This is a genomic window from Arenibacterium halophilum, from assembly GCF_005938225.1.
In the GTDB taxonomy this organism is placed as follows: Bacteria; Pseudomonadota; Alphaproteobacteria; order Rhodobacterales; family Rhodobacteraceae; genus Arenibacterium; species Arenibacterium halophilum.
In genome coordinates this window covers 115,344-169,518 of record NZ_VCPC01000005.1, presented here as the reverse complement: position 1 = coordinate 169,518, position 54,175 = coordinate 115,344, and the positions used below count along the sequence as shown (strand labels likewise).

Sequence of the window (54,175 nt, the reverse complement as noted above, 5' to 3'; positions counted from 1 at the left end):
TGACGCATCAGCTTTCCCATCGCCGCATCACCTGACACAAGCGTCAACATGTCGTTCTCTTCGCGCGTAAGCATCCTGTCATCTCCTCCGGTTCCGCTCGTGGCGGCCAACTTGGGCTGGACGGCATGTTACTTAGGTCTCTAATATATCTCAATACGAATTGACGGCCGCGCTCGGGTCAGATGGCCGTTGCGGATGGGCGTTGTATTGGTGCGCGACCGGTATCGGCCAGAGAAACATGGAGTTTTGCTTTGTTCTTGGCAGAAGTCCGGGATTGGGCCGAGATGAAAACAAGTAATTTTTCCACATCTATGGAAAAAAGCTGCGGGGCCGCCCCGCAAATGGAGACTTAAGAGATGGAGACGGCAGCGATGCTGGAGGAATCGGAGACCCGGATGCTGGTGGCGCTGCGCGTGCGCGAGCGCGATGCGGCGGCCTGTGCCGAGGCTCTGACTGAAATCGGACAGCGGGTTTCGGAGGCCGAGGGCTTTCTTGGCCTTGATGTGATCCGACGCGACGGCGGACTTGGGGTGGATTTCTTTGTCGTCCTGCGGTTTCGCGATGCGGACTCGCTTGCGAGCTGGACCGCGTCGGATCAGCGGCGGGCCCTGCTGGATCGAATCGAATCTCTCGCGATTGCGGATATTTCACGGCAGCAGGCCGCGGGCTCTTCGATCTGGTTCGCGCCGATCCAAAGCCTGCCCGGAACGCCGCCCGCGCCTCCCTTCTGGAAACGCTGGGCCACCAGCATGCTGGCGGTTTACCCGGCACTGGTGGCACTTGTCTGGGCATTCCGGCCGCTGACGGAACGGGTGCACTGGGTTGCGGGTCTGTTCATCGTAGCAGCGGTTCTGACCGGGCTGACCACCGCGTTTATCGTGCCGTGGCTGACCCGCGTGCTGCGCCCCTGGTTGCTGAGAACCTGAACTTTGTAACGCGAACCCGGGGCAGGAAACCGCCCGCTCAAGGCAAAGCGGCCGCAGGATTGTCGGGCCGCAGGTTCGCTTGACATGATATTGTTAGGTATCTAAGTAATCTTTTGAAAATGGTTCGGGGAGGTCCGATGGACAGCATCAGAATGAAGGTTGCGCACAAGCGGGCGTTGACCGACCAGATTGCCGAATTCACCCTTGTGGCGGTCGATGGCTCTACGCTTCCCGACTTTACGCCAGGTGCCCATGTGACGGTTCAGACGCCTTCGGGCGCGATGCGTCGTTACTCCCTTGTGGGCAATGGATCGTCTCCAGAGTCGTATATGATCGCGGTGAAGCGCGAGGCGGAGTCGCGCGGCGGGTCGTCTTCGATGCATGAGGCGGCCTCTGAGGGGACCGAACTGGATGTAGAGCCGCCCGAGAACGATTTTCCGCTGACCGATGTGGCAGAATACCTGCTGATTGCCGGTGGCATCGGGGTCACTCCCATCTATGCAATGGCGCAGGAACTCGAGCGCCAGAACAAGCGGTTCAATATCATCTATTGCACGCGCAGTGCCAATGAGACGGCGTATCTGGACGAGTTGACGGCAGCCTACGGCGACCGCGTTCTGATCCATCACGACGATGGCGATCCGGAAAAGGTTTACGATTTCTGGGACCACTTTGCCGAACCGCAGCAGACGCATGTGTTCTGTTGCGGACCCAAGCCCCTGATGGAAGAGATCAAGGCGATTTCCGGCCACTGGCCCGAGGGGCGCGTGCACTTCGAGGATTTCAAGCCGATCGACGTTGTGCGGGCCGACGATGTGGCCTTCGAGGTCGAACTGGCGAAATCGGGCGAGACGGTCACTGTCCCCGAGGACCGGTCGATCCTCGAGGCGTTGCGCGATTCCGGCCACAAGACCGTCAGCTCTTGTGAAAGCGGGACCTGCGGCACTTGCAAGACGCGGCTGATCTCGGGCGATGCCGATCACCGGGACATGGTGCTGATGGACGAGGAAAAGGGCGAATACATCATGATCTGCGTGTCGCGGGCCACATCGGGGAAGCTGGTCCTTGACCTCTGATCCCGTCCGCCTTGGCGTTGCCGGACTTGGGCGCGCCTTCATGCTTACGCTGCCGGCATTTCAGGCTGATCCTCGGATCAGGCTGGTCGCTGCCGCCGCGCCGCGAGCCGAAAGCCGGGCCGCATTCGAACGGGACTTCGGCGGAACGGGATATGCTTCGGTCGACGAACTGGCGTCGGACCCGAACGTCGAGGCGATATATGTGGCGACGCCGCATCAGATGCACGCAGACCATGTGATTGCGGCGCTTAAGGGCGGCAAGCATGTGCTGGTCGACAAGCCGCTTTCGGTATCGATGGAAGATGCCGAGCGGATGGTGGCGGCGGCCGAAGAGAGCGGCGGGCATCTGATTGTCGGGCCGAGCCACAGTTTCGATGCGCCGGTGGCGCTTGCGCGGCGGCTGATCGACAGCGGCGAATTTGGCGCGCTGCGCATGGTGCAGGCGTTCAACTATACCGATTTCCTGTATCGCCCGCGTCGTCCCGAAGAGCTTCGCACCGAAGAAGGCGGCGGCGTGCTGTTCAGCCAGGGTATCCATCAGATCGACATGGTGCGCCTGCTTTGCGGTGGCCAAGCCGAGACATTGTTCGCGATGACCGGGAATTGGGATCCGGACCGCCCGACGGAAGGTGCCTATTCGGCCTTGCTGTCGTTCGCGGGCGGAGCCTTTGCCACGCTCACCTATTCCGGCTACGCGCATTTCGACAGCGATATCTGGATGGATGATATCGGCGAGCTTGGCGCGCCAAAACCATCTGGCGGTTACGGTGCCGCGCGCAGCGCCCTGATCGGGCTGGATGCCGAGTCTGAGGCGAAACTCAAAACGACGCGAACCTTCGGTCAGGGCAAGGCGCCGGCCAAGGCAACGCATCACGAACATTTCGGGCCGGTGATTGCGATTTGCGACCGGGCCGACCTGCGTCTGACACCCGGTGGTGTCGAGATTTTTGCCGACACCGAGCGCCGCTTTGTCGAGGCTCCGGTCGGCCCGGTGCCGCGTCAGGAAGTGATCGACGCGCTTTACGGGGCGGTCCGGCAGGGTCGGGCACCGGCGCAAAGCGGGCACTGGGGGCTGGCCAGCCTCGAAGTGTGCCACGCCATTCTGACATCAGCCGAAACCGGAGCTCCGGTCAGGCTCGGCCGGCAATGCGGCCTGAACCAAGAGGAGATCGAGCATGAGTAAACTGACCCTGTCCCTGGCAATGGGCGACTACGACCGGACGCGGGCCATTGTGGATGGGCGGGTGCAGATCGATGGCGTCGATCCGGTGCCAATGCTGCAATCCCCGGAAGAAATGTTCTTTCGCGCGTTCCGCCATCAGGCCTGCGACATATCGGAATTGTCGCTGTCGTCTTACTCGATCTCGGTGGCACGCGGCGATGCGCATTATGTTGCGATCCCTGTGTTCCTGAGCCGCGCCTTCCGCCACACCTCGGTATACATCCGCACCGATCGCGGCATTGACAGCCCGGAAGATCTGAAGGGGCGGCGGATCGGCATTGCCGAATATCAACTGTCGGCCAACGTTTGGGTGCGTGGCATTCTTGAAGAGCATCACGGGGTCAAACCGTCAGACATCACCTGGGTCCGCGGAGGGATGGATACGCCCGGCCGACCCGAGAAGATCAAGGTCGATCTGCCATCGGATGTCGTTGTCGAAGCGGCGCCCGATGGGTCGACGTTGAACCAGATGCTTATGGACGGCGAGATCGACGGGTTCATCGGCCCGCGCTGGCCGCGTTGCTTCGCCGAGGGGCATCCGCACGTCGGACGGCTGTTCACGGACAGCATCGGTGCTGCCGAAGACTATTTCCGCAAGACGCAGATTTTCCCGATCATGCATGTTGTCGGGTTGCGGCGGTCGCTGGCCGATGCCCATCCGTGGCTGCCGGGTGCGTTGATGAAAGGGTTTTCCGAGGCCAAGGCGCTGGCGACAGCCGCGTTGCAGGATACATCGGCAACCAAGGTCACCATGCCTTTTGTCGAGGACACACTGAACCGGGCGCAGGCCCTGATGGGCCCCGATCCGTGGAGCTATGGCGTGGCCGCGAATACGCACACGCTCGACACCTTCCTTGGCTACCATGCGTCCCAGGGCCTGTCCCCGCGTCGCGTGGCGATCGAAGAGCTTTTCCACCCGTCGACCTTTGAAGCCTACAGCCTGTAAGGGGGGCACGATGAAGGAATTCAGCCCGGGAGATCTTGTCGAAGTCGATACCGGAGTGGGTCTGGCCTATGTGCTGGTGACCCATGACCACCCCAGCTATCCAACGGTGGTGCGGGTGTTGTCGGGACGTCACGACAGCCGCCCGACGGACTTGACTGCGCTGGCCAAGGGGCCGGCGCACCAGACGGTCATGATCCCGCTGGCCGGCGCCCTGAAGCGTCTGGGCGTGGCCCATGAGGTCGCGGCGACGATCGACATCTCGGACATCGCGCATCGCTTCCCGACCTTCCGAATGCCGATCCGCGACAAGCAGGGCAATATTGTCTACTGGTGGTTCTGGGATGGGCAGGGACTCAGCTATGAAGTCGATCCGAGCGAAGAGCAGAATGCCCTGCCTCTGCGCGAAGTGACTTCGGCCGAACGCTTGCTTGCGTTGCTGCGCCAGGACACCGAGTAAGGCGCGCCGTCTGCGTCATGGCCATTCCCTTCCTTGGCGAGTTGTTCGCACTGGTGTCGGCATTTTGCTACGGCTTCAGCGCGGTCGCCATCAACCGCAACGCCGAGGCCGGCAACTCCAGCAATGGTGCCTATCTTTCGGTGCTGCTGACTGCGCTTCTGGCGGGTATCTGCTGGCTGGTGATGGGCAGGCCATTGCCGGATCCGGGACTGACGGTGTGGCTTGGAGTGGGCTATTTCGTCCTCGCCGGTGTGCTGGCCAACATTTCCGGTCGTGTTTTAATGTTCCGGGCCGTCGAACTTGTCGGGGCGATCGAAATCGGAATCCTGCGACGGTTGATCCCGGTGTTCGCCGCGCTGCTTGCGATCCTGCTTCTGGGCGAGCGTATCACGCTTCCCGTCGCGGCCGGGATCCTGCTGGTGTTTTCGGGTATCGCAGTCGTGGCCCTTGGCGGGCGCATGTCGGGGGCACGACCACCCGACAGGCCTGATCTGCGCAGGCGCGCGCCCGAAGATCTGCGCCACGGTCGAATTCTGGGAACCGTGTCGTCGGCCAGCTATGGCGGCGCCTATGTCAGCCGCAAGTTCGCCTTGGCCGGGTTGCCCGATCCGCTGCTGGGTACCTTTATCGGTGCCGTGACAGGGTTGCTTTGCGGGGCGGCGATTGCGCCATTTTCACGCCGGGGGCGGGCCGACTACCTGTCGCTGTTCCGGCGCCCGGCCCTTTGGCAGCTGATCGCTGCAGCGGCGGTATCGCTGGGCCAGATATTCCAGTTCTTCGCGTTGAGCCTGACCACGGTCACGGCCGTTGCCATCATCGGATCGGTCGAGATGTTCATCGCCGCCTGGCTTTCTGCGCTGCTACTCAAGTCAGAGCGCAAACCCGGCCCCCAGTTTCTTGTGGCGTCCATCCTTGCCCTGTTGGGAACACTCGTGATCACCTTGGGATAGGCGAGGTTTGACCACGGCGGGACCACCCGCAATTGTCGGTTTCCGACCCGCATTAAAATCGATTACCATGCGCGTGACATCAATTACGGATGAGCGCATGAAGAAGATATCCGACGAATCCCGCGTGCCTGCGGAGCCGGATTTGCAGGAAGAGCGGCTGGCCCGTTTGATCCGGCTGGCCGCGCGTGCCTTTAACCGTTCGCTGACATTGCGGCTTGCGACAGAGGGCGTGACGTTTGGCCAATGGATATTTCTCAGGATCCTGTGGCGCGGGGATGGTCTGTCGCAGCGAGAGCTGAGCAACCGTGCCAATTTGACCGAACCGACGGCCCACACGGCGCTGTCGCGTATGGAAGAATTGGGGTTCATCGTGCGTCGCAACGCCGAAGGCAACCGGCGGCGCCAGCACGCCTATCTGACCGAACGGGGGTGGCAATTGCGCGACAAGCTTGAACCCCTGGCGGTCGAGGCAAACGATCTGGCAGTGGCCGGGCTGAGCGATGACGAGCAGAAGGTCTTGCGCAAGGCGCTGACGTTGATGATCCACAACCTTGAACATGACGAGCGCGCCGCCGCGAAACGCGGCCAGAAGATGCCCGCGACACGATCTCAGAACGCGTTTTAGCGGCCCGCGCGAAGGGGGCGGTAAAGGCCCGATCTTGATGCGTCCTGTCAAGTGGGGCGTGCAGTGATTCCATGAACCGGGCGCATCCGGCGCCACGACCCGGCGAAGCGAACGCTTCGCCGGTTTTTTGCGCTTAAAGCGATCAAAATCCGGCTTGCCGTCGTGGCCCGAAGGCGGAGTGCCCGAAAAATGAGCAGGGATTTTCGCGAGCCGAGAGAGCAATCGGGGCGGCCCGAAATCGCCGTGAAATCAACTTCTTCCCTGAGATTTTTGATTTGGAAATTGTGGCGCAGGCAGCCGTAATATGATAGATCTCTAACTTTCTATGTTGCGCAACATATTGAAAATACATAACGTCGATGTATGCCAAGTGCACTTTTCGGCCAAAATGCCGAGGGCGAGTGCCGTCTAATCGGGTGCCCGAGGGCCGGAAAAACAAGGAGTTCCAGTGAATGCAGGCGTGTGATCTTAGTGCAGCGGAAGCGCGGCGGATGATCGGAACCAAGGATCTGTCACCTGTGGAGCTGCTCGACTCCTGCCTGTCGCGGATCGACGCGGTGAACGCACCGGTCAACGGGGTGGTTGCCATCGCCCGCGAGGCTGCCTTTGAGCGCGCCCGTGCGGATGAGGCGGCTGTCATCGCCGGCGAAGATCTGACGCCGCTGCACGGTTTGCCGATCGGGATCAAGGACCTGATCGACACGGCGGGGCTGACCACGACCTACGGCTCGGAAATGTTCCGCAATCAGGTGCCAGACGAGGACGAGGCGCTTGTTGCCAACCTTCGCGCAAAGGGCGCCAATGTGTTCGCCAAGACCAACACGCCGGAACATGGGGCAGGGGGCAATACCTTCAACCCGGTTTATGGTGTCAGCGGGAACCCCTTTTCCCCGGCATTGACTTGCGGCGGATCCTCTGGCGGGTCAGCGATTGCGCTGGCCACGGGGATGATGCCGCTGGCCCACGGGTCCGACAATGCCGGCAGCCTCCGTATTCCTGCGTCGTTCTGTGGCGTGGTGGGTATGCGTCCTACCGCCGGTATCGTCGCCTCCGACCGGCGCATGATCGGGCTGTCGCATCTGCCGGTGCAGGGGCCCATGGCGCGGACCTCGGAGGATGCGCTGTTGCTGCTTCGGGCGATGGCGACATCCGATCCGATGGACCCCCTTGCCACGCCGATGGACTGGTCGCTTGACCGGCCCGTCGACCTGGCAGGGTTGCGCATCGCAACTTCGGAAGATCTGGGGTTCGCTCCGATCGAAGACAGCCTTCGTCAGGTGTTCCGCGATCGGCTGTCGTGCTTCACGCAAGTCTTTCGCGATGTCGCCTCGGACACACCCGACCTTGGGAATGTCCAGTGGACCTATGAGGTGCTGCGCGCGGCCAACTATCTTGGGATGTTTTCCAAACGCGAGCGCGAGCAGCCCGGCAAGTGGGGCCGCCTTGTTGCGCAGAACCTGGAGCACGCGGCGCGGTTTACGGTGGGCGATGTCGGGCAGGCGATGGCCGATCAGACCGAAATCTATCGCCGCGCGCAGAGGTTCTTTCAAACCTACGACATCCTGATCACGCCAACCGTGGGCGTATCGCCATGGCCCAAACACGAGGTCTATCCGGCCAAGGTGAATGGCAAGCCGATGGCAAACTACTTCGAATATGTCGGTTTGACCTATGGGATCACGCTTTTGAACCATCCGGCAATTTCGATCCCCTGTGGTGTCGATCACGCGGGGATGCCGTTCGGCATTCAACTGGTCGGGCGCCGCAACGAAGACCTGAAACTGATGCATGTCGCATGTGCGCTGGAGGAGGTCCTGGCGCGCAATCCGCTGACGGCTCGCCCCGTTCCCGACATCGCCGCGCTTGGCGCGGTGACCGTCCGCGACGAGATGGAGCCCGTTGCGTGATACCGAGCCCGGCAGAGCATAGGCCCTGTGCCGCCGACCGTTTGACGGTTGGCGCGTGGGTTGCCATGCAGCAGCCGGACACGGACGGAAAATGGAGGAGACGTAACGTGGAAATGCGAGTGAGGGCAGATAACGAAACATTTCGCGAGAAGGCGACCAACGTCATCCGCGAGGCGATCATGTCGGTGCATTACAAACCGGGAGAGGCATTGATCGAACGGCACCTCTGCGATGAGACCGGTGTCAGCCGAACGCTCGTCCGCGAAGCTCTGCGGCTGCTCGAGGCCGAAGGTTTGGTCCGGCGCGAAGGAACGCGCGGGTTGGTGGTGTCGGAACTGTCGGTCGATGAGGTCAGAGATATGTTCGACCTGCGGCTCATTCTGGAAATCGAGCTGTTGCGCCGGTTCGTGGCGCAGGTTCCAGAGACGGACCTGGACCGGATGGCGCCTCTGCTGGATGGCGCGTTGGCCGCTGCCGGGCGCCGCGAGGACGATTACACGCGGCTGCTGAGCCGGTTCGTGCATCAAATCTGGGAAGGCGGCGGAAATGCCGTGGCGGTTCAGGTGCTCGAGTCGCTGCAAAGCCGGATCAGCTACATCCGGGTGATGCTCTATCGCACAACCACATACGACGAGCATCAGATCACCATCGGGTTGATGCGCGATGTGCTGACGGCCGCGCGCGCGCGGCAGGCAGATGAGGCGGCCGAAGTCTATCGCCGCTACCTGATGCGGGCGCGCGACCGCGCGATCGGCATCATCGAAGACCGCAAGGCCAGCCGTCCGGACGCCCGGACGCGCAAGGTTGAAACAAAGGACAAGTGAGGCAAGATGCAGGACAACGGGCGCAATACAGCGATTTCACGGGCCAAAGGGTATCTGGAATCTGGCGTGTTTCTAGAAACGCTCGGGCGGCTCGTGGCGGTGCAGAGCGAAAGCCACCCGCCGCTTCGGAAGCCCGAACTTGAGCGTTACTGTCACGAGGTGATGGGCCCCTACCTGGCCGATATGGGCTTCCAGATCGACATCTTCGACAATCCCCTGCCCGAGCATGGTCCTTTTCTCGTGGCGCGGCGCCACGAAGACCCGGAATTGCCGACAGCGCTGATCTATGGCCACGGCGACGTGGTGCGTGCGATGCCCGAACGGTGGCGCGCCGATCTGGACCCCTGGACGCTGAAGATTGAAGGCAACCGAGTCTATGGCCGGGGCACCGTGGACAACAAGGGCCAGCATCTGATCGCCATCGACAGCCTTCGAGCCGTTCTGGAAGAACGCGGCGCTCTGGGGTTCAACGCGACCGTGCTGATCGAGATGGGCGAAGAGGCCGGTTCGCCGGGTCTTCAGCAATTTCTGAAAGACAAGCGGGACTTGCTTGCGTCGGACGTTTTCATCGCGCTGGACGGTCCGCGCCAGAGCATGGATGTCGCCGATATCACCTTGGGCACCCGCGGCGGTCTTTCGGTCGATCTGGTGTGTGATCTGCGCGAGGGGAGCCACCATTCGGGCCACTGGGGCGGATTGCTCAAGGATCCGGCAGTGGTTCTGTCGCACGCCATTTCAACGATCATTTCCCGCGAAGGCCGGATCATGGTCGATGGCTGGCGGCCCAAGAACGTTCCCGAGGCGGTGCGCGCGGCAAGCCGTGATGTGAAGGTCAAGGACCAGCCCGGCGCGCCCTCGCCCGATGAGGGGTGGGGTGAGCCGGAGATGTCGCGGACCGAACGCATCTATGCCTGGAACAGTGCCATCGTTCTTTCGATGATCAGCGGCCAGCCAGAGAACCCGGTGCCTGCCGTTGCGGGGTTCGCCCGCGCCCGGATCCAGTTGCGCCACACCGTCGATACAGATGCAGACGACGTGGCCCCAGCGCTGCGACGGCATCTGGAAGAACAGGGGTTCCCCGAGGTCGTGGTTGAGCTTGTGTCCGAGCGGGACATGTTTCCGCCGTCGCGGACCGACCCGGAACATCCGTGGGTGCAGATGGTTGCCCGGTCCATGCGTCAGACTGTTGGCGACGGGCCCAACATCATTCCGACGATCGGCGCCTCGGGACCATCCGAGTATTTCAAGGAAACGCTGGGCATCCCGATCATGTGGCTGCCGCAAAGCTATGGCGGCTGCGGGCAGCACGGCCCCAACGAACATGGGCTTATCGGTCTTTACGAAGATGGCCTGGCGCTGATGGCGGGTGTGTTCTGGGACATCGGCGCGCTGTCGTCCGATGAACGGGCCCCGCTTGTAAATCACTGAGAAAAGACAGGAGGCCCGACGGATCGCAACTTCGACACGCCAGAAAACGACACCCAGAAAAAGACGGCCTCTGCCCGTGATGCGGGGACGCCGTAACAACATCTCCAGGGAGAACGACCAGATGACAAAGACTAGACAGGGCCTTATCGGTGGCGCCTTCGGTGCGCTTGCGGTGCTGGGCCTGACCCAACCGCTTGCTGCGCAGGACGACAAGCTGCTCATGGTGACAAGCACTTTCCCCATGACGTCGCCCACGCCCTATGCCGAAAGCAACGCGCAGATGTATTCCGTATGGTGCCAGACCTACGGTTGCCTGGGGCGCTACAACTATGCTGCCAAGGAATACCAGGGCATTCTGGTGGAGAACTGGGAAGTCGTGGACCCAACCACCTGGCGCTTCAAGCTGCGCGAGGACCTTGTGCGCCATGACGGCGGCCCCGGTCCGACAACGGCGGACGTTCTGCACTCCTATGACCGGGTGCTGAACGACCCGGCCAGCATCCAGAAGAACATCTTCAGCGAAGTTGAAACCATCCGCGCTGTCGACGATTACACCTTCGAGATCGTGACGAAGAAACCGCTGGCATCGCTGCTGTCGTATATCTTCGACCGGTTCATCATCACCAGCGCCGAGCTGGCCGAGGCGAATGAAAACCCGGATGAAGATGCCGCATTTGGCTGGGGGCCGTACAAACTGGCCTCGTATATGCTGGATCAGGAAATCGCTCTGGAAAAGAACGATGATTTCCCCGGAATCTCGGCCGACGCGCCGGATACCGCCGTGTTTCGCCAGATCCGCGAAGCCGAGCAGCGTGTGACCGCGCTGATGAACGGGGAAGTGCAGATTGCACGTCTGATCCCGCCGCAGCTGGTGTCGCGCCTTGAAGGCAACGATGCGATCAGCCTGGCGCAGAGCCCGTCGATTGAACCGATGTTCCTGGCCTTCAACCCCAAGTTCGAACCGTGGACGGACAAGCGGGTTCGTCAGGCGGCCGCGCATTCGATCAACAAGGATCTGATCATCGACCGGTTCCTGATGGGTCTGGCCGACAAGATGGATGGCCCTCTGGGCGAGCAGCAGATCTGCTATACCGGGCCGCTTGATTTCGTGATCGATTACAACCCCGAGAAGGCGCGCGCTCTGCTGGCCGAAGCGGGCTATGAAAATGGCGGACCGAAGGTTGAATTCATGACCGCGTCGGGCCGGTACATCTCGGACCGTCAGGTGTCGGAAATCGTGACACAGATGATGACCGAGGTTGGCTTCGAGGTCGATCTTCAGGTGCCCGAATACGCCAATCTCACGGCAGCGATGCGCGCGGGCGAACTGCCCATGTACTACCTGGGCCGTGGTCTGTTCCTCGATCCCTCGGAACCTCTGTCGCAGTATCTGGAAACCGACGTGACCCAGCGGATTGGCTATTCCAGCCCCGAGCTTGACGCTCTGCTTCAGCAGGAACGCCAGACACTCGACTTCGACGAACGCTGCAAGATCGTGCGCCAGGCCGCCGAGCTGATCGCGGAAGAGGTGCCCATGTTCTTCATGTGGTCGCACCGTCTTGTGCACGGCGTGAGCAAGGGCATCGAATGGGATGCCAGCGCGGACGGTGAAATCTGGCTGTCCGACGTGAAAATGTAGGGCCCCGGGCTCTTCACTTTCGCCGCAGCGGCGCTTGTCGCTGCGGCACCGGTTCGTAATCACTAGGCGGAGCATACGCTTGTTACATCTGATTACCACGCGGCTACTGGGCGCAATCCCGGTGCTTCTTCTGGTGACCATGGCGATCTTTGGTCTCTTGCGGCTTGCGCCGGGCGATGCGGCAGAGCTGCTGCTGCCTGACGACGCGACCGAAGAGCAAATCGCCGAAACGCGCGAGGCATGGGGGCTCGACCGGCCGATCTGGGCGCAATACGGCCAGTTCATCGGCAATCTGGCACGGTTCGATCTGGGTGAATCCTATCGCTATCGCGCCCCCGTCTTCGAACTGATCGGAGAGAGGCTCCCGGCGACGCTCGAGCTGTCGTTCTATGCGCTTGTGATGGCCATCGTGATCGCCGTTCCACTTGGGATGATCGCCGCGCTGAACAAGGGAAAGATCATCGACGCGATCGTATCTGTGATCTCGATCTCGGGGGTCAGCGCACCGTCTTTCTGGGTCGGGATCCTGCTTGTGCTGTTCTTCTCGGGGTATCTGAACCTGTTTCCGTCAAGTGGTCGCCTGCCATATGGCGTTTCCGTCCCATCTGTCACCGGGTTTGTCACGTTCGACGCGCTGATTGCCGGGTCTTTCGACACGTTCCTGCAGGCGTTGAAGTATCTGGCACTCCCGGCGCTGACCCTGACCCTGGCGATGATAGGGATCATCTCGCGTATTACACGCGCCGCAGTCATAGATGCAGGCCAGGAAGAGCATGTGTTCACTGCGGTTGCAAAAGGCATGAAGCGGGGCACCATCGTCCGGCGTCACCTGATGCCCAATGCCGCGATCCCGATTGTCACGATCATCGGGCTTGAACTCGGTGCGCTTATCAGTGGCTCGATCATCGTCGAGGTGGTGTTCTCGTGGCCGGGGATCGGCACCCTTCTGTTTCAGGCGATCAGCGTTCGCGACATGCCGCTGACCACTGGCGCCGTTGCCTCGTACACGATCCTGTTCATCGCGCTGAACCTGCTGATCGATATCTTTTACGTCCTGATCGATCCGCGGTTGCGCGGGCATAAGGCCTGACCATGAAGTTCGACTTCCTCAATCTCAAATTCATCATCGGTGCCTTCCTGCTGGGCTTCGTGCTGTTCCTCGCGCTGTTCGGAAACCTCATTACCCCGTTCACGGCCAACAAGCAGAGCCTGATGGATTCGCTGCTTCCGCCGTTAAGCGGTGGGCACATCCTGGGAACCGATCACCTGGGCCGCGATATCCTGGCCCGGATGATTTCCGGGGCGCGGGTCTCTCTGGCCATCGCGGCGTCGGTGGTGGTGATCTCGGGCGTGGTCGGGGTAATCGTCGGCGCGCTGTCTGGGTACCTTCGCGGTACCTGGGATCTTGTGACCCAGAAAATCGTCGAGTCGTTCTGGGCCTTTCCGCCGATCCTGCTGGCCATCGCAATTTTGGCTTTCTTTGGTCAGAGCCTGACAAACGTGATCCTTGCCCTGACAATCCAGCGCTGGATCCCGTATTCGCGCATGTCCCGGGCGCAGGCGATGGTTCTGCGGTCCCTGGCTTATGTCGAATCCTCGCGCGTCATGGGCGGTGGTCTGGCATGGGTGATGCGGCGGCATATCCTGCCGAACCTGATGGCTTCGGCAATCATCGTGGGAACGTTTTCGATGGCGACCGCCATCCTTGCCGAGGCATCGCTAAGCTTTCTGGGGTTGGGCGTTCCGCCGCAGATCGCGACGTGGGGCGGCATGCTGGCAGAGGGCCGGTCTTATATCACGCGCGCGTGGTGGCTGGCCGTGATGCCCGGAGTGGGCATCTTCATAACCGTTCTGTCCCTGAACCTGCTGGGTGACTGGCTTCGCGACCAATATGACCCGAAAAAGACGCTGAACCTGATATGACACTTTCCTCTGATACCCGGCCCGCCGATGGCACTATTGCGGGGCAGAACGCTGCGCCTGTGCTGTCTGCCCGCAATCTGTCGCTTTACATTCGCGAGGGGCGAAACCGCATTAGGATCGTCTCGGATGTAAGTTTCGAGATAGCCGCAGGCGAGTTCTTTGCTCTTGTTGGCGAAAGCGGCTCGGGCAAGACGATGATCGCGCGGTCGATCATGCGGCTGTTGCCTGCCTCGATGCTGGAAATCGAAGGCGATCTCGAGTTCTGCGGTAAATCGCTGACGTCCCTTCCCGAAAACCGGATGCGCGCTTTGCGCGGCGGTGCGATCTCGATGATCTTCCAGGAGCCGATGACCTCGCTTGATCCCCTGATGCCGGTGGGTCGCCAGATCGAGGAGACGCTTGAGCTTCACAGTGATCTGAACCGCCGTCAGAGAGCCGAGCGGATCGAAACGCTTTTGACGGATGTGCGGTTTGCCGAGCCTGCCAAAGTGGCCGCGATGTTCCCGCACGAGCTGTCAGGGGGGATGCGTCAGCGCGCCATGATCGCGATGGCCCTTGCCAATAATCCCCAGCTTCTGATCGCTGATGAACCGACAACGGCACTTGATGTGACGATCCAGCGCGAGGTGATGGAGATCATCCAGCGACTGCGCCGCAAATACGGTCTTTCGGTTCTGTTTATTTCCCACGATCTGTCGCTGGTGCACCAATATGCCGAGCGAGTCGGTGTGCTTTATGGCGGCGTTCTGATGGAGGCAGGGCCGGAACGCGATGTGATCGGGCGATCCGCGCATCCGTATACGCAGGCGCTGCTGAACTGCGCACCCGGCCGACGAGTTGCAGGAGAGCGGCGCCGGGGTATCGGCGGCACAGTCCCATCGCCGCGCGACTGGGCGCCGGGGTGCCGGTTCCGTGATCGCTGCGAGCGTGCAGATGCCGCCTGTGCCAACTCCGAAATCCCCGTGAAAGATCTCAGCCCCGAGTGGCGTGCCAAATGCCTGAGGCCAACCGAATGATCCAGACCAGCCAAACAGCCACGATGTCCGCGCGTGACGTCTGTAAAACATTCCATCGGTCCAATGGCTGGTTCGCAAAGCCGTCTGAGACACGGGCGCTGCAAGGCGTCAGCTTTGATGTCGAACCGAAAGAGATTTTCGGCATCGTCGGAGAAAGCGGTTGCGGCAAGTCCACCCTTGCCCGCGTTCTTGTGGGGCTTGAGAACCAGGATTCTGGCAGCCTGTCGCTGGGGGGGCGCAAATTGTTCGGCCCCGGAATGGCGGATGTGCCGCCGGTCAAGCGGGGCATTCAGATGGTGTTCCAGGATCCCTATGCCTCGCTCAATCCGCGGATGCAGGTGGGCGAAGCGATTGCCGAAGGGTTGGCCATCTCGGGCATGGCCCGGTCGGAACGCGAAGATCGGGTGGCCGAAACGCTATCGCTGGTCGGCCTGTCGCCGGATGCCGCGCAGAAACATCCGTTTCAATTCTCGGGCGGTCAGCGCCAGCGTATCTGCATCGCCCGTGCGCTGGTGATGGAGCCCGAGTTTCTTGTTGCAGACGAGGCGGTTTCGGCGCTCGATATCTCGGTGCAGATGCAGATCCTGAACATGCTTCTGGATCTGCGCGACCGGATCGGTCTGTCGATCATCTTCATCACGCACGACATCTCTGTTGTCGAATATCTCTGTGACACGGTGATGGTGATGTATGGCGGCAAAGCGGTCGAACGCGGCAAGACGGCAGACGTGCTGGACAACCCGCAAGACAGCTATACCCAGACGCTGATCTCTTCGGTTCCGCGTTTGTAATTGTTGCGGGCCCGCCTGAACATGCGGACCGGCGCAACAGCCGGTCCGACACAATGTCCCTGTGTCCTCAGTTTTGAGGGGTCCAGGGGCGGTTGTAGGCGCCAAGCCGCCATTCCCCATCTTCTATGAATCGCGGGTCCGACCCGGTGTTCAACGCGGTCGCCGCCGCATTCAGAGCTTCGGGGTCTGTATCGGGCCACGATCCGCTTTCGATGCGTTTTACGAGGGTCTCGACGATCACGGTGCTTTCGGCAGCCATGAATTCGCAATGGCCCGTGCCTTTGACAAGCGACTGCCGGTACAGATCGGTGGTGCCTTCCGCCTCGACCAGGGCCTGATACCCCTGCATCAGGGAATAGGGGATCGCCCAGTCGCCCAGCATGTGGATCCGGATTGTCGGCACATTCAACGCGCCGGTCGTCGTGCGCCCGTCGCCAGCCCAGAAGTCCAGCGCGTAATCTGACACAGGGATGCGTGGCTCGGCGTCGACGGTTGCGATGTCTTGGGCGAGATCCAGACCGGCCTCGGAGTACAGCGCCTCGACCACCTGTTTCATGGCGGGCGCTGCATTGTCGTAAAAGGCGGCGTAATCGACGCCTTCGTTGCCGGACAACTGCTGCCCCGAAGCCGCGTTCTCGAACAGCAGTCGTGACGATCCGCCCACGTTGCCTGCGATGCGCAGGGCGGATTGCACGATCATATCGCCCATCGCCGCCGCGTCGCCCACCTCGGGAAGTTCGGTGCCCTCGACCATCCAGGGCGACCATTGCCCGATGGCAAATGCCAGTGCCAGACGGGCCCGGCCTTCGGCGGTTTGACCGGCTGTTTCGATCGCGCTTTTCCAAGAGGCGCGAATGGCATCGAGATTGCGCTCGCCTCCGGCACCGGCGTTGGGCAACCCGACCACAGCAAGGTCCGAGGCCACGCCCAGCCCCTGCGCTTCGAATTCCGGTGCCAGCAGCGCCTTCATGGCGAACCAACCGTCAAGGAAACTGCTCATGATCCAGACCGGGGTATGGGCGGCCAGCACGACCGAACCGTCGATCTTGTCGGGAAAATCCTCGGCCGATGCAAGGCTGTCGAGTCCGCCGCCCGAACATCCGTATTGCAGCACGATGTCGGGCTGGCGTTCAAGTTCGACAAATTTGTCCTGAACCTGTTCCAGATTGCGGATTTCACGTTGTGGATCGTATTGCCACAGGCGCAGCGGATGCCGGGCCAGCCCGGCAAATGCATAGCCCCGTTCCATAAGATCTTTGTACCGCGGCGCATAGCTGGGCACGTTGATGAAACTGGCGAAATCCAGATCGCGCAGCAGCCGCCCGTTCCAGTTATCGGGCACCCGTATCAGCCAACTGGTTCCGTCGGCCAATGTGCCGCTGTGTTCCTTGAAGCCGTTTTGATCCTGCGCCGGGACTTGCGAGCCGACGCCGGCAGCCAGCGCGAAAACAAGTGCCGTTGTTCCGGCCCGCGCGCGCAGGCCAGTCAGTTGTCCGATCCGAAACATGGTGTCCTCCAGTTTGCATGGACCCAGTCGCAGACCTCCTCTGTCTGCGCGGGTCGTAAGAAAGTAGATGGCTAATTTTATACATGTCAAGCGCATGTTTACTTAGCGTCAACTTATCTTCGCGCGGCCGTGCGTGGACATCAGGCAGCCGAAGAAAATCGGGTGCGCAAGCGCGCCCGGTGGCCGTTGGATCGCCAAAGTGGCGCGGGCTTTCACCCGCGCCTTGCGCAGATTACTGACGCAGCTCTGACAGCTTCTGAATCAGGCTTTTGCCGGCATCGTCGGAAATTCCCGCCGCCAGCTCCTCGAACACCGGATCCCAGGCCCGTGCCAATCTTTCACGGTCTTCGGGGGTGACGCGATAAAGCTTTGCGGTGGTTTCAACCTCTTCAAGCGCGGCCTCGTTAATCTCACGCAGGTGTTTGGTTCCGGTCACCGTCATTTCCGCAGACAGCGAGTCGACGGTTTCGCGCTGCTCGTCTGTCAGATCGTCCCAGATATCTTTTCCGACGATCGTGATCAGCGCATTCCCGGTCAGCTCGTAGCCCGAAAAATATGGGGCGACCTCATACATCGAACTGGCCAGAAAGATGGTCGGCACGGTCAGCGAGCAATCGACAGTCCCGTTCTGAAGTGCGGTATAGATGTCCGACGCGGGCAGGGCGACCGGGCTGCCGCCAAGAGCTTCGACCTGTTTCGCCTGCCAGCGGCCGGCCGCGCGGATTTTCTTGCCGGCCCAGTCGTCGATGGTTTTGATGAACCCGTCGCGGCAGGCAAGCCCCCCGCCGAAAGCCGGGATAATCCACAGCGCTTTGACATCCTGCGCGTCCAGCAGGTTTTCGATGTCGGGGAAGATGGTTGTCATGGCCTCTTCGGTTGGGGGCGTATCAGTTGGCATTCCGCCCCCCATTTCGATGAATGCAAAGGATGGCACGACGCCGGACATCGCCGAGACAACTGCCATTGCCGAGGGCACAACTCCGCTGCCGACGGCATCGAGCGCTTCGGGGATCGAGACGAGACCGCCGTTGAAATCGGGCGTGAAGGTAACCGCCCCGTCCGTGGCCTCTGCTACCGACTCAGCCCATTCGACGCCGAGTTGAGAGAATTCGTTGCCCGCGTTGAATGGAAGCGCATAGGGGTATTCTTCGGCTGTGGCCGCACAAGCGAGGCAGGATGCCGCACAGGTCAAAAGCAGTGATCTGATGGATAGTGTAGTCATTTTTTCCTCCCTGGAAAATGCGGCCGAGCCGCCGCACGGTGGCATGACCGTGCGCCTTCCCTGTGGCGGCGAAGGCGCCTCGGTCACGGACCCCCGTTTGCCGGGGGGCCGGTCGTATTTGACCCCGGAGGTTTGCTCCTCCGATGATCTTAGTCCGGGGATGTTCCCCCCGGTGCTTGTGTCCCGGACTGGTGGACCGGGACGGGCACACCGGCCATCAGGCCGGGGCGGTCTTGCTTGGTTCGGGATGTCGGAACCTGATCCCGCCGATCGCCTCGTCACGGACCCGATTGCGATAGGCTTCGATTGTGTCCGGCCAATGGGTGAACACCTTTCCCGTGCCGCCGACGCGATAGTAGGAAACGCAGTTCCCGCGAACCATGACGCTGGCATCGGCCCGTGCCTGGATATCTTCGTTGAAGCTGCGATAGGCGTCCTCGTCGACTTCGACGATTTCGTCGCCGCCCGATTCTGCACGCGCGATGGCATCAAGGATGAAACCGGTCTGGCTCTCGACCATGTCGGTGACCGAAGCGCCGCCGCCATTTGGCCCGCAGATCATGAAGAAATTCGGAAACCCTTCGACCATTGTGCCGAAATAGGCATGGGGTACTTCCTGCCATTCTTCGCTCAGCCGCCGACCGTCACGGCCAGTGATGGTGAGGTTGCCCATCATGTTTGCGGGTTCAAAGCCAGTGGCCCAGATCACCACATCGACAGGGTATTCATCGCCCTCGACATCAACGATCCCGTCACGCGACAGCCCGGACACGCCGCGCCCGATCAGGGTCACGTTGTCGCGTTCGATGGCGGGGTAGTAATCGGTGCTGAACAGGGGACGCTTGCAGCCGAAGCGGTATTTCGGCGCCAGTATCTCGCGGGCCTCCGGGTCTTTCACCTGCTCGTCGAACAGCTCTCGCCAGACCGCCTCCTGTTCGGCAATGACGGCATCGTTCATCGGAAAGCGCGACTTGGCGATCAGTTCGAAACGGTCGAACCACTCCTTGCGGCGGGCCTGTTGCTCGCGGGCAAAGGCCTCGCTGTTGCGATCGACGTCAGCGAAGGAAATATCCGGGCGCGGCATCACGTAGGAAGGCGTGCGCACAAAGACCAGCAACTTGTCCGCCTGTTCGGCGGCATGCGGCACGACCTGTATGGAAGTTGCGCCACCGCCGACAAGGGCAACGGTTTTCCCCGACAGGTCAATCTCGTCGTTCCAGTAAGACGTATGAACGGACTGCCCCTGAAACGAGTCGAGCCCTTCGATCCTTGGGATGCTCGGCTGCGAGAACAGCCCGCCCGACCAGATCAGGGTCCTGCAGCGCCAGGTTTGCCCGTCTTCACTGGAAAGGTGCCAGCAGGCTTCGGTTTCATTCCAGTCTGCTGAAGCGATTCGGGTATCGAAGGTGATTTTTTCAGATACGCCGAAACGGTCGGCAAGCTCGTGAAGGTAGGACAGGATTTCGTCCCCCGGAGCGAAATTGGTCGACCATTTGTTGCCCGGAAAAAAGCTGTAGGCGTAAAGGTCGATCGGGGTGTCGCAGGCAACGTTGGGATAGCGGTGCTGACGCCAGACGCCTCCCAGGTCCGATGCGGCCTCGATCACTGCGATGTTGTCGCGCCCGCCTGCGAGCATCTTTGCGGCGGCTCCGATGCCGCCGAGGCCGGCCCCGATGATCAGCACGTCGAGCATGGGGATGTTATCAGATTGATTGGCGGGTGTCCGTGGCGCCGGATCGGTCCGCTGCGCCGGGGACTTGCTTGGTTGCGGCATCCTGTTCCTCCTGATCTGCCGGGCCGATCTGCCTTGGGCGATCCGCCTGTTGCGCGGCGCCACGAGGGCGCCGTCGCCGCGCGATCCGGACCCGCTCAACGGGCCGGGCCTTGGGTCCCGGGCCTGCGGGGCCCGGGGCGCTTTGCGTGCCGCATTGTGCGTTGCGGACTCTGCTGAAGGTGTGCCTGCGCGGTGTTGAACTGGGGCCGCTCCTCCGACCCCGGTCACGCCCTTGTCGCGGGCACCCGGGCGGTCAGCGGCCGTAGTAGGCGGTGAACGTCGTCGATGCGATCTTGTTCATGTGGATCATGAACCCAACCATCGCCGCCGATGCCTGATCGTCGAGCGGCAGCGCATCAACGCTCAGCGCGTGCAGCGTAAAGACATAGCGGTGAGGCTTGTCACCCGGAGGCGGCACAGGCCCGCCGTAACCCGGCGCACCCCAATCGGTGCGACCTTGGACAGTCGGCTCGGGCAGGCCGCCCGCGTTGGCGACATCTTCGGGAATGCCGGTCGCATCAGCCGGAATGTTGAACAGCACCCAGTGCCAGAAACCGCTGCCTGTCGGCGCGTCCGGATCATACATTGTCAGGGCAAGGCTCTTGGTGCCTTCGGGTACGCCGCTCCATTCCAGCGCGGGCGAAAGATTGTCGCCGGTGCAGCCCCAGTCGTTAAAGATGAACCGTTCCGGGATCGTTTCGTTTTCGGGAATTCCGACGACATTCAACTTGAATGCGGTTTCTGCTGACATTTTGGTCTCCATTTCCTGTTACGTGTCGAATTTTGCGTCTGCGGCCCGGGTCGGGCCGGTTCGGACTGGGGTCACGGGATCAGCACGACCTTTCCAAAGGGGTGGTTATCCTCGATATGGCGGTGCGCCTCGGCGGCCTCGCTCAAGGGGAATGTCCGGTCGATCGGCATGGTCAGCGCACCTTTGGCGACATCCACAAGCAAACCTGCGATCATCGCGCGTGTTTCAGGCAGGTGCATGACCTTGCCGAACATCAGGCCGGTGATCGAAAGGCCGGACTGACGGATCACGGCCGGGTCCAGCACCGGTTGCGTCCCGCTTGCAAAACCCACAAGAACCATCCGGCCGCGCGGGCGCAGGGCGGCCAGCACTTCGGCGAATTTCGGGCCACCGATCAGATCGACGGCAAGATCGGCGCCCGACTCTCCGGTCAGCCGCATCACTTCGGCTCGGATGTCGCCCTCGCGCCCATTGATGACATGATCGCACCCCAAGTCCTTGATCCGCTGCATCTTGTCGGCCGAGGACGCGGTGCCGATCACCGTGGCGCCCGCGCGTTTCGCAATCTGGACAAGCGCGATCCCGACACCTCCGGCTGCACCGTGGATCAGAACCGTCTCGCCTGATTTCAGCGCGCCATAGGACATTAGGGCATCGTGGGCGGTGCCAAAGGCCACCGGCACGGTTGCGGCCATCGCCAGATCGGCACCCGCCGGAACCGGATAGGCAAAATGCGCCGGTACAACGAAGACTTCCGCATGAGACCCGGACCAGTTGAAGCCAACGACAGAGTCGCCGGGCGCGATCCCAACAACGTCGGCCCCGACTTCAGTGACAATTCCGGCTGCCTGATAGCCGCCGATCCGCTGCCCGCCTTCCACCGGCGTGATCCTGCGATGCAGCAGATCTCCGCCTTCAACGCTGACAGCCGCAACGCGGATCGCAATGTCGCCCGGGCCGCAGACCGGCTCCGCCACTTCGCCATATTGCAGCACATCGGGCCCGCCGGTTTCGCTGTAGAATGCCGCTTTCATGGCCTGTCCTTCCGTGAACCGATGTCTGGGGTTATTCGCCGATAACTTCGATCAGCCAGGGCTTGCGGCTGGTGCGCGCCTTTTCGAGACAGGCGGCGAAGTCGTCTGCCGTTGCAACCCGCTCGGCCTCAAGCCCGAGGCTGCGTGCAAAGCCGGTGAAGTCGATCGGGGCACCGCCCCATGTCCAGGCCATCGCCTCGCGCTCGGGATCGGCGGTGTTCATGTCATACACCGCGTCGATGGCATCGGGCACACAGACCCACCCCTGGTTGTTGTTGACGACAAACACGACGGGCAGGTCGTATTGCACCGCACCCCAAAGGCAGGTTGCGCTGAACATCAGGTTGCCATCGCCCAGCAGCGCAAGAACCCGTCGGTCTGGCGCGCCCATCTGCATTCCCATGGCCGTCGGCGCGCCCCAGCCCTGTGCGCTTCCCTTGCCTGATACCGCGTGGAAATTCAGCGGATCGTCAAAATCGTACATTGCCTCGAGATGCCAGCCGAGCGTGCTGCCGGCCTGGATCACGATCCAGTCGTCGCCGCACTGCCGGTAGACTTCGCGGATCAGCTTCTTCTGCGGCACCGGGCTCTGATTGCCGGGCAAGGCGTCGGCGTCCGCGATCGCGGCGCTGCGGGCGTCGCGTGGTCCGGTACAAGTGGCCAGGTTGCGGTCCCGGTCGGCTTTGGGCAAGGGCGTATCGGAAAACAGCTCCGTCAGGGACCGGAGACTGGGCCCGGGGTGTCCGTGCAACGCAAGATCGGGCCAAAGCTGCTTTGACAGCAGCATGGGATCGGCCGACAGTGTTACCAGTTTCGTCGTTTCGCGCAGCATCGGTGCCTCGCCGGGCATACCCTTTTCGGTAAATTCGTACCCGATGGCGAGCGCTACATCGGCCTCGGCCAACAGCGCCGCATTGGCCGCAGGTGTGCCCACGTATTGCGCATGGCCCGTCGGGAAGCCCAGGAAAGAAGGGTCCTGTTCCGAGAGCACCGGCGCGCCGAGCGCTTCGGCCAGTGCCAGCATCTGATCCGTGGCCCGCAACCTGCCGACTTCGCTGCCGCAAAGCAGCACGGGGCGCTCCGCGTTGCGCAGCAGCTTTTCCGCTTCGGCGAGCCCGGTCGGGTCGGCGGACGGAGAATCAAAGCTGCGAAGCCGGGCGAAATCCTCGCGTGGGACAGGTCCGCTCAGCTCGATGTCGAACAGATCTGAAGGGATCGAGATATGCACAGGCCCCATCGGCGGAGTCGACGCGATTTCCCATGCGCGGGCGAGAATTTCGGGAATGCGCTCGGGCGTGGTGATATCGTAATTCCACTTGGTGAACTGCGTGCTCATCTCGGTCAGCGATCGCGGCGTGGCCGCGTATTGATCGCGCCCGCTTGTCGTGCGCGCGCCGGTGGTCGACAGCAGCACCATCGGAATGTTGTCTGCCCATGCCGTTGTCACCGACATCATCGCCAACGCAGTTCCCGAGGCATGGTAGACGATGCAGAAGGTCGGCTTTCCGGTCTGACGCGCATAGCCCTGCGCCATCATCGTCAGGTTCGTTTCGTTCAGATGGCTGACATAGGAGATTTCGTTGCGGCGGTTGAGAAGCGAGCGGCCCAGCCCGAGCATCCCGAGCCCGGTGATGTTGAACACACGGTCTGCCCCCAGACGCACCAGCGTGTCGGTCAGCAGATCGGCGCCCGTATAGACCATTTCGGCATGTCTTTCCGGTGACCTGCCAGCGGCGGTCTCAAGACGATTTCCCATGTGATGTCCTCCTCCCGAACCCGGGTGGGCAGGGTCAGGGCGGGACCGCAGTATTGGTGCGGTGACCCGGCTTGACGAGGGAATCTGCCAACCCGTCTCTAGGCTAGTCACGGGTCGGGCGGTTTCTCAAATTGATTTAGCGGACATGTTAAATCACGCAAATGAATACCATTGCGCCGGCCCGGTCAGCCGCACCGCAGTTCGATGCGCCCGACCCCCGACTCGGCTCAGGAGTCTTTTCCCACGTCCTTGACGTTCCAGGAGACCATCGAGAGGCTCAGGATTTTCTCGCGCATCCAGCTGTGTCCCTTGTCCATCTGTTGGCGGCGATGCCAGATCAGCAGCACCTCGAGCGTTTCCGGTTCGAAGGGCAGGCGCGCACGGACCAACCCGGCCCGCGCCCGGATCGGGGCAACCGCAGGATCGGGCACCGTTGCGATCAGCGTCGTGCCAAGCAGGATTTCCGAAAGCACAGAGGCGTGGGGAAGGGTCAGCGCGATTCGCCTGCGGCATCCGTTCTGCTGCAGCGCCACATCGACGGGGTGACGATGGGCGGGGGTGGCCCGGGTCAGCACGTTGACATGGCGCAGGGCAAGGTACACGTCGAAGGGGATTATGCTTCCCTCTGTCACCCCAAGCCGTTCGGCATGGGCCGCACAGAGAAGGACCGAGTAACGGCAGCTGGCCATATGCTCGCGCCGGAACCTGTCAGAGATCTCGAGCCGCCCGATGGCGAAATCGGCATAGCCGAATTCAAGCAGGCTTTCGTATTCGTCCAAAGGCGCTTCGAACACGTTCAGCTCGATGTGGGGGGCCTCTACCTCAAGCACTTTCATCAGCGCCGCGATATAGGTTTCTTCGCCGACATCCGTGGCCAGGATGGTGAAGGCGCGGGTCGAGTCCGCCGGAACAAAGGACAAGCCCTGCAGGATAGAGGTTTCGATTCCCTTCAGCCCCTGCTGCACCGGCCCGGCGATCATCTGCGCCAGCAAGGTCGGTTCCATGCCATTGCGTGTCCGCACGAACAGCTGGTCGCCCAATGTCTGCCGAAGGCGATTCAGCGCGTTGGACACGGCCGGTTGTGTCATGTTGAGCCTGTCGGCAGCCACCGACACGCTTCGCTCTTGGTGGACCGCATCGAAAATCTTCAACAGATTCAGATCGAGTGTGTTCAAGCCATGCATGTCAGTCCGCCTATTCACATAGAAAATAAAGCTGCCACTTAATATCAATTTGCATAGCTTAGAAATCTACGCAAGATCGACAGTGGAGGAACCGACACCGCGCGCTTTCGCGCAAGTGGGCGTCGGGCACCGGCGTTGAGGAGCGCCGAACGTGCCATGGTGCTGCGTGCGGGCATGGTGGAGGAACCCGCAACGGGGTTGCATCCGAAGGAGCCGTTTCGCCGGGAGGGCGGAGCGCACCAATCGGATTGGGAGGAAATTGACATGACCAAGCTGACAACAGGCGCGCTGTTTGCCGCGCTTCTGGGCACGCAGGCAGGTGCCGCAGATATGCCGTACTCTCTGCCGTTCAACGACACCAACGAGTTTTCGCGCATTGGCATCGAATGGGCCCAGGCCGTATCAGAGGCGACCGATGGCGAAGTCACCTTCGAGCCGGTTGGCAACTCTGCGCTCGTCACGATCCCGGAAACGCTTGATGCAATCGCGGGAAGCGTTGTGCCAGCGGCTATGGGGGTTGCATCGGCCATGGCCGGGACCATTCCGGCGTTCGGTTATCTTGAACTGAACCTCAGCGTTCCGGTGAACAACCCGCCAACGGAAGACGCGATGCCGCAGATTTTCCCCGATGTGGAAAAACTGCTTTTGGCCCATGATGCCAAGGCGCTGTGGATCATGCCGGCCTTCGGGGGTGGTTTGGCCTGCACGCAGGAAATTCTCGAGTCGGTCGACGAATGGGAGGGCAAGAAGATCCGCACTGCCGGTCGCTGGCAGGCCAAGCAGATGGAGGCCGCAGGTGCAAGCCCGGTGTCGCTGCCCGCATCCGATATCTATACCGCACTTCAGAACGGCACCATTGATTGCGCCCTGATTTCCGGTTCCATCTACCTGTCGAATTCGTTGTTCGAGGTCGCGCCCTATTTCTCGGACTACGGCTTTGCGGGAAATATGCTGATCACGCTGGTTGGCATCGATGTCTGGGAAGATCTGAGCGAGGCGCAGCAGCAGGCCATCACAAAGATCTCGGAGGAGACGACCGTGCGTGGCACCCGCGAACTGCGCGAGATCAGCGCCAGCGAGGCCGAGAATATCGCTGCGAAAGCCACGTATCACAAGGTGACCGACGACGAGATGGCCCAGCTGCTCGAACGCTGGGATCCGGTATATCGCGAGGCCATGGCAGAGGTCAGTGACGAGACCGGAACGCATCTGGTCGAGACTCTCTACGCCTACGGTCGATAAAGGCGCCAGAGATGCCAGCCCCGCGATCGCAGGCGTTCCTGCTGTTCAAATCCACGGTAGAGGGGGTCAATGCCCTCTTTACCGCCATCGCCTGCCTGCTAGTTGCCGCCATCGGCATCATCATCGTGGCGGCGACGCTGGCGCGAACGTTCGGCGCGCCGCAAATGTGGGCGCATGACTATGCACAGATCGCCTTTGTCTATGTCGTCTTTCTGTCCTTCGCTCCGGCGCTGCAGAACGGGCAGCATGTCACTGTCGAATTGTTCGAGTCTTTCGTGCCACGCCCTGCACGCCGCTTTCTGGATCATGTCGCCGCGATCGCCTGTATCATTTTCGGCGCGATCTTCTGCTGGTACCTGTGGAAGCTGACCGCGCGCGCATTTTCGGACAACCGTCTGGCGACGGCCGTGATCTCGATCCAGCTCAAGTGGATACAGGTCATCGGGCCCATTGGCGTTCTGCAATTCGTGCTGACCGCGATCCTGCGCCTTTTCGAGGCGCAGCATCGTCTTGTCGACACCCATACTGACTGAGGAAGCCCCATGGACGCCTTGATCTGGTTCAGCGCCTTTATCGGCGCACTCATCTTCCTTCTGTCGTTGCGCATCCCCGTCGCGGTCAGCATGGGATTGATCGGTATTCTTGGGACTGCGGTATTCGTGTCGCCGCGCGCCGTGGTTCAGATTGCGAACATCGCATATTCCCAGACCTGGAGCTTCGTTCTGGTCATTGTGCCGCTCTTCGTGCTTATGGGCGAGGTGATCGCGATTTCGGGCCTTGGCGCCGCCCTGTTTCGCGCCGCCGCGATATGGCTGCGACGCTTGCCGGGCGGGCTTGCCATTGGCACCATCGCCGCCAGCGCGGGGTTCGCCTCGGTCTGCGGCTCCAGCCCGATCACGGCGGCCACCATCGGGTCGATGGCCGTACCTGAAATGACAAAGCACGGGTACGCCCGCAGTCTCGCCGCTGGCGCGACTGCCGCTGGCGGTACACTTGGTATCCTGATCCCGCCATCGGTGCCGATGATCCTCTATGGGGTCATCACCGAAACGTCGATCGGCGGGCTTTTTCTCGGGGGTATTCTTCCGGGTTTGATGATGGCTGCGCTGCTGTCGGCGACCGTCATCATTCAGGTCATGATGCGCCCCGACATCGCGCCTGCGATCACCCATCGCGTCAGTTTCTCCGAACGTATGTCGACCAGTGCCGAGGCTCTGCCCACGGTGATCATCGCATTGCTTATCATCGGATCGCTTTACGCCGGTATCGCCTCGCCTTCGGAAACCGGCGCGTTTGGCGCTGCCGCCGCCGTGCTGGTTGCGCTGGTTCTTGGCAAACTGAAGGGCGGCGTGTTGCCCAAGGCGCTGCGCAAGACCGTTCGCACCACCGGCATGTTCATGCTTTTGCTGGTGGGCGGGCTGTTCAGCTCTTTCGTGCTCACCCGGCTTGGCGTGCCTCAGGACATCTCGAATTACCTGACCGGCCTCGATGTCGCCCCTTGGGTCATCATCGTGACAATCAACATCTTGCTGCTGATCATGGGGATGTTCCTTGATCCGCTGAGTATTCTGGTCATCGTGGTTCCGATCTTTCTCGATACCATCGTGGGGCTGGGATACGATCCGATCTGGTTCGGCGTCATCGTCACGATCCAGATCGAGATTGCGGCCATCACGCCTCCGGTCGGTCTGAACCTCTTCGTGCTGCGCACGGTGGTGCCGGATCTGTCGATTGTCGATACCGCGAAAGGTGCAATCGTATTCGTCATCCCGATGCTGTGCGGTATCCTTCTGCTGATGCTGTTCCCCGGCATCGCGTTGTGGCTGCCAAGTCTCAGGTTCTGACTTGGATGTACCGCCAATCAGGCGGCCGAGATCAGATGGTGGCTAGTGGGCGTGGATCTCGGTGCCGAGATCCGCAACCATGCGCCGCAGGCGATCCGCGATCGTGGTTGCCTTTTCCTGGATGCGGCTTGTCGGGCCGTGTACGCCGACGGCAAGCCCACGGTGCCCCGGAGGCACCGGCAGGAGGATCGACACCATTGAGGCATTCCAATGCGCAGTGGGCTTGACCAGATCCCTGGCATGTACGACCGACACATCGGTTTCGCGATGCCGCACCAGATCGGCGGCGAGATCTGTTTCGGAATACTCGGCTTCCTGCAGCAGACCTGACAACACCGTCTTGCGATAGACCGCGCGGGCGGTTTCGGGCGGCATCCGGCTGAGCATCAGCCAGCCAATGCCGTTCTGCACCATCAGCCGGGTCGACCCTTTCTTGATGTGGGAATGCAGCCCGTTCTGGCAGTGCAACGAATCCACGTATTCGATTTCAAGATCGGACCGTGCCGCCAGAACGACCGGCTCGCCCAGATCGTCGCGCAGGGCGCACATGGCATCAAGTACACCGGTTTTTTCGTAGTTGCCGGTATCCAGCCAGCTGGTCAGCCGCGAAATCCGCGGGGCTGGAAAATAATGATGCGTGTCTTCGTCAAATTCGACATAACCCATGCCGATCATCGTGCGCAGCAGCGCGGTCATGCTTGATGGCGGGCACCGCAACGCCGCGCAAAGCTCGTGCATCCGGGCTGGCCGGCGATGGCTCGCGAAGAATTCGAGAATTTCGATCACGCGCACAGCCGATTTGACGCGCCGTTCCTCCATGGTCCGGTCCTCCCCTCCCGGAAGCGCCGCATTAGCTGATGCGGCAACTAGTCATGCGGACATTAGCCTACTTTGCGAACCGCACAGGTAAAATTGTCCGCGAGGCTCGAAATCCCTCGGCGCGTGACGATAAACCCGCGCGCTGCTCTGCCCAGTGCGCGGGTCATTGTCAGGGCCCGGTGTAGGCGAATTGGTTTTCGACCGTGGTCCAGATCCGCCGGCCCGAGTGGGTCTTCTGCTCTTCCGCGATATGAGCGGTCAGTCCGGCGGCCCGCGAGGTCACCGCGATGCCGCGCATGATGCCGGGTGATATGCCGATCTCCAGCATGAGCGCGGCCAGAGCCCCGGTCGCGTTGATGGTCAGATGACGGCCATAGGTTTCGTCGACTGCCTGTGAAAACTGTTCAAGAAGGGTGATCGCTTCACCCGGTGCTCCGGCGTTACGGGCGATTTCAAACAGGCGCGGGCTGCGGGGATCGTCCGGTTTGTGCTGGGGATGGCCAAATCCCGGCAGGGGGCGGCGGTTTTCACGATAGGCGCGGGCGGTGCTGTGGCACCAGTCTTCTTTGTTGTCGCTTGCCAGACCTTCCAGCAACAGGTGCCCGCAGCCTTCCATTGTGCCCGCGAAGACATCGCCGACACAGTTCAGCCCGGATGAGATCGCAACCTGAATCTGATCGGGGTTAGAATCGGCGACGAGCCTCGCGACGATGGCATGAGGCGTCAGCCCGTGTTCCATCAGGGTGATAAGGCTGGCGTCGAAGATGGTCTTTTCCCAGGCTTCCGGCAGGCGGCCTGTAATCAGCAAAAACATCGTCTCGGCAAAGTCGTGCTTGCCCAGAATGTCCTGCATCAGATCGAGCCCGCGCCAGCGGATTTCGGTTTCGGTTGTGTAAGAGATTTCGGTGCTGAGCGTGTCGGTCATGTTCTTGTCCAGTCAGGTCTTGGGGCCGGTCGGGCCAAACAGAGTGTCGGAATCCTGCCCGATCAAGGGCGGAACGCGGCGAATTGGCGAGCGGACACCGTCAAAGCGGATCGGCGAGTTGATCATCCGATAGGGCTGGCCATCCGCGCCCTGCTGAGTTGTGAAGGTGCCCAGATGCCGAACCTGTTCATTGTCCGGAACCTCTGTCGTGGTCAGCGCGGGCGAAAACGGTACGTCGTTTGCTTCCAGCCGTTCGACCCACTCGGTCAGTGGGCGGGCAAGGAAAAGCTCGGCTAGGCGCGTTTGCAATTCGGTGTAATTTTCGTATCGCGACTGGCGTGTTTCGAACCTTGGATCGCTGGCCAGCGTATCGTCGCCGATGGCGGCCACCAGCGCCTCCCAGAACTTGACGGCCGACGACATATGGATGGCAATAAGCCGCCCGTCGGCACAGGTCATCGCGTAGCTCTGCGAGGCCCGGACCCGCGTCAGGCGGTTCACCTCGTGCCCGTCGTCTGCCATTGCAAAGCTGTCGGGCGTGAAGGCGATCGAGGCTTCGAGCATGTTGACTTCGACCCGCCGTGTGCTGCTGCCGCGTTCGCGGCCAACCAGCGCGCCAAGGATGCCATGCGCGGCGGTCATCCCGGTCACGTTGTCCGACAGGGTCGGCCCGGCGACACCGGGCTTGTCGGGATCGACATTCAGGTGGGTGATCCCCGACAGCGCGACCGCAACCGTGTCATAGGCCGGCCGGGTGCGATAGGGCCCGTCCGGTCCGAAGCCGGTGATCGAGCAATAAATCAGGTCGGGGTAGTCGGCGGCAATGCGGTCGGCGGGAAACCCCAGCCGCGCCATGACGCCGGGGCGGAAATTCTCCACCAGAACATCTGCGTCCGCAAGCAGCCGTGCCAGCTTTGCCTTGTCGTCGTCCTTTTGCAGATCAAGCACAACGCCAAGTTTGCCCTTGTTGTAGGCGCGGAAATGCGGCGCGTAGCTGCCCCCCATGAAGGCGCGGAACGGATCGCCCTCGGGGCGTTCAACCTTGATGACTTCGGCGCCCATCTCGGCAAGGATCGACGCGGTCAGCGGCGCGGTGATCATGGTTCCGATCTCAATCACCCGAATGCCGTCAAGCGGCAGTTTCTTCGTCGTACTCATTCGATACATCTCCTGCGTCGCGCCGCCGCCGCCCCTGCCCGCGACGGGATAGGACTGCGTTCTGCACCCGCGCGCCCATCGTGTTTTCGGCAGGGAACCATCGGATGCATTGTGCGCATTGCGCGCAGTTGGCAGCATTTCGCACAATGATCGCGGCGCAGGGAACGCATGTCAATGACGTGCCGACGGTTGCGGTGTCCTTTGCCGATGATCTTGGGATCGGTGTCGAAAGTTCACATATGAGAAATTCGCCGGCTCCGGCCGAGATTGATTTGACCCCCGCAAGACCCCACCCGAAAATCGGAGCGGGAGAACGGAAATGCGCGTTTCTGGCGAATGCCAGACCGGTCGGGACAGATGTCCATCACGGCTGCGACGCGGCGCGTTGAACAGATTTCCGAATGATCGAATTGACCACTTCAACTGACACACCATCGCAGCCGCCGAAGGGCGGCAAAATCTGCATCGTCGGCGGCGGCTTCATGGGCTGTGTGATTGCGACGATGTATGCGCGCCATGGCTATCAGGTTGTCCTGCACGACCCGGACCAGGCTGCGCTTGACAGTTTTGCCGAGCGCGCGCGCCCGATCGCGGCGACCTATGCAGCCGAAGCCGATGTAGAGGAAATTCTTGGGCGGGTGACGGGCGAACCCGAACTGGCGGCGGCTGTCAGCGGCGCGTTTCTGGTTCACGAGGCCGTGCCCGAAAATCTCGAGCTGAAGCAGACGGTGTTTGCGACGCTTGATCGTTTGTGCCCGCCTGATGTGGTTCTGGCGACCAACACCTCGTCGCTGCTGATTTCGGACATCGCAAGCAAGGTCACGCATCGCACGCGGGTTCTGGGCATCCATTACATTACTCCGGCCCACATCGTTCCTGCGGTCGAAATCATCCGCGTCGAAGAAACGCCGGATCAACTGGTCAGTTTTGCGCGCGCTTTCGTGGCCAGCATCGATCATGTCGGGGTGGTCTGCCCGGAACGCCCGGGATTTCTGATCAACAAGATACAGTTTGCCATGTTGACCGAGATCTATCGTCTGGTCGACGAAGGGCTGGCCACCCGTGAAGACATTGATGCCGCTGTCCGGCTAAGCATCGGCCCGCGGCTTGCCTTGTGGGGACCGCTTCTGACAGAGGATCTGATCGTGTCGAAAAAGACCGCGCTGGCGGTTACGGATTCGCTTTACCATCAGACCGGGGATGAGAATTTCAAAGGGCGCACCGCTCTGCGCGAGCTGGTGGACCGTGGCGACCTGGGCGCAATGACCGGGCAAGGCTGGTACGGGTTCGACGGTGCCTATGGCGACACCGTCGAGAAACGTGACCGGCAGTTGCGCGACTTGCTGGAATGGCTGCGCGACCGCGACGGGGTGGGGGAACTGAACCCGCGCTAGGCGGCGCGACCGTCTGCGCTGGCCAATGAACGGAACTTGGTCTCGACCGCGTCAAGTGTGTCGAGATCGGCGTATTTCGCGCGCAGGTCCGCCAAGGTCTGGTCGTGGGCCTCTTGCCACCGATCGCCGACGGCCTGTTCGACGACGATCGGACGGAACCCAAGCTGGATCGCATCCACCGCCGTTGCGCGGACGCAGCCGCTGGTGCTGAGCCCGACGATCACCAGAGTGTCGATCCCAGCGGCATTCAGGCGGCTGGTCAGGTCGGTGCCAAAGAAGCAAGAGGCGTATTTCTTGGTAAGCACAGGGTCGTGCCCGGGTTCGAAATCCAGCCGGGGGTCGATGTCGATTCCGGTGCCGCCAACGCAAAGGTCGCCCAGTTGTCCGATCTTGCGCGCCCAGAGACCGGCGTCGGAGAGGTCCGGCTCGTCATAGGCGACCCGCGTGTACATGATCGGCGTACCGGATTGGCGGGCCGCAGCGATCACACGGTTGACGTTCGAAATCAGCGTGCCGCACTCGGACCCAAGCGGGCGATCCGGTTCGGTAAAGGCGCGCGTCACGTCGATGACAAGCAGCAGTGGGGTTTTTCCCCACCCCAAAGTGTTTCCGAAATTCGTCGTTTCAGCCAATCTCGATCTCCTGAGTTCGGGTTAAGGTCGGGCCGTATCTCGCCGTGTCACAGCAGCGAGGGCAGGACGGTGGTCAATCCGGGGAACAGAGCGAGGATGACCATGCCCAATACGTAAAGGCCGACAAATGGCCAGGCGGCCGAAAAGACGGTCGACAGTTTCGCCTCTGTCCACGCACTTTTCAGCGCGAATAGCGTGTAACCGAATGGCGGTGTCATCCCACCGATGGTGATGTTCACGAGGAACAGCAGCCAGAACCAGATCGGATCGAATTGCAGGCTGTCGACGATCGGCAGGTAGATCGGAATCACGATCAGCATCAGCGCGATCTGGTCGATGAACATGCACAGGATGAAGGGCAGAACCATCAGCACCAGCAGCATACCCCAGCGCGACAGGTCCAGTGCGACAACCCATTCAGTCATGGCGGATGCGCCGCCCGTGAAGGCAAGCAACTGGCTGAACAATTTCGAACTGGCCATGATGAACAGGATCATGGCCGAGATCTTGGCCGAGGCGGCCAGCGCCTGTGCGATCATGCGAAGCGACAGGTTGCGATAGACCGCCGCAGTGAACAGGGACCCGATGACACCCATCGCGCCTGCTTCTGTCGGGGTGGCAACACCCATCAGGATCAGCCCCATCACCATCAGGATGATGATCGAGAATGGCACGACGCGAATGATGGCAAGAACCTGATCACGCTTTGTATAGGTGGGGGCGTCGTCGTCATCACCCGGAGCAAGTTCCGGGTTCAGCCAGATCCGCACAAAGCAGTAAATCAGGAACAAAGCGGCGAACATCAATCCGGGAAGGATGCCGGCGATAAGCAGCCCCGCGATGGATACGCCCGCAAGGGTGCCGATGATGATGACCAGAACGCTGGGTGGGATCAACGGGGCAAGGCTGGCGCCTGCAAGAATCGTGCCAGCCGACAGCCGCGGATCATATCCGCGGGCGATCATTCCGGGCAGCAGAGAACGCCCCAGCATCGCGGCCACGCCCATCGCCGCGCCGGACAATGTGCTGAACACCGTCGCCAGTACAATCGACAACACGTATTGTCGGCCTTTTACGCGTCCGACCAGCGTGTCGATGCTGCGGAACAGCACATCCACAGAGTTCGATCTGAACAGGATTTCACCCATCAGAATAAAGAGCGGTATCGTCACCAGCGACTGGCTTGTCGTCGTTTCATAGATCGAATTGACAAACAGCCCAAAACCCACGGGCCCCATAATGACGAAGATCGCGATAAGATCGATGAACAGGAAGGCAGCAAAGACCGGCAGGCCGGTTGCCATCAGCCCCAGCAGCACGCCGACGCCGATCAGGACGGCGGGAATTCCCTCAAGCATTGGCGGTCTCTTTCGTTTCTTCGGGCAAGGGGGAAAAGGTGAGCCGCAGGAAATAGAGCCCCGTGTTCACAAGCCCGTAGGTAATGAAGGCCGTGAGGATCCACTTCGGGATGCGGACTGTCGTCAGGGTCGAGGTTCCCCTGTTGAACAGATAGATGTTTTCGCCAAGGCAGATCCAGCTGGCCACCAGGCAGGCAACTGCGGCGGCCAGAAAGGTGGTGCGCAGGATTGCGCTCCGGTAGCGCAGCAGCAGATCGGGAATGATCGTCACGGCAACATGTCCATTCTCGCGCGTCAGCCAGGGCGCGGTCGTGAACACCATGATCAACAGCAGGAACGAAACGAAATCGCTGGCCCAGGTGGTCGGTGCTCCGAACAGGTAGCGGGACGTGACCTCGTAGGCGTACATCAACACAATTGCCCCGAGCATTGTCGCACCAAGGACAAAGCCCGCATAGCTGATGGCATCGTGGGTTTTCAGGATCGGCTTCACGTCGGGCTCCCCGGGGTTGCGATTGTGGCGGGCCGTGTCCGGCGCGGCGCTGTCGGTTGAACCCACCCTGCGCGGGGCGAGTGTATCAACGAATTATATTTGTGCAGCCGCACGCGAAACAATTTCACATATGCGAAGTTGCTGCGCGTCCGGCTTACATGGAGTTGGGCAGCCATAGTGACAGGATCGGGAACAGCAGCAGCAGTGTCAGCACCACGAATTCGGACAACAGGAACCAGGTAACGCCCTTGAAGATGGCGCTTAGTTCCACTTCGTTCTTCATCATGCCCTTGATTACAAATACGTTCATGCCGACCGGCGGCGTGACCAGCCCGATTTCAAGCAGCTTGATGACGATGACGCCGAACCAGATGAGGTCGAACCCGAGGGTTTCGACCAGTGGCGCAGTGATCGGCACGGCGATCAGAATGATGCCGATGGAATCCAGGAACATCCCAAGGAACAGAAACAGCACCACGATGGACAGGATGATGCCCACGTCCGACAGATCAGCCTGTTCGGTCAGGTTCAGAAGATAGGGCGTGAAACCGGTCAGCGCGATAAGCGAAACCAGCATCTTGGCGCCGATTGCGATCACGAAAACCATGGCGGTTTGCAGCGCGGTTTCCCGAAAGGCACCAAGCAGCCCTTTCAGGTCGATGCGGCGCAGGACAAGGCCAAGCCCGATGGCCGTGACGAATGAGATGGCCGCAGCCTCGGTCGGGGTAAAGATGCCAGAATACAATCCGCCCACAGCAACAACAAACAGCAGCGTGATAGGCCAGAGTGCGGCCAGAGACTTCATCTTCTGCTCGCGCGTGAACGTCTGGGTCGTGCGGGGTGCGGCCTCCGGTTTCAGTGTGGCCCAGATCACGATGACGACGACAAAACCCGCAACCGATATCAGCCCCGGAACGATGCCCGCGATGAACAGCTTGCCGATCGATTGCTCGGTGAAGATACCGTAGAGCGCAAACAGAAGGCTGGGCGGGATCAAAGACCCAAGCGTGCCGCCCGCCGCAACCGATGCCGTCGCAAGCGAAGGCCTGTATCCATTGCGCAGCATTTCCGGAACGGCGATGCGGCTCATCGCCGAGGCGCAGGCAACGCTGGACCCGGTGATCGCAGAGAACCCGGCGCAGCCGAAGATGCTTGCGATGGCAAGATTGCCGGGCAGCCGGGTCAGCCAGACCCTGATCGCGCCGAACAGATCGCCGGTAAAGCCACAACGGTTCGCGACATGGCCCAGGCCGATGAAGAGCGGCACCATGGTAAGGGGGTAACTGTGCAGGAAGCCGTAGGGTTCGTGCGACAGGAAGTTCAGCGTGGGAGGCCAGGCAAAGGCGGGGTTAAAGTCGCCCCCTTCGGGCCAGGCGAAGAATAGGAAAATGCCCAGCGTCGCGCACACACCAAGGGCAAAGCCGATCGGCACCCGCAGAAACAGCAGGATCAGGACCAGGACCAGGATACATTCAACCAGCAGGATGGGATTCATGGTCAGTCCAGGCTTGGATCGGCGTATTCGTCCGCATGGACCTGCGGTTTGATCGTGCCGATGGCGAGGTCGATGGCCAGCATCAACAAGCCCAGACCGAACAACATCTTTGTCGGCCAGATCGGCAGTTGCAGCAGACCCTGATAAAATTCACCGGTTTGATACAGCTTGGCGCTGTCCTTAAGCGCGGCATAGGCCAGACCGCTGCAAAGCAGACACCCCAGCAGGTTGCCGAACCTGTCGGTGATTGCGGTGAACAGGCTGCCAAGCTTGCCGATCAACTGCACCTTGATATGCCCTGTCTCGGTTTGCACCGATGCCAGTGGAAGCATCACGGTAACGATCAGCAGCCCCTCGGCAAGCACCACGTCGTCGGTGACGGGTGTGCCGAACAGGGCGCGCCCCAGAACCGATGTGGCGACAAGGAGTGCGAGTGCGATGAGCGACAGGATCGAAATCCAAAGCATCGCCCCCCGCACTTGCGCGCCCAGGCTTTGGGCGGCTTGCGCAGCCCGTGATGTCATCCGCGTTCCCAAGGGTAGCCTTGCGACTGCCGCTCGGTTTCGTATTTCTCAAGCAGGGCGCGATATTGTTCGACAACTTCGGCGCCCGGCAGGCCCATCTTGGTCCGCTCGTCGATCCACGACTGAACAAAGTCTTCGCTCACCGACGACAGTTCTCCGACAAGGGTTTCATCCAGCGATGTCACCTCGATCTGGTGTCCGTCAACGCCGGCCACCAGCTTTTCCTTCACCCCGGCGTCCGAAGAGATCATGTTGCGCGCCACCTCGTCGATGGCGTCATGACCGACGGTCTGAAGCACATTCTTCTGGTCCTGCGACAGCGCCGCATAGCGTGCGCCGTTCATGATCATCGGATAGGACAAGAGCTGGCCAAAGTTCATCTCGACGATGTGCTGGGCCACTTCGTACTGACGATAGGCGAACAGGTTGCTGTAGTAGACCTGGTTGCAATCGACCAAGCCGTTTTCCAGCGCCTGATACACGTCGACCTGCGGGAACGACACGATGGTCGCACCGAATTTTCCGAAGTTGGCAAGATAGGCTTCGCCCGAGGCGCGCATCTTGCGACCGGACAGGTCGGAAAGGCTGTTGATGGGATCCTTGCACACCAGCAAGACGGGGCCGGTCGTGAAATTCGAGATATAGACCACATCGTTGTCGGCGAATTCCTTCTGGATGTGCTCGTTCGTCGTTGCCAGATCATACGCCGCGCGCAGCCCGACCCAGATATCCGAGCCACCGTTACCGAACGGGAGGTCGGTCACCTCGTACAGAGGCAGGCGGCGGGGCGTGTAGGAGGAGACGGCATAGCCGAGGTCGGCAAAGCCGGATCCGACACCATCCAGCACGTCGCGCGCTTTGACCAGCGCACCGCCCCAGGTGATGTTCATGTTCATGTCGCCGCCCGATGTCTCGGCGATCTGGTCTGCGATCCACATCAATGATTGCGCCCGCACACCGCGTTCGGGTCCGAATTCGGTACAGCGCAGCGGGGTGGCGGCGTCGGCCAGTCTTGGCATCATCGCGCTGGCACCAGCTGCGGCACCCATGGCCAAAAGACCTCTACGGTTCAACATTGCATATCCTCCCTTACAGCCTGTTCAGACCGATGTTTCGACCCGGCTCTCCGTCGAATTCCCGACCGGGCATGTCAGCGCTCCAACCGGAGCGAGATGTCTTTATGTCGAAGGCGACTTGTGCGCAAAGCGCGCAACCGCTATCATATCGAACAAAGTTTCATAGATGTCTAAGTGAGTCAACTCGCGTCTCGTTCGATCTTCCGGGTGTTTCGGTGTCGGGCGTCCGTTTGCACCTGTCATAAGGCATCCGAACCCGAAGGAGACGGATATGGACGACGAGGCAATCGAGTCGGAGGCTTGGTACGTGAATTCGCTTGCCCGGGGCCTGAAGGTCCTGCTTGCGTTTTCGCAAAGACAAGAGGCGCTTAGCACGTCCGAGGTGGCGGAACTTACCGGACTGTCGCGGGCTGCGACACGTCGCTTCCTGATGACCCTCAGATACCTTGGTTACCTGCGGTCGGTCGACAATCGCTTTGTCTTGTCCGCCAAAGCGCTTGACCTTGGTTATGCCTACCTGAGTACGTCGGGCATCGTCGAGCTTGTACAGCCCATTCTGGAAACCCTGTCCGCGACCTGTTCGGAAACCTCGAGCCTTGCGATCCTCGAGGGCGAGGAGGTGATATATGTCGCCCGGACGCCGACCCGTCGGATGATTGCCCTTCGCGTCGGGATCGGCAGCAGGATTCCGGCCTATGCCTCTTCGCTGGGAAAGGCGATCCTGGCCTTCACGGAACAAGCCGAGGCCGACGCTTTGATCGAGTCTTTCGAGTTAAAGGCGCTCACACCCAAAACGATCGCCGACCCTGCGCTGTTCCGCGAAGAGATCAGGACGGTGCGCGCCAATGGCTATGCGGTGACCGCTTCCGAACTTGAAGTAGGAGTTGCGTCGATCGCCGTTCCGATCATGGCAAGTGACCGGTCGGTGATCGCGGCGCTGAATATCAGTACGCATGAATCCATTCACGCGCCGCAGGACCTGCGCGACAAGTTCCTTGAGCCTCTGCTGAACACCAAGGCCGACATCGAAGCCGCGCTTTCTGCGGTGCCGCATCTGACGCTCAAGTTTCGCGGCTGAATGCAATGGGGCCGGGCTATTTTGCCCGGCCCCTTCATGATTGCCTGTATCCGTCTGCCTTCTAGTCTAAACCGGCCTCGGCTGCGAGTTTGCGGATATTCGCGATCTCATCAGGGTTCTTGGTCGCGGCAAGATCAAGCGCGCCTTCGAACCACGCGGTCTGGAGCTTGGCCGCCAGTTCTTCGCTCAGCGCGGTCTCTTCCATGCCTTCTGCTTCAAGCGCGGTACGTTCCTTTTCGGCCAGCCCGTCGAAGATTGCGTTTGCCTCGGATTCGAAACTCACGGCGATCTGCTGAATCTCCTCGCGGGTGGCATCATCAAGCCCGTTCCAGGTGTCGAGGTTCATCAGCACCATGTGCGACACCTGTCCAAAGGTCGGGCGCATCATGTAATCCGCGACTTCATACCATTTGTAGGCGACGGCGCCGACAGTGGGCCAGGCAGCGCCATCCACGACACCGCGTTCCAGAGCGGGATAAATCTCGCCACCGGGCAGAACCACGGGAGACCCGCCAAGCGCCTCGATAGCCGGGTGATAGATCGGCGTTCCGCGCACCCGGCGCCCTTCAAGACCGTTATCGCCAACGGGCTCTTTCAGCATGATATGATAGCCGTTCAGGTCGAAGAGGACGGCAACCAGCTTCAGGCCGATTTCCTGATAGCCTTTGTCCACGGCTTCGAAGACACCGCCATCACGCAGATCGCCTGCGGTGCCGCTCATCGCGTCAAGCGACATGCCCATGGCCGTATCGTTGAAGTGATAGGCGCCATTGGTAAACAGCATGTCGAACAGGCCCCGCGCCACCGGATCAAGCTGCTCGAAGGGGGGAACCGTTTCCGGCCCCATGATCTGAATCTTCACACCTGCGGTGGTGTCATTTTCCAGCTTTTTGACGAAGGGCATCAGAACGTCGCTGACGGCGGCATAGCTGGAATCCCAGCTGGCCAGCAGGCGCAGATTCTGGGCATTCGCCACCCCGCCAAACGTCAAGGACGCCACAGCAGCAACCACTGCGCTTTTCCAGAATTTCATGTCGTATCCTCCCAGTGTTTCAGCCGCGTCGCCTGTTCGGTAAACGGCGTCGCTTGGCCGCTCGCGATATTATGAGCAATCTAAGTTTAGCCAGATCCCTTTTCTTTGCATCGGCTTGATGTGCTGACGGAGGCAGATTTCGCATATGTGAAACGGCGGCTGAAACGGGCCGAGCCCATACACAAGCTGCCCAGAAACCGTATCATCGAAATCCGAAACGGCCTCTGTGTGCGAGGCATGCAGAAGGCCCGGCCGTGGTGCCCGGCCTTGCAAGAGCGGCACCGCAAGACAGCGTAGGCGATGTCGGGATCAAGGGAGAAATCGCATGAAATTGACTCACGAAGAGGTCAGGCAAGTCCTGTCGATCATATCCGAGTCGTCCTTCGACTCGATCGAAATCAAGATGGGCGAGATCGCGATCTCGGCCAGCAAATCGGGCCCGCTGCGCGCCGAGTCAGTCGCCCCTGCACCGCCCACGCCGCAGGCGCCAGCTCAGACGCAGCAGGCTGAACCGCCGACACCCCCGCGTGCCGCTGCGGCTCCGAAAGCCAGTGACGTTGCCGACGAAGGCCTGATCGAGGTGACGTCACCGATGGTCGGCGTGTTCTACATCGCTCCAGAGCCGGGAGCCGATCCCTTTGTCGCCAAGGGCGATCTGATCGAGCCCGATACCACGGTCGGCATCATCGAGGTGATGAAGGTCTTCACCAGCATCCGCGCCGAGAAATCGGGCCGCGTGGTGCGTTGCCTTGTCGAAAACGGCGATTTTGTCGAGTTTGGGCAACCGTTGCTGCTGTTGCAGCCGGAGTCCTGAATGGCTCTGACACGTGTTCTTGTCGCCAACCGTGGTGAAATCGCGGTTCGGATCATCCGGGCTTGCCGTGCAATGGGGCTTGAAACGGTTGCAGCCGTTTCAGTGGCGGATCGCGACAGTCTTGCCGCGCGGATGGCGGATCGTGCGGTCTGCATCGGACCGGCCCGGTCGGCCGACAGCTATCTCAGGATAGATGCCCTGCTGGCCACCGCGCTAGGCACGGGGTGCGACGCCGTGCACCCCGGCTATGGTTTCCTGTCCGAGAACGCCGACTTCGCCGCCGCTTGCGATGAAAATGGTGTAACCTTCATCGGGCCGAGTGTCGAAAACATCCGCCAGATGGGCAACAAGTTGATTGCCCGTGACATTGCACAGCAGGTCGGCGTGCCACTCGCGCCGGGCTCGCCAAGAATTTCCAACTTCTCGAAAGCCCGTGACATCGCGGAAGAGATTGGAATGCCGGTGTTGTTCAAGGCCGCAGCCGGTGGCGGAGGGCGCGGTATTCGCATCGTCCAGAGTGAGAAAGACCTGCGGTCGGCATTCGAAACGGCCTCGGCCGAGGCGCAGGCGGCCTTTGGCGACAACGCGTTGTTTCTTGAACGCTACATAGGGAACGCGCGCCACGTCGAGGTGCAAATTCTGGCCGACCGCCACGGGAATGTCATCCATCTGGGCGAGCGGGACTGCTCGCTTCAGCGGCGCTACCAGAAGGTTCTTGAAGAGGCGCCCGCCTTTGATCTTCCGCAAGACATGCTGAACGGGCTGCGCGCGGCGGCAGTCTCACTCGCGCGGCACATCGGCTATCAAAGCGCGGGAACCGTCGAATTCATCGTCGACGTCGAGCGGCAGGATTTCTTCTTTCTGGAAATGAACACACGGGTGCAGGTCGAACACCCGGTCACCGAGACAATCACAGGGGTCGATATCGTCGCAGAGCAACTGCGCATCGCGGCCGGACAAGAACTTTCGATACGGCAGGAAGACGTTCGCTTTGATGGCCACGCCATCGAATGCCGGATCAACGCCGAGGCGCCGCTGCGTGGCTTTGCCCCGTCGCCGGGCCGGATCACCGAGTGGACACCGCCCGAGGGCGCGGGCATCCGGCTCGACAGCCACGCCCATGAAAACTACGTGGTGCCGCCTTTCTACGATTCGCTTGTCGGGAAACTGATCGTTCATGGGCGTGACCGGGCCGACGCGATCCGACGCACCCGTGATGCGCTTGACCGTTTCCATGTGCGCGGCATTGACACGACGATCCCGTTCCAGCGGTTCGTCCTGTCGCGCGAGAACTTCTTGGCCGGTCGCATCAACACGAAATGGCTCGAAGGCGTGGCAGACGCCTTTGCGGAATCCGAAACAGTCTGAGGGAGGCGGGCCAATGGCCGAGGAAATCAGGATCATCGACACCACGTTGCGCGACGGCCAGCAAAGTCTCTGGGCCATGAACATGCGAACCGGCTGGATGCTTCCGGCGCTGGATCAGCTGGATCAGGCCGGCTTTGAGGCGATGGAATTCTTCGTGCCCGTCGTTCAGATCAAGAAAATGATCCGCGACCTGTCCGAAGACCCGTTTGAATGGCTTCGACTGGGCGTGGCGCGCGCAAAGCACACACCGTTGCGGCTGCACGCCGGGTATCGCAGCGGGCTGGGAAAAGTCCCCGAAAGCGTGTCCAAGCTGATGGTGCAGAAGGTCATCGACTGCGGCATCAAGACGGCGCGAATCTCTGACCCCTGGAACGATTTCCAGACATTGAAGGAAGAACACGACGAATTGCGCCGCATGGGCATCGAGTCGGTCGTGAACCTGATCTATTCCGTGTCGCCGCGCCACACGACAGAGTATTTTGTCCAGCGCACGCGGGATGCCGCTGCTCTGCGGCCCTATCGGATCTGCTTCAAGGACGTGGGCGGTTTGCTGACGCCCGATCGGCTTCAGGACCTGCTGCCCAAGGTGCTTGAAGCCGCCGGAGACATACCGGTGGAATTTCACAACCATTGCAACAACGGGCTGGGCACGTTCAATCTACAGCAGGCGGTCGACCTTGGAATTCGTCACGTGCACAGTGCGATACCGCCCTTGGCCGAAGGGTCTTCGCAACCCTCTGTCTTTTCGGTTGTCCAGAACCTGCGGGCGCGCGGATACAATGTGCCACTCGATGATGCTCCCTGTCAGACTGCGGCTGACTACCTGACGCGGATCGCGGAACGCGAAGGGCTCGCCATAGGGCAGCCGCGTGCCTACGATGAAACCCTTTATGCGCATCAGATCCCGGGCGGAATGATTTCGAACCTGGAATACCAGCTTGAAAAGGTCGGGATGGGTGGACAGATGAACCTGATCCGGGAAGAGGCGGCACGGGTGCGGGCCGAATTCGGTTACCCGATCATGGTAACACCGCTATCTCAATTCGTCGGAACTCAGGCGGCAATCAATGTGATCACCGGTGCCCGCTACAAACAGGTCTCTGACGAGACCATTCAATATGCGCTTGGTCAATGGGGCCGCGAGGCCCTGGATCACATGGATGCAGACATTCGCGACCGTATCCTGGACAGGCCCCGCGCACGCGAGCTGGCCGCGCTCACCGTGGATCAGCCCGGTCTTGCAGAAGTGCGCCGCGCCATTGGTTCTGATCTCACCGACGAAGAACTCATCATCCGGTGCTATGTCGATCAGGATGCGGTTGATTTGGTGCGGCGTTTGCCGCCCCCCACGGAAGAGCCGCTCGGCCGGTCGCCCCTTGTTGAACTGGTGGCCAATCTTGCGGCCAAGAGCGCCTATGCCGATCTGAACGTCTCTGTTGGCGATCTGAGCATCCGCCTGCGGCGGTAGCGGTCCAGACCGACGGGGGCACTGCCCCCGTCGATTATTCGGCGGTCGCCCGGATGCAGTGGCGCATTCTGTTGGCCGGGCAACTTTGACTTCAGCCGACGTAGTCGGTCCAGGCCATGTCTTCGCCCTTCAGTCCGCCTTTCATCACCCGGGTCGGCAGGCCGATGCGATCAAGCAGGGTGAAGAACGGTTTCGGGTCCAGTTCTTCCACGTTCTTCATGGTCCCGGCGTCCCACTCGCCTGTCGCCACCAGCATGGCAGCGGCCACCGGGGGCACGCCCGCGGTGTAGGAAATGCCTTGGCTGCCGACCTCGGTATAAGCGTCCTTGTGATCGGCCACGTTATAGACGAACAGTTCGACAGGCGCGCCATCCTTCACGCCCTTCACCAGATCGCCGATGCAGGTCTTGCCGGTGTACTCGGGCGCAAGGCTCGCCGGGTCGGGCAGGCAGGCCTTGACCACCTTCAGCGGCACGACTTCGCCGCCGTCGGCGAGCTTCACCGGCTGTTCCGACAGCAGGCCGATGTTCTTCAGGACGGTAAACACGTTGATGTAGTGATCGCCGAACCCCATCCAGAACCGCACGTCGGCCTGGGGGTAGTTCACGGCCAGCGAATGCACCTCGTCATGGCCGGACTGATAGGCTTGTGAGGGGCCGACCACCGGCAGATCCCACTCGTGCCCGCTGGCGAACATGGTGGTTTCCTTCCACTGCTGGTCCTCCCAGTAGTAAACCACGCCGGTGAATTCACGAAAGTTGATTTCGGGGTCGAAGTTCGTGGCGAAATACTTGCCGTGGCTGCCTGCATTGATGTCGACGATGTCGATGCTTGTCACCTCGTCCATCTGGTCGATGGCAAAGCGGGCATAGGCGTTCACTACGCCCGGATCAAAGCCCGCCCCCAGAATCGCGGTCACGCCCTTCTCGGCGCAGGTCTCGCGGCGCTTCCATTCGTAGTTGGCATACCACGGCGGGGTTTCGCAGATCTTGTCGGGCTCTTCATGGATCGCCGTGTCGATATAGGCGGCGCCGGTTTCGATGCAGGCATCCAGAACGTGCATGTTCACGAAGGCGGTGCCCACGTTGATGACGATCTGCGCACCGGTGGCGCGGATCAGCGCGGCGACGGCGGCGCTGTCGGTGGCGTCAACCGCATGGGCCGAAAACGGGCTATCGACCTTCATCGCGCCCTTGGCCTGAACGCTGGCGATGATCGCGTCGCATTTGGCCACCGTGCGGCTGGCGATGTGCAGATCGCCCAGCACGTCATTGTTCTGCGCGCATTTATGCGCGACGACCTGGGCCACGCCCCCGGCGCCGATGATAAGTACGTTCTTTTTCAAGTCTGAATCCCCTCAGATGAAACGGCCCGCATCGCGCGGGCCAGTCAACAGGCGCCCCCAAGCGGGAGGCGCGGATAGATCACGACAGGGCCGCCGCGAAATCGTCATAGGTGAAGCCGCGCACCAGCCGTTCCGAGCCGTCAAGTTCGCGGATGACGATGGCGGGCATCTGCACCCCGTTAAACCAGTTTTTCTTGACCATTGTGTAACCGGCGGCGTCCTGAATCGACAGGCGGTCGCCTGGGGTCAGATCGGCGGAAAAGCGGAATTCGCCGAAGATATCGCCCGCAAGGCAGGATTTTCCGCAGATCATCCACTCTTTGTCACCAGATTCGGCCATCTTCGCGCTTTCACGATAGATCAGCAGATCCAGCATATGCGCCTCGATGGAACTGTCGACGATGGCCAGGTTCTTGCCGTTAAACAGCGTGTCGAGCACGGTCACTTCCAGCGTGGTGCTTTTGGTGATCGCGGCTTCGCCCGGTTCAAGGTAGACCTGTACCTCGTTCTCTCCGGCAAAGCGTTTCAGCCGCTCGGCCAGCCGGTCCAGCGGGTAGCCTTCGCCGGTGAAATGGATGCCGCCGCCCAGGCTGATCCAGTCCATGCGGCGGATCAGGGCGCCGAACCGCGCCTCGATCTGGGTCAGCATGTCGTCAAACCGGTCGAAATCGGCGTTTTCGCAGTTGTTGTGGAACATGAAGCCGGAAATCAGATCGGCGACGGGTTCGATGGTGTCGGGGCTGTGTTCGCCCAGCCGCGAGAACGGGCGGGCCGGGTCGGCAAGGTCGAATCCGCTGGTCGAGACGCCCGGATTGACGCGCAAGCCGCGGGTGTGATCGCGCGAAGCCTCTTCAAACCGCAGCAACTGCTGGGCGGTGTTGAAGATCACCTTGTCGGAATTGGCCAGCACCTCGGGGATTTCCTCGGGTGCCCAGGCCACGGAATAGGCGTGGGTTTCTCCGGGAAATTTCTCGCGCCCCAGCTTGACCTCGAACAGCGAAGACGAGGTCGTGCCGTCCATGTACTCGCTCATCATGTCGAACACCGACCATGTGGCGAAACACTTCAGCGCCAACAGAGCCTTGGCACCCGAGGTCTCGCGCAGGTGGGCGATTTTCTCGAGGTTGGGCAGAAGACGGGATTTGTCGATCAGGTAATAGGGCGTCTGCATGTACGTCGGGGCCTTTGCGGTCGGGACGGGATGCACGGGCGGGCGCGCAGAGGTTCGGGCGCGCGTTTAGCCTGCCTGCCCTTGGCCCGCAATGCCCCGGGGGCGGGTTCACAGGGCTTTTATGCGCTTATTGTGGCGCCAACGGCCTGGCGAGGGCTTGGGCGTCGTGCGGAACATGCTATGGAGCACGGGTTGAAGTGAACAGGATCATGGCGTTGATCGAAGCTGCGCGTCCCTCTGAAACATCCCCCGTGCGCGTCACGCTGGAGGATGTCAGCCTGGCCATTGACGGCCGCCAGGTGTTCGAGCGTTTGTCGCTTGATCTGACGCCGGGGCATGTCGGGCTGATCGGGCGCAATGGCGCGGGCAAATCGCAGCTGTTGCGCATGATCGCCGGGCTGGTCACGCCCGACAGCGGGCAGGTGCGGGTGGATGGGTTCGACCCCGCGAAAGACCGCCGCCGGGCGACGGCCACTATCGGGTTCGTGTTCCAGAACCCCGACCACGCGCTGCTGTTTCCCACGGTGATCGAAGAACTGTCGTTCGGCCCAAAGGCGCAGGGCGCGACCAAGGCGCAGGCCGAGCAGGTGGCCGATGATCTGCTGGTCCGCTTCGGCGTTCCCGCATGGCGCGACCGGCTGGTGCATTCGCTGTCGCAGGGGCAGAAACACCTGCTGGGGCTGATGGCGGCCTGCACGAACGGGCCGAAGCTGCTGATCCTGGATGAGGTGTTCGCCGGGCTCGATCTGCCGACATCTCGCAGTCTGCGTCACATCCTGAACGGGCTGGGCATGGCCCGGATCGAAGCGAACCACGATCTGGCCGCGCTGGCGGGGTGCGACCGGGTGCTGCGCATCGCGGGCGGGGCGGTGGGCGACGACGGCGCGGCGGATCCGGTGATCGCGCGCTACATGTCCGAGATGGAGGCGCTGCCTCTGGCGCCCGGTGCGCTGTGATCGGGGCGTTGTCGGCCAGGCCCACGGCGCTGCACCGCGTGTCGGCGGGGGTGAAACTGGTGGTGCTCTGCGTCTTTTGCACCGGGGTCAGCATGGCGGGCTGGCCCGGCGCGGGCTGGGTCGGGCTGGCCTGTGTGCTGCTGGGCGGGCTGGCGCTGGGGCCGTGGTTTGCCGGGCTGATCCTGCGCGACCTGAAAGGCCCGGCGTTCATCGCGGCGCTGATCTTCGGCTTTCAATGGGTCGCGGGGCGGTTCGATCTGGGGGTGTCGCTGGCCGGAACGCTGCTTGCCTGCATCTCGGCGGCGATGATGCTGTCGCGCACGACATCTCCGGCCGAGCTGCTGGACGTGATCGACGGCTGGCTGGCCCGGCTGCGCCTGCCGCGCAAGTACCGCCAGCGGCTGGCGCTGGCCATCGCGCTGACGCTGCGGTTCATCCCTGCGATTTCCGGCCGTGCCGACGTGCTGCGGCTGGCGCATCTGGCGCGCTCGCCCAAACGGGCGGGCTGGCGCCTTGTCACACCGCTTGCTATCGGAACACTGGACGAAGCCGATCAGGCCGCGGACGCGCTGCGCGCGCGGGCGCATATCGAATAGGCCCACATCGAAGGGGAGTTGGGGACATGGAAAAACATCTGACGCGGATCGCATTGTTCGCCGCACTTATCGCCGCACTTGGGCTGCTGCCCAAGCTGACGCTGACATCGGGCATTCCGATCACCGCGCAAAGCATGGGGATCATGCTGGCGGGCACCATCCTTGGCGCGCGCAACGGTGCGCTTTCGGTGCTGCTGTTCCTGTTCCTTGTGGCGCTTGGGCTGCCGCTGCTGGCCGGGGGCCGGGGCGGGCTGGGCGTGTTCTTTGGCCCGACGCTGGGCTACCTGATCGGCTTTGCCATCGGCGCCTATGTCACGGGGCTGGTGGCCGAGCGGTTCACAAACCGCATGTCCTTTGTCGCCGCACTCAGTGGTGCCGTGGTGGGCGGCATCGTCGTTGTAACGATCTGCGGCATCATCGGCATGGCGGTGATGATGGATGTGTCGCTGGTCACGGCGACGGGCTTTGCGCTGCCCTTCATTCCGGGCGATCTGATCAAGGCGGGGATCACCGCCGCCATCACGGCCGCCTTTTGGAAAGCCCGGCCAAGCCTGGCCAACGCGGCATAGGCCAGACATGAAAAAGGGCCCGCGCCATGCGGGCCCTTTGCCTTTGGGGCAGGAGGTTTACGCCGCCTGACGTGCCGCGGCGACAGAGTCCTCCAGAATATCCAGCGCTTCGGTGAAGATTTCGTTCTGGATCGTGATCGGCGCCAGGAAGCGGATCACGTTGCCATGCACGCCGCATGTCAGCAGCACCAGACCGCGGTTCAGCGCCTCGGCGCGGACGCGGTTGGCCATGTCGGGGTTCGGGGCCGAGCCGTCGGCGGTGTTGAATTCCGCCGCGACCATGAAGCCGGGGCCACGGATTTCCGCGATTTCCGGCGTGGTGGTGCGGATCGCTTCGAGCCGCTGTTTCAGCCGCGAGCCCAATTCGTTGGCGCGGTTGCAAAGGTCTTCTTCTTCGATCACGTCCAGCACGGCATTTGCCGCAGCGATGCCCAGCGGGTTGCCGCCATAGGTGCCGCCAAGGCCGCCGGGCTGCGCGGAATCCATCACCTCGGCCCGGCCCGTGACCGCCGCCAGCGGCAGACCGCCGGCAAGGCCCTTCGCCATGGTCGTCATGTCGGGGAACACATCGTAGCCTTCCATCGCGAACAGGTGGCCGGTGCGGGCGAATCCGGTCTGGATTTCGTCAGCGATCAACAGGATGCCGTGGGTGTCGCACAGCTTGCGCAACCCGCGCATCAGCTCGGCCGGGGCGGGGTAGAATCCACCTTCGCCCTGCACGGGCTCAAGGATGATCGCGGCAACGCGGTTCGGGTCCAGATCGGATTTGAACAGGCCGGTCAGCGCGGCCATCGACTGCTCGGTGGTGGTGCCGTGCAGCTCGATCGGGAAGGGCACGTGGTAGACATCGGGCATCATCGCGCCAAAGTTCGTCTTGTAGGGCGCGACCTTGCCGGTCAGGCTCATCCCCATGAAGGTCCGGCCATGGAAAGCGCCACCAAAGGCGATCACCGCCGGGCGGCCGGTGTGGGCGCGCGCGATCTTGATCGCGTTTTCAACGGCTTCGGCGCCGGTGGTCACAAAGACGGTTTTCTTTTCGAAATCGCCCGGCACCTTTTCGTTCAGCCGCTCGGCCAGACGGATGTAGTTTTCATAGGGCAGCACCTGGTGGCAGGTGTGGGTAAAGTTCATCGACTGGGCGCGCACGGCCTCCATCACCTTGGGGTGGCAATGGCCGGTGTTCACAACCGCGATGCCGGCGGCAAAGTCGATATACCGCTTGCCTTCCACATCCCAGACTTCCGAGTTCTGCGCCCGCTCGACGTAAACCTGGGTCTGCATGCCGACCCCGCGCGAGATCGCGGCATCGCGACGTTTCGAGATTTCGGCGTTCAACACTGTGGTGTTCCTTATCCTGATGGCGGCAGCACGGCCGCCGGTTTGACTGGCGCACAATAGAACGTTCAGAATTTGCCAAAAGTCTGTTTCTTGAGATCTGCAAGCCTTTGATTATGCTAAGCTGACTTGCAGGGTGTTCACTATCATGACCATTGAGGCAGAAAATTCCGAATATGGCGATCTTGGCCCGCGTCTGCGGGCGGTGCGCGAAGGCGCCGGGCTGTCGCAGCGTGCACTGGCGAAACGCGCGGGCGTGCCGAATTCTACCATATCCTTGATCGAATCGGGCAAGATGAATCCGTCGGTCGGGGCGCTGCATCGCATTCTTGTGGGCATTCCGATCAGCATGTCGGAATTCTTTGCCTTTCAGCCCGAGCCGGAAAAGACGGTGTTCTATGCCGCCGAGGATCTGGTGGAGCTGGGCAAGGGGCGGCTGTCGTTGAAACAGGTCGGCACCTCGCTGTTCGGGCGCGCGATGATGATCCTGCACGAAACCTATGACATCGGCGCCGACACGGGGCGGGTTAAATACGGGCACGAGGGCGAAGAGGGCGGCGTGGTGATTTCTGGCCGGGTCGAGATTACGGTGGGCGATCAGCGCAAGATCCTTGGGCCCGGCGATGCCTATTACTTTGACAGCCGCGCGCCGCATCGGTTCCGCCAGGTCGGTCCCGAGAAATGCGTCGTCGTCAGCGCCTGCACGCCGCCGACCTTCTAGCGCGGCAGCTTTCCTAAAATTTCCAGAAGAAGAACAGCGTCTTGCACGAATTGCCGCAACGCGGCGCGTGGGGCGCGTTGACAGCTTTGCCGACTTGTTTCAATATCGTATATTATGTTTTGCACAGTGAAACAACATTGGCAAGGCAGAATTTACGCAGGGGAGGAGACCTGACATGAAACTATTCGGACTGTCCGCAGCGCTGATTTGCGCCGTGCCGCTGTCGGCGCTGGCTCAGGACGTGACAATCAAGATGGGGCACGCGGCCTCGTCCAAGCATATTTTCCAGACCGGGCTTGAAATGTTCGCCGAGAAGGTCGCCGAGAAAACCGGCGGCTCGGTGGCTGTCGAGGTGTTTGGCGACCGTCAGCTGGGTGACGACAAGCAGCTGCTCGAAGGGTTGCAGATTGGTCTGATCGACGGCGCGCTGGTGTCGACGGCCACGCTGCCGCTGGTGCTGAACGCCACCGCTTTTGACGCGCTGCAACTGCCCTTCGTGGCGGGCAGCTATCAAAGCGTGTCGGATGTGCTGACGTCCGATCTGGGCGATGAACTGCTGGCCACGCTGGACGATAAATCCATCAAGGGTGTTGGCTTTATCGAAGCGGGTCTGCGCCACTTCCTGACCACGGGCGACGCCATCGGTTCCACCAGCCAGTTCGCGGGACTGAAAACCCGCATCGTGCCGATCCCGCTGCACAAAGCAACTTGGGAAGCCATCGGCGTGAACCCCATCGGCATGGCCTACGGCGAGGTTTATTCGGCGCTGGAAACCGGCACCATCGACGCGGTTGAAATCAACGTGTCGTCGGTCGAATCCGAGAGCCTGTATGACGCGGGCAAGAACCTGACGCTGACCGGCCATTACTTTTGGCCCGGTGCGATCATGCTGGCACAGGCCACATGGGACAAGCTGAGCGACGAACAGAAGGCCGCCGTTGAAGAGGCCGGCCGCGAAACCACGGCCGAGGCCTATGCGCTGGCAGCAAGCCAGGAGGACGAGACCATCGCCAAGCTGGAAAGCCAGGGCGTGACCGTGACCAAGCTGGGCGATCTGGACGTGATGCAGGGCGCCACCGCGCAGGTCGTCACCGACTGGTCGGGCAAGGATCCGCTGATCGGCCGTATCGTCGACGCGCTCAAGGCGGGCAACTAAGCGATGGCCGGCACGAACGTCTACAAGTGGACCGAGCTGCCCCGCGAACAGGTGCGTGAAGGTGTGTCGCGCACCGCGTTCCGGGGCGAAGGCGCGCTGATGGTGATGAACTGGCTGGAGCCGGGGATGGAGAAGAAACCCCATTCCCACCCGTTCGAGCAGCTGGCCTATATCCTGTCGGGCCGCGTCCGGTTTGAAATCGGCGATGACGTGGTCGAGGTTGGTGCCGGAGAGGTCGTGCGCATTCCGCCCGACGTGGTGCATTGCGGCGAAGCCCTTGGCGACGAAACGGCGGTGAACCTTGACGTGTTCGCGCCGCCGCGCGCCGATTACCTGCACCTGACCGAATATCAGGAAAAGGATTTCGGTTAGGTCAAGGCCGGGCGCCTGACGCGCCCGGCACTCCTCTTCAGGTTAACCACCAGACCGCCCGCGCTGCTGCGCCGGGCCAACGGGGCAGGCTTGCCCGGGCCCTAGGATCAAGGAACAGGAACCGACATGACAGTTCGGTCTTTGCAGACACCCTTTCGCGCCGGGCTAAGGTGGCTTTTGATCACCACAATTGCCTTGCTGCTGGGCATCATGACCGTACAGGTCGTCATGCGATACGGGTTCAATGCCTCGCTGCTCTGGGCCGAGGAGATGTGCCGTTACCTGCTGATCTGGCTGTCGTTCCTGGCCGTGGTGCTGGCCTATGAACGGGGCGAGATCGCGGCGCTGACCTTCCTGTATGAACGGCTGTCGCGGGTACCTGCGCTGCTGCTTTATGCGCTGACAACAGCCATGTCGCTGGGGCTGTGTTTGCTGCTGGTGCGCTATGGCTGGGTCTTTGCCGAACGGGCGGGCGGCGCCAACATCCCGGCAATGCGCTTTATTCTGGATGATATCTTTGGTCCCGGCGCGGTCGAGCCACCAACGTCGTTCTGGGTCTACATTGCGCTGCCGGTGGGCATGGCGCTGCTGGCGCTGCGGCTGGCCGCCGATCTGGTGGCCTGCATCGCGGCCATCCCGGCAGGGCGCACACTGGCGCAGGCCATCGACCCGGGCGCACGGGGGGCCACGCAATGATCCTGTACCTTGCCGCCTTTGTCGCCTGCATGTTTATCGGCGTGCCGATCGCGATGTCGCTGGGGCTGTCTTCGGTCGTGTACCTGTTCGCGATGGACCGCTGGCAGCTGATGATCGGCTTTCCGCAAAAGATGATCGCGGGAGTCGACAACTTCGTTCTGCTCACGATCCCCTTCTTCATCCTGGCTGGTAACCTCATGAACTCGGCCGAGCTGACGCGCCAGATCGTGCGCTTTGCCCAGATGCTGGTGGGCCGGGTACGCGGGGGGTTGGCCGTGGTGAACGTTCTTGCCTCGATGATGTTTTCCGGCGTGTCCGGCGCTGCCACGGCCGAGGCCTCGGCCATCGGGTCCATCATGATCCCGGCGATGCGGCGCGATGGGTATCGCGCGGAATATGCCGCCGCGCTGACCGCCGCCGGGTCGATCCTGGGCCCGCTGGTGCCGCCGTCGCTGTCGCTTATCCTGTACGGCGTGCTGACCGGCACCTCGATTTCCGACCTGTTCCTGGCCGGGATTGTTCCGGCCTTCATCCTCTGCGGTCTGCTGATCGTCTACGCTATGTGGCGCGCCCGGGTCGAGGGGCACCCGCTGCCCGAACCGGTGCCCGCGTCGGAACGGCTGCCGCTGGCGGTCAAGGCGGTGCCTGCGCTGCTCTTGCCGGTGATCATCGTGGGCGGCATCCGGTCGGGTGTGTTCACCCCGACCGAGGCCGCCGCTGTTGCCGCGCTTTATGCGCTGCTGGTGGGCATGATCCTTTATGGCACTTTGTCGCCGTCAAAGATCGCCCAGGCGTTTTATGACACTGCCACCATGACGGCGGGGGTGATGCTGATCGTGGCGATGGCCTCAATGACCGCCTTCATCCTTGGGATCGAGAACATTCCACGGGAAATTGCCGGGCTGATGCGCGGCCTCAGCGATCAACCGTGGATCCTGCTGATCCTGCTGAACGTGGTCTTGCTGATCCTTGGGCTGTTCCTTGAACCGCTGGCGGCGCTGGTGCTGGCGATGCCGATCCTGAACGAAATCTTTCCGCTGCTGGACATCGACCCGGTGCAATTCGGCATCATGGTCGTGCTGAACCTGATGATCGGGATGATCACGCCGCCGGTGGGGCTGTGCCTGTTCATCGTGACCGCCATCAGCAAGGAACCGCTGGAGCGCGTGGCCTATGCCATCCTGCCGATGATCGCGATCTGCCTTGTCACGCTGATGCTGGTGGCCTTCGTGCCCGCTTTCACCCTGTCGCTTCCAGCCTTGTTCGAGGGATGACCATGCCCGACAAAAGCAGTTCCAACGTCACCAACCAATCCACCGTCGCGGCCTTCGCGATACTCGAAGAGATGGTGCGCCAGAACGAACCCTCGCGCGTGACCGACCTGGCTAACGCGCTGGGGATGCCACGCGCGCGCATATACCGATACCTGCAAACGCTGGTCTCGCTGGGCTATGTGCGGCAGGATCCGGCGACCGAACGCTATCGGCTGACGCTGAAGCTGTACCATCTTGGGCAGGCGATTGCCGATGGCACCCAGTTGATCGCCGCCGCGCGGCCCGTTTTGCAGGCGCTGCGCGAC

At 61.6% G+C, this 54,175-nt stretch carries 52 protein-coding genes (1 of these 52 running past the window's edge); 32 read left to right on the top strand and 20 right to left on the bottom strand.

Annotation, left to right across the window (positions count from 1 at the left end; translation table 11 throughout):
• The first annotated feature begins 356 nt into the window (after positions 1-356).
• From FGK64_RS20050 to FGK64_RS19980, 15 genes are all read left to right on the top strand, one after another.
• On the top strand, positions 357-926 hold the full coding sequence (locus FGK64_RS20050) for an antibiotic biosynthesis monooxygenase (protein WP_138865648.1): 570 nt from the start codon (positions 357-359) through the stop codon (positions 924-926).
• A 137-nt stretch (positions 927-1,063) separates the two neighbouring features.
• Entirely contained in the window at positions 1,064-2,002 is a 939-nt protein-coding gene (locus FGK64_RS20045; RefSeq protein WP_138865647.1) for a PDR/VanB family oxidoreductase, read from the top strand.
• The gene (locus FGK64_RS20040) at positions 1,992-3,185 is read left to right on the top strand and encodes a Gfo/Idh/MocA family protein (protein ID WP_138865646.1); all 1,194 of its coding nucleotides are present in this window, start codon (positions 1,992-1,994) and stop codon (positions 3,183-3,185) included. Before FGK64_RS20045 ends, FGK64_RS20040 begins: the two co-directional genes overlap by 11 nt.
• On the top strand, positions 3,178-4,170 hold the full coding sequence (locus tag FGK64_RS20035) for an ABC transporter substrate-binding protein (RefSeq protein WP_171054165.1): 993 nt from the start codon (positions 3,178-3,180) through the stop codon (positions 4,168-4,170). Before FGK64_RS20040 ends, FGK64_RS20035 begins: the two co-directional genes overlap by 8 nt.
• A gap of 10 nt (positions 4,171-4,180) precedes the next feature.
• A complete protein-coding gene (locus FGK64_RS20030; protein WP_138865645.1) occupies positions 4,181-4,627 on the top strand; it encodes a hypothetical protein in 447 nt (148 codons plus the stop codon).
• A 17-nt stretch (positions 4,628-4,644) separates the two neighbouring features.
• A complete protein-coding gene (locus FGK64_RS20025) occupies positions 4,645-5,577 on the top strand; it encodes a DMT family transporter (RefSeq protein WP_138865644.1) in 933 nt (310 codons plus the stop codon).
• 97 nt (positions 5,578-5,674) lie between these two features.
• Positions 5,675-6,202, top strand: a complete 528-nt coding sequence (locus FGK64_RS20020) for a MarR family winged helix-turn-helix transcriptional regulator (protein ID WP_246057839.1) — start codon at positions 5,675-5,677, stop codon at positions 6,200-6,202.
• Between the two features lie 491 nt (positions 6,203-6,693).
• Entirely contained in the window at positions 6,694-8,109 is a 1,416-nt protein-coding gene (locus FGK64_RS20015; RefSeq protein ID WP_210236592.1) for an amidase, read from the top strand.
• Between the two features lie 113 nt (positions 8,110-8,222).
• Positions 8,223-8,933, top strand: coding sequence for a GntR family transcriptional regulator (locus tag FGK64_RS20010; protein ID WP_246057840.1), 711 nt, complete (start codon positions 8,223-8,225; stop codon positions 8,931-8,933).
• 6 nt (positions 8,934-8,939) lie between these two features.
• Entirely contained in the window at positions 8,940-10,361 is a 1,422-nt protein-coding gene (locus tag FGK64_RS20005; protein ID WP_138865641.1) for a M20/M25/M40 family metallo-hydrolase, read from the top strand.
• Between the two features lie 121 nt (positions 10,362-10,482).
• Complete coding sequence (locus tag FGK64_RS20000; RefSeq protein ID WP_171054163.1) at positions 10,483-12,000, top strand: ABC transporter substrate-binding protein; 1,518 nt, start codon at positions 10,483-10,485, stop codon at positions 11,998-12,000.
• Positions 12,001-12,079: 79 nt separating this feature from the next.
• Positions 12,080-13,090 (top strand): ABC transporter permease, encoded by a 1,011-nt coding sequence (locus tag FGK64_RS19995; protein WP_246057838.1) that lies wholly within the window; start codon positions 12,080-12,082, stop codon positions 13,088-13,090.
• A 2-nt stretch (positions 13,091-13,092) separates the two neighbouring features.
• Positions 13,093-13,923 (top strand): ABC transporter permease, encoded by an 831-nt coding sequence (locus FGK64_RS19990; protein WP_138865639.1) that lies wholly within the window; start codon positions 13,093-13,095, stop codon positions 13,921-13,923.
• Positions 13,920-14,939 (top strand): ABC transporter ATP-binding protein, encoded by a 1,020-nt coding sequence (locus tag FGK64_RS19985; RefSeq protein ID WP_138865638.1) that lies wholly within the window; start codon positions 13,920-13,922, stop codon positions 14,937-14,939. The genes FGK64_RS19990 and FGK64_RS19985 overlap by 4 nt, the downstream gene beginning before the upstream one ends.
• The gene (locus FGK64_RS19980) at positions 14,936-15,730 is read left to right on the top strand and encodes an ATP-binding cassette domain-containing protein (RefSeq protein ID WP_171054162.1); all 795 of its coding nucleotides are present in this window, start codon (positions 14,936-14,938) and stop codon (positions 15,728-15,730) included. The genes FGK64_RS19985 and FGK64_RS19980 overlap by 4 nt, the downstream gene beginning before the upstream one ends.
• Before the next feature lie 67 nt (positions 15,731-15,797).
• On the opposite strand, the gene FGK64_RS19975 is transcribed toward FGK64_RS19980, so the two are convergent.
• The 7 genes from FGK64_RS19975 to FGK64_RS19945 form a co-directional block, all read right to left on the bottom strand.
• The gene (locus FGK64_RS19975; protein ID WP_246057837.1) at positions 15,798-17,237 is read right to left on the bottom strand and encodes a hypothetical protein; all 1,440 of its coding nucleotides are present in this window, start codon (positions 17,235-17,237) and stop codon (positions 15,798-15,800) included.
• 232 nt (positions 17,238-17,469) lie between these two features.
• A complete protein-coding gene (locus tag FGK64_RS19970) occupies positions 17,470-18,546 on the bottom strand; it encodes a TRAP transporter substrate-binding protein (protein WP_171054161.1) in 1,077 nt (358 codons plus the stop codon).
• Between the two features lie 130 nt (positions 18,547-18,676).
• Positions 18,677-20,233 carry a flavin-containing monooxygenase gene (locus FGK64_RS19965; RefSeq protein ID WP_138865635.1) on the bottom strand — a complete coding sequence of 519 codons (1,557 nt, stop codon included), beginning with the start codon at positions 20,231-20,233 and terminating at the stop codon, positions 18,677-18,679.
• A gap of 253 nt (positions 20,234-20,486) precedes the next feature.
• The gene (locus FGK64_RS19960) at positions 20,487-20,984 is read right to left on the bottom strand and encodes a YbhB/YbcL family Raf kinase inhibitor-like protein (RefSeq protein ID WP_246057836.1); all 498 of its coding nucleotides are present in this window, start codon (positions 20,982-20,984) and stop codon (positions 20,487-20,489) included.
• A 71-nt stretch (positions 20,985-21,055) separates the two neighbouring features.
• Positions 21,056-22,018: a quinone oxidoreductase family protein gene (locus FGK64_RS19955; RefSeq protein WP_138865633.1), complete on the bottom strand. Its 963-nt coding sequence runs from the start codon at positions 22,016-22,018 to the stop codon at positions 21,056-21,058.
• Positions 22,019-22,049: 31 nt separating this feature from the next.
• Positions 22,050-23,774 carry a thiamine pyrophosphate-binding protein gene (locus FGK64_RS19950; protein ID WP_138865632.1) on the bottom strand — a complete coding sequence of 575 codons (1,725 nt, stop codon included), beginning with the start codon at positions 23,772-23,774 and terminating at the stop codon, positions 22,050-22,052.
• A 227-nt stretch (positions 23,775-24,001) separates the two neighbouring features.
• On the bottom strand, positions 24,002-24,958 hold the full coding sequence (locus FGK64_RS19945) for a LysR family transcriptional regulator (protein ID WP_138865631.1): 957 nt from the start codon (positions 24,956-24,958) through the stop codon (positions 24,002-24,004).
• Between the two features lie 264 nt (positions 24,959-25,222).
• On the opposite strand from FGK64_RS19945, the gene FGK64_RS19940 reads away from it, so the two are divergent.
• The 3 genes from FGK64_RS19940 to FGK64_RS19930 are packed head-to-tail and all read left to right on the top strand — an operon-like array spanning position 25,223 to position 28,044.
• On the top strand, positions 25,223-26,200 hold the full coding sequence (locus FGK64_RS19940; protein ID WP_171054160.1) for a TRAP transporter substrate-binding protein: 978 nt from the start codon (positions 25,223-25,225) through the stop codon (positions 26,198-26,200).
• Between the two features lie 11 nt (positions 26,201-26,211).
• Positions 26,212-26,733 (top strand): TRAP transporter small permease, encoded by a 522-nt coding sequence (locus tag FGK64_RS19935; RefSeq protein WP_138865629.1) that lies wholly within the window; start codon positions 26,212-26,214, stop codon positions 26,731-26,733.
• A gap of 9 nt (positions 26,734-26,742) precedes the next feature.
• A complete protein-coding gene (locus FGK64_RS19930; protein WP_138865628.1) occupies positions 26,743-28,044 on the top strand; it encodes a TRAP transporter large permease in 1,302 nt (433 codons plus the stop codon).
• A 42-nt stretch (positions 28,045-28,086) separates the two neighbouring features.
• On the opposite strand, the gene FGK64_RS19925 is transcribed toward FGK64_RS19930, so the two are convergent.
• The 3 genes from FGK64_RS19925 to FGK64_RS19915 all read right to left on the bottom strand — a co-directional run bounded on the left by FGK64_RS19925 (position 28,087) and on the right by FGK64_RS19915 (position 30,946).
• On the bottom strand, positions 28,087-28,863 hold the full coding sequence (locus FGK64_RS19925; RefSeq protein ID WP_138865627.1) for an IclR family transcriptional regulator: 777 nt from the start codon (positions 28,861-28,863) through the stop codon (positions 28,087-28,089).
• A 169-nt stretch (positions 28,864-29,032) separates the two neighbouring features.
• Positions 29,033-29,788 (bottom strand): citryl-CoA lyase, encoded by a 756-nt coding sequence (locus tag FGK64_RS19920; RefSeq protein WP_138865626.1) that lies wholly within the window; start codon positions 29,786-29,788, stop codon positions 29,033-29,035.
• 12 nt (positions 29,789-29,800) lie between these two features.
• Positions 29,801-30,946 carry a CaiB/BaiF CoA transferase family protein gene (locus FGK64_RS19915; RefSeq protein ID WP_138865625.1) on the bottom strand — a complete coding sequence of 382 codons (1,146 nt, stop codon included), beginning with the start codon at positions 30,944-30,946 and terminating at the stop codon, positions 29,801-29,803.
• Positions 30,947-31,347: 401 nt separating this feature from the next.
• Between FGK64_RS19915 and FGK64_RS19910 the strand changes: the two genes are divergently transcribed.
• Positions 31,348-32,340, top strand: coding sequence for a 3-hydroxyacyl-CoA dehydrogenase family protein (locus FGK64_RS19910; protein WP_138865624.1), 993 nt, complete (start codon positions 31,348-31,350; stop codon positions 32,338-32,340).
• Here the strand turns inward: FGK64_RS19910 and FGK64_RS19905 are convergent.
• The 6 genes from FGK64_RS19905 to FGK64_RS19880 form a co-directional block, all read right to left on the bottom strand.
• Positions 32,337-32,972, bottom strand: a complete 636-nt coding sequence (locus FGK64_RS19905; protein ID WP_138865623.1) for an isochorismatase family protein — start codon at positions 32,970-32,972, stop codon at positions 32,337-32,339. The genes FGK64_RS19910 and FGK64_RS19905 overlap by 4 nt on opposite strands.
• A 47-nt stretch (positions 32,973-33,019) precedes the next feature.
• Entirely contained in the window at positions 33,020-34,330 is a 1,311-nt protein-coding gene (locus FGK64_RS19900) for a TRAP transporter large permease (protein WP_138865622.1), read from the bottom strand.
• Positions 34,323-34,823 carry a TRAP transporter small permease gene (locus tag FGK64_RS19895; RefSeq protein WP_138865621.1) on the bottom strand — a complete coding sequence of 167 codons (501 nt, stop codon included), beginning with the start codon at positions 34,821-34,823 and terminating at the stop codon, positions 34,323-34,325. Before FGK64_RS19895 ends, FGK64_RS19900 begins: the two co-directional genes overlap by 8 nt.
• A 154-nt stretch (positions 34,824-34,977) precedes the next feature.
• Positions 34,978-36,318, bottom strand: coding sequence for a TRAP transporter large permease (locus FGK64_RS19890; RefSeq protein ID WP_138865620.1), 1,341 nt, complete (start codon positions 36,316-36,318; stop codon positions 34,978-34,980).
• A 2-nt stretch (positions 36,319-36,320) separates the two neighbouring features.
• The gene (locus FGK64_RS19885) at positions 36,321-36,842 is read right to left on the bottom strand and encodes a TRAP transporter small permease subunit (protein ID WP_138865619.1); all 522 of its coding nucleotides are present in this window, start codon (positions 36,840-36,842) and stop codon (positions 36,321-36,323) included.
• Entirely contained in the window at positions 36,839-37,918 is a 1,080-nt protein-coding gene (locus tag FGK64_RS19880) for a C4-dicarboxylate TRAP transporter substrate-binding protein (protein ID WP_138865618.1), read from the bottom strand. Before FGK64_RS19880 ends, FGK64_RS19885 begins: the two co-directional genes overlap by 4 nt.
• A 271-nt stretch (positions 37,919-38,189) precedes the next feature.
• Between FGK64_RS19880 and FGK64_RS19875 the strand changes: the two genes are divergently transcribed.
• Entirely contained in the window at positions 38,190-38,996 is an 807-nt protein-coding gene (locus FGK64_RS19875) for an IclR family transcriptional regulator domain-containing protein (protein ID WP_138865617.1), read from the top strand.
• Between the two features lie 61 nt (positions 38,997-39,057).
• On the opposite strand, the gene dctP is transcribed toward FGK64_RS19875, so the two are convergent.
• Complete coding sequence (dctP, locus tag FGK64_RS19870) at positions 39,058-40,029, bottom strand: TRAP transporter substrate-binding protein DctP (RefSeq protein ID WP_138865616.1); 972 nt, start codon at positions 40,027-40,029, stop codon at positions 39,058-39,060.
• Positions 40,030-40,354: 325 nt separating this feature from the next.
• Between dctP and accB the strand changes: the two genes are divergently transcribed.
• From accB to FGK64_RS19855, 3 genes are read left to right on the top strand one after another with little or no spacing between them, the layout of a single operon-like run.
• Positions 40,355-40,843 carry an acetyl-CoA carboxylase biotin carboxyl carrier protein gene (gene accB / locus FGK64_RS19865; protein ID WP_138865615.1) on the top strand — a complete coding sequence of 163 codons (489 nt, stop codon included), beginning with the start codon at positions 40,355-40,357 and terminating at the stop codon, positions 40,841-40,843.
• Positions 40,844-42,211, top strand: a complete 1,368-nt coding sequence (gene accC / locus FGK64_RS19860; RefSeq protein WP_138865614.1) for an acetyl-CoA carboxylase biotin carboxylase subunit — start codon at positions 40,844-40,846, stop codon at positions 42,209-42,211.
• 13 nt (positions 42,212-42,224) lie between these two features.
• The gene (locus FGK64_RS19855) at positions 42,225-43,679 is read left to right on the top strand and encodes a hypothetical protein (protein WP_171054159.1); all 1,455 of its coding nucleotides are present in this window, start codon (positions 42,225-42,227) and stop codon (positions 43,677-43,679) included.
• A gap of 91 nt (positions 43,680-43,770) precedes the next feature.
• On the opposite strand, the gene FGK64_RS19850 is transcribed toward FGK64_RS19855, so the two are convergent.
• Positions 43,771-45,024 carry a saccharopine dehydrogenase family protein gene (locus FGK64_RS19850; protein WP_138865612.1) on the bottom strand — a complete coding sequence of 418 codons (1,254 nt, stop codon included), beginning with the start codon at positions 45,022-45,024 and terminating at the stop codon, positions 43,771-43,773.
• A gap of 79 nt (positions 45,025-45,103) precedes the next feature.
• Positions 45,104-46,195, bottom strand: coding sequence for a carboxynorspermidine decarboxylase (locus FGK64_RS19845; protein WP_138865611.1), 1,092 nt, complete (start codon positions 46,193-46,195; stop codon positions 45,104-45,106).
• A gap of 209 nt (positions 46,196-46,404) precedes the next feature.
• Between FGK64_RS19845 and FGK64_RS19840 the strand changes: the two genes are divergently transcribed.
• From FGK64_RS19840 to FGK64_RS19830, 3 genes are read left to right on the top strand one after another with little or no spacing between them, the layout of a single operon-like run.
• Entirely contained in the window at positions 46,405-47,151 is a 747-nt protein-coding gene (locus tag FGK64_RS19840) for an energy-coupling factor ABC transporter ATP-binding protein (protein WP_210236591.1), read from the top strand.
• An 8-nt stretch (positions 47,152-47,159) separates the two neighbouring features.
• Positions 47,160-47,747 (top strand): energy-coupling factor transporter transmembrane component T family protein, encoded by a 588-nt coding sequence (locus FGK64_RS19835; RefSeq protein ID WP_171054157.1) that lies wholly within the window; start codon positions 47,160-47,162, stop codon positions 47,745-47,747.
• Positions 47,748-47,773: 26 nt separating this feature from the next.
• Positions 47,774-48,316, top strand: coding sequence for a biotin transporter BioY (locus tag FGK64_RS19830; RefSeq protein ID WP_138865608.1), 543 nt, complete (start codon positions 47,774-47,776; stop codon positions 48,314-48,316).
• Positions 48,317-48,373: 57 nt separating this feature from the next.
• Here FGK64_RS19830 and FGK64_RS19825 read toward each other — a convergent pair whose 3' ends face one another.
• Positions 48,374-49,654, bottom strand: a complete 1,281-nt coding sequence (locus tag FGK64_RS19825) for a 4-aminobutyrate--2-oxoglutarate transaminase (RefSeq protein ID WP_138865607.1) — start codon at positions 49,652-49,654, stop codon at positions 48,374-48,376.
• A 145-nt stretch (positions 49,655-49,799) separates the two neighbouring features.
• Between FGK64_RS19825 and FGK64_RS19820 the strand changes: the two genes are divergently transcribed.
• From FGK64_RS19820 to FGK64_RS19795, 6 genes are all read left to right on the top strand, one after another.
• On the top strand, positions 49,800-50,372 hold the full coding sequence (locus tag FGK64_RS19820; RefSeq protein ID WP_138865606.1) for a cupin domain-containing protein: 573 nt from the start codon (positions 49,800-49,802) through the stop codon (positions 50,370-50,372).
• 175 nt (positions 50,373-50,547) lie between these two features.
• Positions 50,548-51,528, top strand: coding sequence for a TRAP transporter substrate-binding protein (locus FGK64_RS19815; RefSeq protein ID WP_138865605.1), 981 nt, complete (start codon positions 50,548-50,550; stop codon positions 51,526-51,528).
• A 3-nt stretch (positions 51,529-51,531) separates the two neighbouring features.
• Positions 51,532-51,900, top strand: coding sequence for a cupin domain-containing protein (locus FGK64_RS19810; protein WP_138865604.1), 369 nt, complete (start codon positions 51,532-51,534; stop codon positions 51,898-51,900).
• 126 nt (positions 51,901-52,026) lie between these two features.
• Positions 52,027-52,596, top strand: a complete 570-nt coding sequence (locus FGK64_RS19805; RefSeq protein ID WP_138865603.1) for a TRAP transporter small permease — start codon at positions 52,027-52,029, stop codon at positions 52,594-52,596.
• A complete protein-coding gene (locus tag FGK64_RS19800; protein ID WP_138865602.1) occupies positions 52,593-53,870 on the top strand; it encodes a TRAP transporter large permease in 1,278 nt (425 codons plus the stop codon). Before FGK64_RS19805 ends, FGK64_RS19800 begins: the two co-directional genes overlap by 4 nt.
• 2 nt (positions 53,871-53,872) lie before the next feature.
• Positions 53,873-54,175: the start of an IclR family transcriptional regulator gene (locus tag FGK64_RS19795; protein WP_171054156.1), read on the top strand. 459 nt of this gene lie beyond the right edge of the window; the window shows 303 of its 762 coding nt (coding positions 1-303); it begins with the start codon at positions 53,873-53,875; its stop codon lies off the right edge, out of view.

Coding starts and splice junctions, on each gene's coding strand:
- FGK64_RS20050 (WP_138865648.1), top strand. CDS start 357: ATGGAGACGGCAGCGATGCTGGAGGAATCGGAGACCCGGATGCTGGTG.
- FGK64_RS20045 (WP_138865647.1), top strand. CDS start 1,064: ATGGACAGCATCAGAATGAAGGTTGCGCACAAGCGGGCGTTGACCGAC.
- FGK64_RS20035 (WP_171054165.1), top strand. CDS start 3,178: ATGAGTAAACTGACCCTGTCCCTGGCAATGGGCGACTACGACCGGACG.
- FGK64_RS20030 (WP_138865645.1), top strand. CDS start 4,181: ATGAAGGAATTCAGCCCGGGAGATCTTGTCGAAGTCGATACCGGAGTG.
- FGK64_RS20025 (WP_138865644.1), top strand. CDS start 4,645: ATGGCCATTCCCTTCCTTGGCGAGTTGTTCGCACTGGTGTCGGCATTT.
- FGK64_RS20020 (WP_246057839.1), top strand. CDS start 5,675: ATGAAGAAGATATCCGACGAATCCCGCGTGCCTGCGGAGCCGGATTTG.
- FGK64_RS20015 (WP_210236592.1), top strand. CDS start 6,694: ATGATCGGAACCAAGGATCTGTCACCTGTGGAGCTGCTCGACTCCTGC.
- FGK64_RS20010 (WP_246057840.1), top strand. CDS start 8,223: ATGCGAGTGAGGGCAGATAACGAAACATTTCGCGAGAAGGCGACCAAC.
- FGK64_RS20005 (WP_138865641.1), top strand. CDS start 8,940: ATGCAGGACAACGGGCGCAATACAGCGATTTCACGGGCCAAAGGGTAT.
- FGK64_RS20000 (WP_171054163.1), top strand. CDS start 10,483: ATGACAAAGACTAGACAGGGCCTTATCGGTGGCGCCTTCGGTGCGCTT.
- FGK64_RS19990 (WP_138865639.1), top strand. CDS start 13,093: ATGAAGTTCGACTTCCTCAATCTCAAATTCATCATCGGTGCCTTCCTG.
- FGK64_RS19985 (WP_138865638.1), top strand. CDS start 13,920: ATGACACTTTCCTCTGATACCCGGCCCGCCGATGGCACTATTGCGGGG.
- FGK64_RS19980 (WP_171054162.1), top strand. CDS start 14,936: ATGATCCAGACCAGCCAAACAGCCACGATGTCCGCGCGTGACGTCTGT.
- FGK64_RS19975 (WP_246057837.1), bottom strand. CDS start 17,237: ATGTTTCGGATCGGACAACTGACTGGCCTGCGCGCGCGGGCCGGAACA.
- FGK64_RS19965 (WP_138865635.1), bottom strand. CDS start 20,233: ATGCCGCAACCAAGCAAGTCCCCGGCGCAGCGGACCGATCCGGCGCCA.
- FGK64_RS19960 (WP_246057836.1), bottom strand. CDS start 20,984: ATGTCAGCAGAAACCGCATTCAAGTTGAATGTCGTCGGAATTCCCGAA.
- FGK64_RS19955 (WP_138865633.1), bottom strand. CDS start 22,018: ATGAAAGCGGCATTCTACAGCGAAACCGGCGGGCCCGATGTGCTGCAA.
- FGK64_RS19950 (WP_138865632.1), bottom strand. CDS start 23,774: ATGGGAAATCGTCTTGAGACCGCCGCTGGCAGGTCACCGGAAAGACAT.
- FGK64_RS19945 (WP_138865631.1), bottom strand. CDS start 24,958: ATGCATGGCTTGAACACACTCGATCTGAATCTGTTGAAGATTTTCGAT.
- FGK64_RS19940 (WP_171054160.1), top strand. CDS start 25,223: ATGACCAAGCTGACAACAGGCGCGCTGTTTGCCGCGCTTCTGGGCACG.
- FGK64_RS19935 (WP_138865629.1), top strand. CDS start 26,212: ATGCCAGCCCCGCGATCGCAGGCGTTCCTGCTGTTCAAATCCACGGTA.
- FGK64_RS19930 (WP_138865628.1), top strand. CDS start 26,743: ATGGACGCCTTGATCTGGTTCAGCGCCTTTATCGGCGCACTCATCTTC.
- FGK64_RS19925 (WP_138865627.1), bottom strand. CDS start 28,863: ATGGAGGAACGGCGCGTCAAATCGGCTGTGCGCGTGATCGAAATTCTC.
- FGK64_RS19920 (WP_138865626.1), bottom strand. CDS start 29,788: ATGACCGACACGCTCAGCACCGAAATCTCTTACACAACCGAAACCGAA.
- FGK64_RS19915 (WP_138865625.1), bottom strand. CDS start 30,946: ATGAGTACGACGAAGAAACTGCCGCTTGACGGCATTCGGGTGATTGAG.
- FGK64_RS19910 (WP_138865624.1), top strand. CDS start 31,348: ATGATCGAATTGACCACTTCAACTGACACACCATCGCAGCCGCCGAAG.
- FGK64_RS19900 (WP_138865622.1), bottom strand. CDS start 34,330: ATGCTTGAGGGAATTCCCGCCGTCCTGATCGGCGTCGGCGTGCTGCTG.
- FGK64_RS19890 (WP_138865620.1), bottom strand. CDS start 36,318: ATGAATCCCATCCTGCTGGTTGAATGTATCCTGGTCCTGGTCCTGATC.
- FGK64_RS19885 (WP_138865619.1), bottom strand. CDS start 36,842: ATGACATCACGGGCTGCGCAAGCCGCCCAAAGCCTGGGCGCGCAAGTG.
- FGK64_RS19880 (WP_138865618.1), bottom strand. CDS start 37,918: ATGTTGAACCGTAGAGGTCTTTTGGCCATGGGTGCCGCAGCTGGTGCC.
- FGK64_RS19875 (WP_138865617.1), top strand. CDS start 38,190: ATGGACGACGAGGCAATCGAGTCGGAGGCTTGGTACGTGAATTCGCTT.
- dctP (WP_138865616.1), bottom strand. CDS start 40,029: ATGAAATTCTGGAAAAGCGCAGTGGTTGCTGCTGTGGCGTCCTTGACG.
- accB (WP_138865615.1), top strand. CDS start 40,355: ATGAAATTGACTCACGAAGAGGTCAGGCAAGTCCTGTCGATCATATCC.
- accC (WP_138865614.1), top strand. CDS start 40,844: ATGGCTCTGACACGTGTTCTTGTCGCCAACCGTGGTGAAATCGCGGTT.
- FGK64_RS19855 (WP_171054159.1), top strand. CDS start 42,225: ATGGCCGAGGAAATCAGGATCATCGACACCACGTTGCGCGACGGCCAG.
- FGK64_RS19845 (WP_138865611.1), bottom strand. CDS start 46,195: ATGCAGACGCCCTATTACCTGATCGACAAATCCCGTCTTCTGCCCAAC.
- FGK64_RS19840 (WP_210236591.1), top strand. CDS start 46,405: ATGGCGTTGATCGAAGCTGCGCGTCCCTCTGAAACATCCCCCGTGCGC.
- FGK64_RS19830 (WP_138865608.1), top strand. CDS start 47,774: ATGGAAAAACATCTGACGCGGATCGCATTGTTCGCCGCACTTATCGCC.
- FGK64_RS19820 (WP_138865606.1), top strand. CDS start 49,800: ATGACCATTGAGGCAGAAAATTCCGAATATGGCGATCTTGGCCCGCGT.
- FGK64_RS19815 (WP_138865605.1), top strand. CDS start 50,548: ATGAAACTATTCGGACTGTCCGCAGCGCTGATTTGCGCCGTGCCGCTG.
- FGK64_RS19810 (WP_138865604.1), top strand. CDS start 51,532: ATGGCCGGCACGAACGTCTACAAGTGGACCGAGCTGCCCCGCGAACAG.
- FGK64_RS19805 (WP_138865603.1), top strand. CDS start 52,027: ATGACAGTTCGGTCTTTGCAGACACCCTTTCGCGCCGGGCTAAGGTGG.
- FGK64_RS19800 (WP_138865602.1), top strand. CDS start 52,593: ATGATCCTGTACCTTGCCGCCTTTGTCGCCTGCATGTTTATCGGCGTG.